This window comes from Hydrosulfovibrio ferrireducens (assembly GCF_046883345.1).
GTDB lineage: Bacteria > Desulfobacterota > Desulfobulbia > Desulfobulbales > Desulfurivibrionaceae > Thiovibrio > Thiovibrio ferrireducens.
Genome location: NZ_JALKCW010000025.1, coordinates 402890 through 460398, shown reverse-complemented (window position 1 = coordinate 460398; position 57509 = coordinate 402890). Strand labels below are relative to the sequence as shown.

Sequence of the window (57509 nt, the reverse complement as noted above, 5' to 3'; positions counted from 1 at the left end):
ACATCAATATGCCCGGCATCAACGGCATCGATGTTCTGCGCCAGATCAAGGAAATGAATTCCTCCCTTCCGGTCATCCTCAGCTCCGCCTATCAGGAGTTCAAGCAGGACCTGGCCACCTGGGCCTCCGATGAATACATCGTCAAATCCTCCAATTTGGACGAGCTTAAGGCGGCCGTGAAAAAGCATCTTGCCTGAAAGCCGGGCCAGCGAGAAAAACCAGACTAACACCCACCCTCCTGCCCAATGCGCTTACCCGTCCCCCAAGAGCCACCAAAAGATGGTTTCCACTCAAGCTGCAAACGTTCACCAGCGCCGCGTTGCTGCTGCCGGAGATGCGCGAAAGAGGCTTGTGAAGTGTGTTACCGTACATGCGCAGGCCGATGACAGCTAAGTGAGCCCGCGAGACTGCGAAGCAGATTCGGTGCCGGGGAATGTTTACCAATGAGCGACATGAAAGATATCCAAGGCCAGCGTGACTACCGCCGGATCAACATCAAAAAGGTGGGGGTAAAAAACATCTCCTACCCGGTAACCGTCCTGGACAAGGCGCGAAAGACCCAAAAGACCGTGGCCACGGTCAACATGTACGTCAATCTGCCCCATCAGTTCAAAGGCACCCACATGAGCCGGTTCGTGGAAATTCTCAACCGGTTCCACGGCGAGATAAACCTGAAGAGCTTTCATCGCATCCTCGAAGAGATGAAAATCAAGCTCCAGGCGGAAGCGGCCCACCTGGAAATGACCTTTCCCTATTTCCTGCAAAAATCCTCCGGACAGGCGCAAGCGGTTGGCATGAAGGAATACCGCTGCACCATGCATGGCTCGCTGGAAAAAACCGATGATCTCGTCCTGGAGATCCAGGTGCCCATTTCCCCGCCGGTCCCGTCCCAGGGAGGCCAGGGTTTGCCCCGCTCCCTCGGCCACTGGGGCAGGGCCACCATCCGCTTGCGGTTCAAGCATTTCATCTGGATCGAGGAGATCATCCAGTTGGTGGAAGAAGTGACCTCCCACGATCTCTGCTGGCCTACTGCCACAGACTGCACGGAATACACCCTTTCCGTGGAAAGCATTACCACGGCCCTTGGCCGCACCCTTGAAGACCATCCGGCCATTGCCTGGTTTTCCGTTCTGGTGGAAAACCTTTCGCAAGGCTACAACACCTTTGCCTCCCTGGAATGGCACAACAACCCGGCCGTATCCTGAGCCGTCGCGGCAAAAAAAATTGTCATTTTGGTTGCCAAAACGGCATAAAGAGCCGTAATAAAACAATCCGAAAAGCACCACGTATTGGGTAACGGCTCCTCGACACGGCCACACGGATCACCGTCAAAAAAATATCGCGAGAAACTGATCATGCAACACGAACTCCTCTTTGAAATCGGCACTGAAGAAATTCCGGCCGGCTATATCATGCCCGCCCTTGCCCAATTGGAAAAAATCCTCGGCGAGCGGCTCACCGCCCTGGCCCTGCCCTATTCCACCCTGCGCACCGCAGCCACCCCCAGGCGTCTTGCCGTGTCGATCGGCGGCTTGGCCGAGCGCCAGCCGGACCGGCAAGAGGAGATTCTCGGCCCCCCGAAAAAGGCGGCCTTTGACCAGAAAGGCCAGCCCACCCAGGCAGCCATCGGCTTTGCAAAAAAGAACGGGGCCGAGGTCGGGGCCCTGCAGATACTGGCAACGCCAAAGGGCGAGTACCTCATGGTGCGCGTCGAACAGGTCGGCCGCCCGACCTCGGAACTCCTTGCCGAGCTGCTGCCCGAGGTGGTCACCAGCCTCAATTTCCCCAAATCCATGCGCTGGGGCGCGGGCCGCACCAGCTTTGCCCGGCCGATCCAGTGGCTGCTCGCCGTGTATGGCGGCAAGACCGTGCCCTTCACCCTGGATACCATCACCAGCACCAACACCACCCGCGGCCACCGCTTCATGGCCCAAGGGCCCTTCCCCGCCTCCGGCTACAGCGACTATGTCGAAACCCTGCGCACGGCCCAGGTCATGGTCGAGCCCCAGGAACGCCGCGATGCGGTGGTTGCCGAGATCACCAGGGCGGCCCAACAGGCGGGAGGGATGATTCTTCCGGATGACGAACTGGTGGACACGGTGTGCAATCTGGTGGAAAAGCCCTTTGCCATCTGCGGCGCCTTTGAGGAACGCTTCCTGGCCCTGCCCCGCGAGGTATTGATCACCTCCATGCGGGAGCACCAGAAATACTTTGCCGTGGTTGACGCCGCTGGCAAACTCATGCCCAATTTCATCGCGGTGAACAACACCAACACCAGGGATGCGAAGCTTGCCGCCGACGGCCACCAGCGGGTCATCCGGGCGCGGCTGGAGGATGCCTTCTTCTTTTTCAAGGAAGACCAGCGGAAGACTCTGGCGGACCGGTTCGAGGATCTCTCGGGCGTTATCTTTCAGCACAAACTGGGGACCATGCTCGACAAGACCAAACGCGTTACCACCCTGGCCGGGCTGCTGGCCAAAAAACTTGCGCCGGCGCACCTGGCCCACGCAGAACGTGCCGCCCACCTGGCCAAGACCGACCTGCTCACCGACATGGTGGGCGAGTTCCCCACCCTGCAAGGAGCGATCGGCCACGACTACGCCCTGCTCGGCGGCGAAGCTCCGGAAGTTGCCACAGCCATCCGCGAGCATTACCTGCCGGTAAGGGCAGGAGGCGTATTGCCCGCCTCAATCCCCGGAGCGCTGGTCGGCATGGCCGACCGGCTTGACTCCATCACCGGCTGCTTCGGCATCGGCCAGATCCCCACCGGCACCACCGATCCCTTTGGCCTGCGCCGCCTCTCGCTGGGATTGCTTAATATCATCAACGCCATGGGCTTTGGCCTCTCCCTGGCCGAGTTCGTGGACGAGGCGCTCTCCCTGTATGGTGATAAGCTGACCGTTCCCAAGGACGAAGCCCGCCGCAACGTGCTCGAGTTCATCAAGGGCCGGTTCAGCAACGATCTCACCAGCCAGGGAATCCCGGCCGAGGCAGTGGAAGCGGTCACTTCGGTCTCCTTCGACGATCCGCTGGACTGCAAGCGCAGGATCAACGCCCTCATGGCCATCAGCAAGGAAGAAGCCTTCCCCATCCTGGCCGGAGCCTTCAAGCGGGTGATCAATATCATCAAGGAAAACAGCGAAACCACGGTGCAAGCGGAGCTGCTCAGCGAACCCGCCGAGCAGAAGCTCCATGCGGCATACCTGGCTGTCCGTGCCGAGGCAACCCCTTTGCTTGCAGCCAGCGATTACGAAAAAGCGCTGGGTGTGATCCTCAAAATGAAGGAGCCGGTGGACACCTTTTTTGAGGAAGTCATGGTCATGGCAGAGGATGAGAAGGTGCGCGCCAACCGCTTGAACCTGCTGACCGCCATCGCCCGGCTCTTTCTGAGGGTCGGCGATTTTTCAAAGATGAATGCCATCAATCCGTAAGCTGAACCTGGGCGATTTCAATGGCCTGCTCGTAGAGCAGGGGCAGGGAGTCAAGGTTGAGCGTTAGTTTTACCCCCAGATCGACGGTTTTTTCCCAATCTCCCCGCTCGTAGGCCATGACCAGCCTGAGGGTCCGGGCAAGGGGAGTTGCCGCAACCTCGGAGAGCAACGCCTCCTGAAGATTCCCGGGCAGGGCCAGCTCCGGCAGGATCTCCGCCATATCCTTATCAAGCATGGCCGGAAGCAGGGAAAACATCCCGGCCGTATGAAACACCCCCGCCTCACTGCGCCTGTCCAGAAGCTGACCGGCGATCAGTTCACAGAAGCTGCCCCGGAAAGCGGCCAGACGGAGCAGTTCGGGCGGCTTGTCCGCAGCAAGGTAGGACAGCATCATCAGCGACAGCCATTTTCGTAAGGTGAGCTGCCCCAACATTGCCACGACCATCTCAATGCTGTCCAGCTTCTGCCTCCTGGCAAAATAGGCGGAATTCACATACTTGAGCAATTTGTAAGCCAGAGAAACATCCCGGCTGACAAATTTGGCCAGCTCGGCGAAATCGTAATCCTCATCCTGAATAATTTTGAGCACTTGCAGATAGTGGAGCTTGGAGCCGGGGATATCCCGCCCCTCCATGATATGGGGGCGGCTGAAAAAATACCCCTGGAACAGATCAAAGCCCAGCTTTTTAGCGGCCTCGAACTCTTCAAAGGTTTCAATCTTCTCCGCCAGCAGCTTGACGTTGTAGCGGCTGACCACCTTGGCTTGGCGCTCAAGCTCGGTAAAACTCATCTGGCGAATATCAAACTTGATGATCCTGGCCAGCTTGATGAGCGGCACAAAACGATCTTCGTAGAGAAAATCATCCAGTGCCAAGACATACCCCGCCTCGACCAGCTTCCCGCATGCCGCTACTACCTCGGGCGTGGCCCCCACCGTTTCCAGCACCTCGACCACGGTAATTTCCTTGGAGAAAAGCGAGGGATACCCCTTGAGCAGCATCTCTTCGCTGAAATTGATGAACGCCTTTTTTCCTTCGGTGATGGTGGCGATGCCGATGAGCAGAAAGCTGTTGGTGATGACCTTGGAGGTGGCCTCTTCTCCATCCTGCAAGGGGTCGAAGTAATTGGTCAGACCGGAACGGAAGAGCAGCTCGTAGGCGAAGACCTCCTTGTTCCTCTTGAAGATAGGCTGGCGGGCAACAAAGATATTCGGTTCCGAGGCGTCCATGGCTGGAATGATTTTCTCACAAACCATCCATCAGCGCAATTACCTTATGGTGCAATAACGCCTGAAGCACCTCGGCCATGGGCAAGCCCACCACATTGGTATAGGAACCGCTTATTTCCGGGACCAGAAAACACCCCTTGCCCTGAATCCCGTAAGCCCCGGCCTTGTCCAGGGGTTCTCCGGTGCGGACATACGCCCGGCACAACTCCGGGGTAAGCGTGAGGAAACGGACTTTGGTACAGACGGTTTTAGTGCATGATTCGCCGGTGGTCTGGCAGCAGAGGGAAAATCCGGTCCACACCTCATGCCAGCGGCCGGAGAGCCGCATGAGCATGGCGCAGGCCTCCTCTTCATCGCCGGGCTTGCCAAGAATCTCCCCATCCACCACCACTGCGGTATCGGCACCCAGCACCCAAGCCTCAGAAAGGTCTACACCCCGGGCCTTTTCCCGGGACAGCCGCGCGACAAAATCTTCGGGCAACTCGCCGGGCTGCGGGGTCTCGTCAATGTCCGTGACCCGCACCTCAAAGGCAATCCCCAAGTCGGCAAGAAAATCGCGCCGCCGGGGCGAACCCGAGGCGAGGATCAGCCGCGCCTGTGTCCGAAAGGCTTCCATGCAGTCGAATCAAGCCCGAATGGAGTAGCCACCGTCCACGACGATGGTCTGCCCCTGGATCATGGCGGCCAGATCACTGCATAAAAACAGGGCTACATCCGCCACATCTTCGGGGGTGGTAAGCCGCCCAAGGGGTGTGCGTTGCAGGGCGCCGTCGAGGATCTGTTGCCGGTTGGGGAATTTCTTGAGGGCCTCGGTGTCCACGGCTCCGGCGCTGATGGTGTTGACATTGATCCCCAGAGGCCCCAGCTCCACGGCCAGATGGCGGACCAGCGACTCAAGCGCCGCCTTGGAGGCGCCCACGGCCGTGTAATTCTCCACGGCCCGCACCGCCCCCATGCTGGAAACCGCCATGATCCTCGCGCCCTTGCTCATGAGCGGCGCGGCCTGCTGGGTGAGGGAAAGCAGGGCCCGGGCGTTGATTTCCATGGCCCAGTTCCAGTGGCGGCTACTCAGCTCCAGCGCCGGTTTCAAGACGCCGGAGGCGGCGTTGCTGATGAGAAAATCAAGATGGCCGAACTCGCTTTTGATCAGGGCAAACATCCCCTGCAGATCCTCGTCGTTGGCCACGTTGGCCTTGACCACCAGACAGCGCGCGCCCTTCTCCTCGATGAGACGGGCGGTGGCTTCCGCGTCCTGGCGGTGGCGCACGTAGTTCACCACCAGATCAACCCCGTTTTCCGCAAGCCGCAGCGCGATCGCCTTGCCGATCCCGCGTGAACTGCCGGTTACCAAGCCTACTTTGCCGCGCAGATTGAACATACCCCTACTCCTCTTTATAGCTGTTCCCGTAATGGGTTGATGAGCATCAATGTGCTGGCCACGATAAAATTTTCAGGCGGGAAAGTAAAGAAGACTTTCCCGCCTCGTCGGCATCCGACGCTCCCCGCCTATCTGGCCATAACCCTTTTCACAGCGCCCAGCAAGAGGCGCCAGGGATGGAAACTCACCGGCCGCAAGCGGAAAGGCGCTTGAAATCCCTGGACCGCGACCTCGTCCACCCTGGCCAGCGGAAAAGAGAGCTCCATCAGGGTGTTCCCGGCAAGGTTGCGCCGACAACATTCCCGCCAGACAGGGCTTGCCTGCGGGGGAAGGCCGAGCACGGCGATCAGGGCCGTGTCCAAGGCCACGGGATTGAGCCCTCCCGCCAGAAGCTGCAAAGGGAAAGGCTTGCCCGCCACCGGCCCGTCCACATGCATGGCCTCCACCCCGTCGGCCAGGGTAATCCCTCCGGGGAGCACCCCAAGAAGATCGACCAGCATGGCTTCGAACCGGTTATCGATGTCGCCATACCGGGCATGAAGCCAGGGCTTGCGGAACCCCACCACCGCCCCGAAATAGTTCTTTACCGCCAGACTCAGATAAAGCTGCCCATGGGCCTTGATCTTGGGCAGATTGACCAGCAGATCGCACTCGCGCACCGCCCGCGCCACCCCCACGGACAGCCCGGAGGCGAGACGGACCGGCTGCGCCCCGTCGAAATTGACCATGGCCACCGGCAGCCCCTTGAGAGCCGCCCTGATCCCACAGGCCTCCATAACGCCCAGCGCCGTGCCGAATGCCGGCGAATCGCCGACCCGCACCGTACCCCCCTGATCGAGAAACCACTCCGCCACGGCAGCGACAACCTCCGGATGGGTGCAGGCCAGTCCTTTGTTCCGCACCGCGGAAACCAGGTTGGGCTTGAGCAGCACCCTGCTTCCCGGGGAGACCCTAAAGCCCAGTCCGTTGCAGAGCATCTCCACCCGATCCTTCAAGAGCCTCCGGTCATACTGATGGCATGCAGCCAGACCAACCTCACACGCGCGAAGCTCCATGCCCCCTCCAACCGGACCGCAACTGTCTCGTAACAATCTGGAATACCATCATTATTTTTCCCCGGCTACGCCGCGTTTTGCGGAGACCAGCACCGATTTTCTCAAATTCTCGATATTTTTTTGACACTCTGTCCAGATGGAGTCAAAATCATGACGAAAGATTCCCATGCACACCATGCCGAAAAAAGACCGGCCCCCTGCCTATTTTCCAGAAATACATTGAATTACCGATAATTTACATATACTGTTATACACAAGAAAAGCCTCGCGGCACAATGCTTGCTTTACAACCAAACCAAAGAGAAGGCTCCGGAGTTTTCCAGCCTTCCTTTTTCCTCGAGGAGACAGAACCATGGCTGCGGAAAAAGACCCACAGGCAACAGAACAGGATCCTAAGAAGAAATCCAAGATGGGCTTTTTCATCATCCTTGGCGTAGGCATTCTCGTCCTCGGCGGCGGCGGTTTTTTCGCCTATACCAAATTCCTGGCCAATAAACCAGCGGTTGAAGAGATTGCCAGCCAGGAGGCGAATAAAGAAGCCGCCCCGGTAATCGGGGAAATGCTGGTCATGGAGCCCTTTATCGTCAATCTGGCCGACCCCAAGGGCAAACGCTACCTCAAGGTCAAGATCGAACTGGAGCTTGAAAGCAAGGAGGCCGTGGACAAGGCCACCAAGGCGGCGCCCAAGCTGCGCGACATGGTGATCATGATGCTCACCAGCCTCGGCTTTGAAGAAGTCATGACCCCGGAGGGCAAGATCCGCGTCCGGGATGAGCTGCTGGAGCGGTTCAACGAAATCATGCGCCCCGACCATATCAAGAACATTTACTTTACGGAATTTGTCGTGCAGTAGCCCATCGGGCCTCTGTCGCTAACCCGAAAAAACACCCAGCGGAAAGCCATGGAACAGATTCTCAGCCAGGACGAGGTTGACGCGCTACTCAAGGGAATTTCCGGCGGCGAAATCGAAGAGCCGGAAGAACCCATTGACGCGGAAGCCTTGGGCTATCAGGCCTACGACTTTACCCGGCAGGAAAGGATCGTCCAGGTAAAGATGCCTGCCATGGAGGCGATCTCCGACGCCTTCATGCGTGCGGTCCGCACCTCGCTTTCCACCACCCTGCGCCGGATCATCGACCTGACCTCCGCCCCCATCGAGCTGGAGCGCTTCGGCGCCTTTGTCCGCACCCTGCCCGTGCCGAGCAGCCTGCAGATTTTCCGCATGGCGCCCTTCCGCGGCCACGCCCTCATCGTGCTTGAGCCCAAGCTGGTCTTTACCCTGGTGGAAAACTTCCTGGGCGGCACCGGCACCAGAAACATCCGCATCGAGGGCCGCGATTTCACTGCCATCGAGCAGCGCCTCATCCGGCGGGTGGTAAATCTCCTGCTCAACGATCTGGAAAAGGCCTGGTATTCCCTGCAGCCCCTCAAGGTCCAGTACATCAGAAGCGAGATCAATCCGCAGTTCGCCAAGATCTGCCAGCCCGAGGACGTGGTGATCATCTGCCGCTACGATGTGGACATGGACCGGGCCGTGGGCAGCATCACGGTTTGCATCCCCATGAGCAACCTGGAATCGGTCAAGGGCAAGCTCCTTACCACCTTCCAGCGGGAGCAGAGCGACGAGGATATCAGCATCAAGCGCGTCCTCACCGAAAACATCAAGAACATCCCGGTGGACTTTGTGGTGGAACTGGGCCGCGCCACCATTTCCGCAGGGGATGTCATGGAGTTGGTGGTCGGCGACATCATCCAGTTGGAACGCCGCACCGACGACCTCCTGCCGTCCTTTGTCGCCGGAGAAAGAAAATACATGGGAACCCCTGGCGTGCATCGCGGCAACAATGCGCTGCTCATCAAGAAAAAGGTTCTTGACCCGAACCGGGAATGAGGTGAAAGGCGCAAGGTCCATTTCCCACCTTGAACCTCTCACCTTGGGCCTTTCGCAGAAAAGATCACCTGAAAGAGGAGAAGAACCATGGCTGACGACCCGTTGGACGCCGCCAACACAAAAAACGAAACAGAGGGAGCCGGAGATGACTGGGCTGCCGCCCTGGGCGAGCATGAAGGTGCGGGTGGGGCTCAAGCCCCTGCCTTTGCCGAGTTGGGCAGTGGTGGGGCCACCGCCCCCTCCGGCAGTCAGAATCTTGATTTCCTGCTGGATATCCCCCTGGAAGTCACCGTCGAGCTGGGACGGACCAGCATGATCATCAACAAGATGCTGCAATTGACGCAAGGATCCGTGGTCGAGCTCGACAAAGCGGCGGGCGAACCGGTGGAAATCTTTGTCAACGACAAGCTGCTGGGCAAAGGCGAGGTGATCGTGGTCAACGAGCGGTTCGGCGTGCGGATCACGGAAATCATCAGTCAGGCGGACCGGGTCAAGAACATCGCCTGAGCAAGAAAAATTCCTGACCGACTTCCATCGGCAAGGCTGTGGACACAACGACCATGAAGATCCGGCAACCATCACCAACACGCGGAGTGTTCCGGGCAAAGACGCTGATCGCCCTGGGAGCAAGCCTGCTGTATCATCTCGCCTGTCCCTTCATGCTTCTGGCCGCCGAACGGCTCACCGGCAATCAGGAAGCCCTTTCCCTGACCACGACCATCTTTAAAACCATTGGCTCACTTGTCATTGTGGTGGGGCTCATGCTTCTCTTGCTGGCTTGGATCAAAAAGATGGGGTTCGCCAAGGGCGGTTCCCGGCAGGAAAGCCTTATCACCGTCCTCGACAGCCGGATGCTGGCCCCCAAAAAACAGGTGAGCGTTCTGGAGGTGGCAGGCGCGTATCTGGTGGTCGGGCTCAGCGAGCAACAGATTACCCTGCTCGCCACCCTTGACCCCAACGAGCGCCTCATGGCCGCCAGCCAAAAAAGCGATGCTCCCCTGCCGGATTCTTTTGCCTCCATGCTCCACAAGGCGACCCAGACCATCTCCGGCATGAAACCAAAAAAGAAAGGATCCGCCGATGCGGAATAAACCTCTGCCGTCCTGGCCCATTCTCGTTGGCCTGCTTACGGGGATCATCCTCCTTTTTCCCGGCGAAGGCCGGGCCGTAACCCTGCCCACCCTGCAGATCGGGTTGGGCGAAGCCCAGAACCCCCAGCAGGTCTCCGTCCTCATCGAGATATTGCTCCTGTTCACGGTCCTGTCCATGGCCCCGGCCATCCTCTTAATGATGACTTCCTTCACCCGGCTGGTGATCGCCTTTTCCTTTCTGCGGCAAGCCCTGGGCACCCAACAGGTACCGCCGACCCAGGTTCTGGTCGGCCTGGCGCTCTTCCTGACCATGTTCATCATGACCCCGGTTTTCAGCGAGGTCAACACCACCGCGATCAAACCTTACATGGCCGAACAGATCAACGCGGAAGAGGCTTTGCTGGAGGCGGTAAAACCGGTGCGCGCCTTCATGTTCAAGCAGACCAGGGAAAAAGACCTCGAACTTTTCCTTTCCCTGGCCAAGACCCCCAAGCCGAAAAACAAGGAGGAGGTCTCCACCGCCGTGCTCATCCCGGCCTTCATGATCAGCGAGCTTAAGACCGCTTTCACCATCGGCTTTGTTCTTTTTCTGCCCTTTCTGATCATCGACATGGTGGTGGCAAGCATCCTGCTGTCCATGGGCATGATGATGCTGCCCCCGGTCATGGTTTCCCTGCCCTTCAAACTGCTGCTTTTTGTGCTGGTGGATGGCTGGTACCTGATTGTCGGCTCTCTGGTAAAAAGTTTTGGAGTATAACCATGACTGCCTCTGAAGCCATCACCCTGACCCAGAATGCCGTTACCCTGACCCTGATAGTTTCGGCGCCGCTGCTGCTGGTGGCCATGGTGGTCGGCCTGCTGATCTCTCTTTTCCAGGCGATCACCCAGATCCAGGAGATGACCCTGACCTTTGTCCCCAAGATCGTGGCCATGATGCTGACCCTGCTGTTTCTTTCCTCCTGGATGATCACCAAGCTGGTGGACTACACCCATGAGCTGATTACCAGCATCCCGAACATCATCCACTGACGGAGAATTTCGCAACCATGCCCGAAGCCGCGCTGCTGAACTGGACCCTGACGCAGATCCTCTCCATGGTCATTATCCTGACCCGGGTGGCGCCGCTCTTGTTTTTCATGCCCGTCTTCGGCTCGACAAGCGTTCCACCCCAGGTCAAAATCCTGCTGGCCCTGATGACCGCCCTGATCCTGACCCCCGTGGTCCGGGTTGATCCGCGCCTGATGAGCGGCCCGCCCATCGGCTTTTTCGTTCTCGTCCTCACCGAAATCCTGCTGGGCGCGACCCTGGCCATTTTTGCCCGGTGCCTCTTTGCCGCCGCCGAGCTTGCCGGCCAGATGGTGGGCATCCAGATGGGCATGGGGGTGGCCGGCGTCATGGATCCCCAGTTCGGCACCCAGATCTCGCTGGTGGGCATGCTCTGGAATCTCGCCACCATCCTGATTTTTTTAAGCATCAACGGCCATCACATCTTTTTCTCCACCCTGGTGGAAAGCTTTGAGTGGCTGAAACCCGGCACGGCAACCATAACCCAGGCCACCTTCGAAGGCATCATGCAGGGGGCCTCCCACATGTTCGTTCTTGCCGTCAAGATTATGGCCCCGGCGGGAGCGGCCCTATTTTTTACCCATGTGGCCATGGGCATCGTCGCCAAGACCGTGCCCCAAATTCCGATCCTGATCGTCGGTCTGCCGATAAACATTGCGGTCGGTCTGATTTTTGCCGGCTTGTCCCTGCGCTATCTCCTGCCGCTGATGATCACCAATTTTGAAATGCTGGCCCGGCTCCTGCCCAGGCTGGCCATGGGCATGGGGGGCTGAAGAATGGCGGACGAACCCTCCGGCCAGGAAAAAACCGAGGCCCCCACCTCCCGCCGCATCCAGGAGGCGAGAAAAAAAGGGGATGTGGCCAAAAGCATGGAGGTGCCCTCCGCCGCGGTCCTGCTCGCCAGCCTGCTCACCCTCTATTATGCAAGCGACTTCATGCTGGGGCATTTCTTCCTCCTGCTTAAATATTACCTGGGCAACCTGCACTCCATCAGCATAACCCCGAACAACATGACCGTGCTTACCCGGGAGTCCATGCTCCAGACCGGGCTCATCGTGGCGCCGGTCATGGGGGTCATCTTCCTGACGGCCCTGGCGGCCAACTATGCCCAGGTCGGCATCCTGTTCACCACGGAAAAATTGATGCCGAAGTTCGACAAGATCAGCCCCATCCAAGGATTTTCCCGGCTCTTTTCCAAGCAGGCCCTGGCCAATATGGTAAAGTCGGTGGGCAAACTGGTCATCATCGGCTATGTATCCTATACGGAGATAAAAAAGGCGCTGCCCGGCATCCTGCAACTCATGGATCAGGAACCCGCGCTTATCCTTTCCTTCATGGCCAAGATCGCCTTCTGGATCTTCCTGAAATCGGCGCTGATCATCGCGGTGCTTGCGGCGATGGACTATGCCTTCCAGCGCTGGCAGTTCATGGAAAAGATGAAGATGACCAAGCAGGAGATCAAGGACGAGGCCAAGCAGACCGAGGGAGATCCGCACATTAAGGGACGCATCCGCTCCATCCAGATGCAGATGGCCAGGCAACGGATGATGTCCGAGGTGCCCAAGGCCGACGTGGTGATCACCAACCCCACCCGCCTGGCCATTGCCCTTCGCTACGATGCGCTGGCCATGGCCGCGCCCACGGTGCTGGCAAAGGGCGCCGGGGTCATCGCCCAGCGAATCCGGGAAATCGCCCAGGAGCATTCCATTCCCCTGGTCGAGGACAAGCCCCTGGCCCAGGCCCTTTACAAAAACGTGGGGCTGGGCGAAACCATCCCGGAAAACCTGTTCCAGACCGTGGCCGAGGTTTTGGCCTATGTATACAATGTGAAACGGAAAAGGGCCTGATTGCATGAATACCGCAACCTTCCCCATGCCCCCGGAATCAACCCTTACCACTGCGGGTCCGCACAACCATGGCAGATAACCCCGGCGCCGCAACAGGGCTGAAAGCAATTAATTTCGAGATGTCGGGCCTCTTCGTGGCGCTCGGGGTCGTGGCCATCCTCCTGGTCATGATCGTGCCGCTGCCGCCCTTCCTGCTCGACATGCTGCTCTCCTTCAACATCACCATCGGCATGCTCATCCTGCTGATGAGCATGTACAACACCAACCCGCTGGATTTTTCCTCCTTTCCCTCGCTGCTGCTGATCACCACCCTGTTCAGGCTGGCGCTGAATATCGCCTCGACCCGGCTCATCCTGCTCCACGGCCACGAAGGCCAAGGCGCGGTGGGCCACGTGATCCAGTCCTTCGGCAATTTTGTGGTGGGCGGCAATTTTGCCGTGGGCATCATCATCTTCCTGATCATGGTGCTGATCAATTTCGTGGTTATCACCAAGGGCTCCGGCCGCATCGCCGAGGTGGCGGCCCGCTTCACCTTGGACGCCATGCCCGGCAAGCAGATGGCCATTGACGCGGACCTCAACGCCGGTCTGATCAACGAAGCGGAGGCGAAACGCCGCCGGTCGGAAGTCAGCCGCCAGTCGGAATTTTACGGAGCCATGGACGGCGCCAGCAAATTCGTGCGCGGCGAAGCCGTGGCCAGTCTGGTGATCATGTTCATCAATATCATCGGCGGGTTCTTCATCGGCGCCCTCATGCAGAACATGCAGGCCGCCCAGGCGGCGGAAACCTATACCCTGCTCACCATCGGCGACGGGCTGGTCTCGCAGATCCCGGCCCTGGTCATCTCCACCTCCGCGGGCATCATTGTCAGCCGGGCCGCCTCCGATGTCAGCATGGGCAAGGAGTTCATGCAACAGTTCGGCCTCCAGCCCCAGGCCCTGGCGGTTTCTTCCGGAATCATCATCCTGTTCGGCCTGATCCCCGGACTGCCGCATCTTCCCTTTCTCCTGCTGGGTATGCTCATGGGCGGCATCTCCCTGATAGCCTTCAATAAAACCGCGGCGGACAAGGAAGAGAAGAAAGTCGAAGCGGAAAAGGAAAAAAAGGCGGGCACCCCGCTGCCCGGCGCGCCGGAAACGGTGGAAAGCCTGTTGCCCTTGGATGTTCTGCAGCTTGAAGTGGGATACGGCCTCATCCCCCTGGTTGACGAGGCCCAGGAAGGCGACCTGCTGGAGCGGATCCGGGCGATACGAAGACAGTTCGCCATGGACATGGGCATGATTATCCCCCCCTTGCATGTCCGGGACAATCTCCAGCTCAAACCCGATCAGTATGTCCTGCTTCTCAAGGGCGTGGAGGTGGCGAAAGGGGAAATAATGATGGGCCACCTGCTGGCCATGGACTCCGGCGTGGCCAAGCGGAAAATCGAGGGGATTCCCACCATGGAGCCGGCCTTCCAACTGCCCGCCCTCTGGATTGACCAGGAAAAGAAAGACGAGGCCCAGGTGGCGGGCTACACCGTGGTTGACCCATCCACGGTCATCGCCACCCATCTCACCGAGGTGCTGCGCACCCACGCCGATGAACTGCTGGGCCGCCAGGACACCCAAAAGCTCCTGGACAATCTGGCCAAAACCCATCCCAAGGTGGTGGAAGAGCTGGTACCCGGCCTTCTTTCCCTTGGCCTTGTCCAGAAGGTGCTCCAGAATCTCCTGCGCGAACGGGTATCCCTGCGCGACCTGCTCACCATCTGCGAAACCCTGGCCGACTTCGCCCCCCTGGGCAAGGATCCGGACATCCTTACCGAGTATGTGCGCCAGAAGCTTGCCCGCTCCATCATCAGCTCCTTCGTCGATGAGCAGGGAACCATCACGGTTCTCACCCTCTCCACCCAGATCGAGGACATGATCCGCGAATCGTTGCAAAAAACCGACCAGGGCGTGTTCCTCAATATGGAACCGAACCTGGGCCAACGCCTTCTCGCCTCGGCTAAAACCATGGTGGAAAAGGTTTCGCAGGAGGGGTATCAGCCCATCATCATCTGCTCTCCGACTATCCGCCGCCATTTCCGGCGGCTTCTGGAAAGGTTCATGCCCCACGTCATGGTCCTTTCCCATAATGAGTTGACCGCGCAGACCCAACTGCAATCCCTGGGGACAATCGAACTCAACCCCAAGAAATAGAGGAGTGAGGAGCAGCGATGCGAATCAAACGTTTTGAAGCCTCGGATACCCATAGCGCCATGGCCATGGTCAAGGAAGAACTTGGCGAGGATGCCATTATTCTTTCAACCCGCAACCTTCCCGGAAGAAGCGCTTCGAGCAGGGGGGGGCCGAGGATTGAGGTGGTGGCTGCCATGGAATACGACCCGGAGCCGGAAATTACCCTGCCCCCTCCGGAATCCCCCGGCACTGAAGAACGACGGCCAAAAGCGGTGGGATACGGCTATCACTCGGTGCGTCAGGCTCCGGCACAGGAGGCGCCGCGCCCGGCCGCACCGAAACAGGCCAGGCCGCGTCCCGATTTTGACTGCAGACTTTCCGCCGAGCTTTCCGCCCGCACCCTGCCGAAGGAAAAGGCCGGCAAGACCGCCCAGGTCCATTTTGAAGCCAATGACCTGAGGCTGCGCTTTGCCAATTTCCTGCGGCGTCAGTACTGCGCCAAGGAAGAGCTCGAAAACCGCGATTCGGCTCATCCCCCCAGGGAAGCCGCACAAAAATCCGCCCGCCCGGACCCGAAACAGGTTGCCAAGTGGCGTGACAAGATCATCGATCAATTGCAGATTACCCCGCTGCGCATCGGGATCAGCAAGGCGCCCACCGTGGTGGCCCTGATCGGCCCCACCGGGGTGGGCAAAACCACGACCGCCGCGAAAATCGCCGCCTGGTACAGCATCCACGAAGGAATGCGGGTGGCGCTTCTTTCCATGGACTGCTACCGGATCGGCGCCACGGACCAGTTGCGGACCTATGCCAAGATCATGCGGTTGCCATGCGAAATCGCCCTGCGCAAAAAGGATCTGCAGGCAGCCCTCGTTCGCCACCAGGACAAGGATCTGATCATCATCGACACCGCGGGCAAAAGCCCCTATGACCCGAACCACATCCGGGAGCTGTCCGAATGGTTTTCCCTGAAAAACGGCATAGAGCCCTACCTCGTCCTCAGCGCCACCAGCAAAAAAGAAGACCTGCAACAGATCCTCTCCACCTATGAGCCGCTGCGGGTCAAGGGGTTGATCCTCTCCAAGCTCGATGAAACCAGGGCCTATGCCTCCCTCTGCCAACTGCTGGCCGGGGCGGCGCTGCCCATTTCCTGCCTGTGCACCGGCCAGAGGGTTCCGGAGGATTTCCTCCTTGCCTCCCGGGAATTCCTGCAGACCCTGTTCGGACAGGGATGGCAGGCCGCGGCAGGCGAGCTTGCCGCCGAATCCCAGGGCAGGTGGACCCAATGAACGCTTACGGGGGACTATCATGAATCAGGCGGAAACTTTGGAAAGAATTATGACCCACTCGCAAACCCGGGGGAAAAGAATGGCGGCGCCTTACGGCAATACCGAAGCCCAACCGCGGGTTGTTTGCGTGACCAGCGGCAAGGGCGGGGTCGGCAAAACCAATATCGTCACCAATCTTGGCTATAACCTGGCAAAAGCGGGGAAAAAGGTGCTCATCCTTGACGCGGACCTCAATCTGGCCAACGTCGACATCCTGCTCGGCCTGACCCCGCGCTACAACCTCCACCACGTTTTCATGGGTGAAAAAACACTTGCCGAGGTCCTGGTGCAAGGCCCGGCCGGGTTGCTCATTCTGCCGGCCAGTTCCGGCATCATGGAGCTGGCGGATCTTACCGAACAGCAACGGCTGTACTTTTTGGCGGAGATGTCCGCCCTGGCCCAAAAAATCGATATCATGCTGATCGATACGGCCGCTGGCATCAACAACAATGTGATCTATTTCAACCTGGCCGCGCGGGAGCGCATCATCATCCTCACCCCGGAACCGACCTCCCTGACCGATGCCTACGCGTTGGTCAAGGTTCTTTCCAGCCGGCATGACGTGAAAAAATTCCGCATCCTGGTCAATCTCGCCCGCTCCGAAAAGGAAGCCCTGTCTGTTTTCCGCAAGCTGAGCATTGTGGCCGACCGTTTTCTCGACTCGCTTTCCCTGGATTATCTCGGGTATATCCCCTATGACAGCAAGCTGCCCACCGCGGTTCGCGAACAGCGGCTGGTGTCGGACATCTTCCCGGATGCCCCTTCCAGCAAGATGTTCAGCAAGCTGGCCGCCAATATTGCCCAGGAAGAACCCGAGACGAAAGCCGATGGCAACATAAAATTTTTCTGGCAGGGACTCGTTGATCTGTAATATACTTTTTCATATTGCAGGCCATCAATCTCCTTTGCCCCCGCGGGCCTATCCGGTATGAGCAAACAGCCGTCACCCAAGTTCAAGGACTATACGAATACCTTTTTCAGTCAGGCGGAACCGCTCAGCGCCGAAAAGCGCAACGAGCTGATTCTGACCTACACCCCGCTGATTAAGTATATCGCGGCACGTCTGGCGGCTCGCCTTCCGGCGCAGGTTTCCCTCGATGATCTCATCAGTTGCGGGATCATCGGCCTCATCGACGCCATCAATAAATTTGATGTCTCCAAAAACGTCCAGTTCAAAACCTATGCCGAGTTCCGGGTCAAGGGGGCGATGCTGGACGAACTTCGCGCCTTGGACTGGGTTCCGCGCTCGGTCCGGCGGAAAACCACGGACCTGGAAAAAGTCTACGCCGACATCGAAAAACAGATGGGCAGACCTGCCACGGACGAAGAAGTAGCCAAAACCATGGGCCTTGCCCTTGACGATTTCTACAAGCTGCTCGATGAAACCAAGTCCGTCTCTTTCATGGATATTGAGTTTCTCCGGCAAAAATCAATGGAAACCAGCGAGCCCACCTTGGCAGAAACCTTTGCCATGGACGACCGCGACCCGTTCACCTCTCTCAACCTGAGCCAGATCAGGGAGCTCTTGGCCAGCGCCATCGCCGGTCTGCCGGAAAAGGAGAAACTGACCGTCTCCCTCTATTATCAGGAAGAACTGACGATGAAGGAAATCGGCGAGGTGTTGGGCTATACGGAATCACGCATTTCCCAGATGCACAGCAAGGCGATGCTCCGCCTCCGCGCCAAGCTCAAAAAAAGCCTGGCGAGTTGAGCCGCGCTTGCATGGAAGTTCTCTTTCCGCGGGGCGCAACGCGAAGGAATCATCCGGAAATAAGGCGCGTCTCTCCATAACCCTCTTTTTTTATTTCCAAAATCAATTGTTACAGTTACACTAAAATCAATATCATTTTTTTATTACCATTGCGAACATGCCCCCAGGCCACTCGTACCATACAGATGTTAGGGAGGAAATATGGCTGCTGATCCGAATATGAAAATTCTCGTGGTTGACGATTTTGCCACCATGCGACGCATAGTCAAAAACATTCTCACCCAGCTCGGCTTCAAAAACATCATCGAAGCGGACGACGGCACCACGGCATTGAACGTCCTGAAATCGGAAAAAATAGGCTTGATCATCTCGGACTGGAACATGCCCAAGATGACCGGCCTGGATCTGCTGAAAGCGGTTCGCGCCGATACCAGCATGGCCAACACCCCCTTCATCATGGTGACGGCGGAAGCGCAGCAAGACAATATTATCCTGGCGGTCAAGGCCAAGGTCAGCCAGTACATCGTGAAACCTTTCACCGCTGAAACCCTTTCCGAAAAACTCAACAAGATATTCTGACCTCAATCATGGCTGACGAACGTCCTCCCCAGTCCGTTGACCAGTTCGCCAGCACGGAGACCCCTGCCGACCACGATGAAACAAACTGGGGAGAGGATTGGGAGTCCGCCTTTCAGGCCGAGGATGATGCTTTTTTCTCCGACGAGAAAGAGGGGGAGGATTTCTTTCTTGAGGAAAACGAACCCACCGTAACGGCCGGAGTTGGCGCCAAAGACCTCGACTCCTCCCTGGAAAAAACCCTTTCCGGCATTCCGGACCAGAGCGGCGTTCCAGGCGTCCAACCGAAAAAAATCCTTCCCAGCCTTGGCGCAATCACCCCCTTTCTGCTCGCCGCCCAAAAAGTCGCCCAAGCGCAGTTCACCCGCCTGCAATCTTTTCCCATTTTTGTACGTATCCCTCTGTACGCCCTCCCTTTCGTTCTTGTTGCCCTCGTTTTTGTTGCAAGCGTCATGCTCAGGCCGAGCCCCTCGCTTCTCCCGAGTTCCTCCGCTCCGGGACAACGATCGGGAACCGGGGTGCCGTTCCCTGACGGGGGTTCAATGGGAACAGCGCCCCAAGCAGAAAACCAGGCCAGTCAGCTCCATCCGGGAAAGGTCAGAAAAAAATGGCCCTTCCCCGCTTTCATTATCCCGGTGAACAACCCGAACAGCGGCCAGCCGGTGACCTTTGTCCTCGTGGACATCACCCTGATCGCCTCCTTCGCGGAGCAGGAAGACCCCCCAGCGGACAAAAAGATCTTTGTCCGCGACATAATCTACCAATTCTTCCAGAACAAGCCCCTTGAGGAATTGCGCAGGTATTCCCTGGCCCGGGGCGAGATGAACAAAGAGCTGCGCGCCTGGCTCCAGAAACAATGGCCCGAAGCCCCCATCGAATCGATTATCTTCAACCAGTACCACCTCTCCTGACCCACATCCGTCGCTAAAAAATAACAAATTTGTATTTAATTTAGAATTTTTTCACTTTTTTGTTATTTCTCCCGCCTTCAGCGACAGCCAGAAAAACGCCATATCAACACAAAATCAGCACGTTACGACAAACAACCCCTATGGCACGACACTTGCTATTGTTCCTCCACAGCATGCATAGCTGCCGCTGACGCAGAAACACAGCAAACCATGTACTGAAAGAGGATATACTTATGGACACAGGTGATACCGCATTCATGCTGATTGCCACCGCCCTGGTCATGCTGATGACCCCGGGACTGGCGCTTTTTTATGGCGGCATGGTTCGCTCGAAAAATGTTTTGAGCACTATCCTGCAAAGCTTTGTCTGCCTGGGCGTTGTCTCGATCATCTGGGTGGTGTATGGCTACTCCCTGGCCTTTGGCCCTGACGTGAACGGCCTGATCGGCAATCTGGACTGGGCGGGACTTGCCGGGGTCGGCCTTGAGCCCGGCAAATATTCGGCCACCATTCCCCATCTGCTGTTCTGCGCCTTTCAGTTGATGTTCGCCGTCATCACCCCGGCGCTGATCACCGGCACCTTTGCGGAGCGGGTGAAATTCCCGGCCTTTCTTCTGTTCACCGTTCTCTGGTCCACCCTGGTCTATCTGCCCGTATGCCACTGGGTCTGGGGCGGGGGCTGGATCAGCGGCCACGGCGGCCTTGATTTCGCTGGCGGCACCGTGATTCACATCAACTCCGGCGCGGCCGCCCTGGTCGCCGCCCTGGTCTTCGGCAAACGCAAGGGGTGGGGCAAGGAGTCTTTTCATCCCCACAACCTGACCATGACCATGCTGGGCGCAGGCATCCTCTGGTTCGGCTGGTTCGGCTTCAACGCGGGCAGCGCCCTGTCCGCAAACGGCGTCGCGGTCAACGCCTTTTTCACCACCCAGGTGGCCACCGGCGCGGCCCTGCTTTCCTGGCTGATCGCGGAATGGCTGGTGCAGGGCAAGCCCACCACCCTGGGCGCGGCCTCCGGCGCCATCGCCGGTCTGGTCGCCATCACCCCCGGGGCCGGTTTTGTCTCCCCCATCTCGGCGGTGTTCATCGGCCTGGTGGCCGGCGCTCTTTGCTACTTCGCGGTGCTGGCCAAGAGCCGGGTCGGTTACGACGACGCCCTTGACGTGGTCGGGGTCCACGGCGTGGGCGGTCTCTGGGGCGCTCTGGCCACCGGACTGTTCGCCACCACCGCGGTCAATGCCGCGGGCAAGGACGGCCTCTTCTTCGGCAATCCGCAGCTCCTGGGAATCCAGGCCATGGATGCCTTTACCACCATTGGTTACTCGGTTGTGGTAACATTCATCATCCTCAAGGTTGTTGACCTGGTGATCGGTCTCAGGGTGAGCGAGGAGGAAGAGGTGCAGGGGCTGGATCTGACCCAGCACAGCGAAATCGGGTATTCACTCTAATAGCGCGTAACTATCCAGCTTGGAGCCAGGAAACGAGAAAAGCCACAAAACGTAACTGTTCGGCAGTGCCGTAGCTGCTAGAAAGAAGTCGGCGAAGTGTGCTGGTGCACATGAGCCGGCCGATGACAACGCAGATGCGGTGCTGCCGGGCAGTTACAAGAAAAGGAGAATTGCATGAAGAAGATCGAAGCAATCATCAAACCGTTCAAGCTGGATGAGGTCAAGGACGCCTTGAACGACATGGGCATCAAGGGCATGACCATCTCCGAGGTCAAGGGATACGGTCGCCAGAAGGGACACAAGGAAATTTATCGCGGCGCGGAATACATCGTCGATTTCATCCCCAAGGTCAAGATCGAGATCATCGTGGAGGCCGCCATGGTGGAGGCCGTGGTCACCAAGATCCGGGAAACCGCCAACACCGGCAAGATCGGCGACGGCAAAATCTTCGTCCTGCCGGTGGAAGAGGTTGTCCGCGTCCGCACGGGGGAAACGGGAAAAGAGGCGATCTAGGGTGGTTGATGTTGAGCTGCGGGCAAAGCGGGATGCCCTGGAGTATCTCTGGCGACAGGGGTTGAGCGGCCGCCCCCTGCTCCACAGACACTCGCAGCTCATTGACGACTATCTTGCCGTTCTCTTCAACAACTGCCCCGAGGCGACAGAGGGCATGAGCCTCGTGGCCCTCGGCGGTTACGGCAGGAGAGAGTTGTTTCCCTATTCGGACATCGACCTCCTCCTGCTCCATGCGCCGGGGAGCGAAGACCGCCTCGGAGTGGTAACCGAGGCCCTGTTTTATCCCCTCTGGGATGCGGGCCTTGAGGTGGGACACGGAGTGAGAACCTTGGATGCCTGCCTGGCTGACGCCAGGCAGGACTTCTTTTTTCAGGTGGCGCTGCTGGACGCGCGCCATCTCGCAGGCTCGGCGCCGCTGTTCAGCGCAATGCACCAGGCCTTCCACCAGGAACTGATAGCAGGGCACCGACGGGAATTCTTGCACAACATGATGCAACACCGCAACAACCGCCATCAACGCTACGGCATGCACGGCTACCAACTGGAACCGCATATCAAGGAAAGCCGGGGCGGCTTCCGCGATATCCAGGCCATGCTCTGGGTGAGCCACGCCCTCTTCGACCTGAAAGAACTGCAAGACATCGAGGAAGCAGGCCTGATCTCGCCCCAGGAAAAAGAAGCCTTTGGTCAGGCCTGGGATTTCCTGATCAAGATCCGCAACCGGCTCCACTACCTCAGCGGCCGAAAAAACGACCAGCTATTCTTCGAATATCAGGTGGAGATGGCCAAGGGGTTCAAATATCCGGACACCCCCGGCACCCTGGGGGTTGAGCGCTTCATGCAGGATATCTACCGGCATCTGCAAACCATTGCCACCACCACCGACCTGTTCTTTGCACACGTCGACGAAACCCTCGGAGCACCTCGCGCCAACCCGGTTGAGCAGACCATCGAACCCGGAATCACAGTGCGTCAGGACCGGCTCCACCTCACCGGCCAGGCGCTGATCGAGAAACGCCCCCATCTGCTGATGCGCCTCTTTGCCCAGGCCGGCAAAACAGGCCTTGAAATCCATCATCGCAGCCGAAAGATCGTCACCGCCAACCTCCATCTGGTGGACGACAAGTTGCGGCATTCAAAACGCATGGCCAAATCCTTTCTCGATGTCCTGGAAAACGCGCGGAACGTGGAGGGGGTCCTTTCGGTCATGCTGGACACCGGGCTGCTCACCGCCTACCTCCCCGAATTCGAGCAGATCCGCGCCCTGGCCCAGCACGATGTCTACCATGTCTTCACGGTTGACCGGCATCTCCTGCAAACCGTGGCGGAGCTGAAAAAGCTTACCCTCACCAAAACCCCGTTCGCCGGCGTCGAGTCGCCCCATGTCCTCGCTCTGGCCGCCCTCCTGCATGACATCGGCAAGGGGCACCACGAAGACCACGCCCAACGCGGCAGCGAACTTGCCGCAGGAATCGCCAAGCGCCTCGGGCTGACCGAGGCGGAAAGCGCCTGCCTCCAGTTTCTCGTGGAAAAACATCTCTTCCTCTCCGTCACCGCCCTGCGCCGCGATCTTGAGGATGACGTTTTTATCCGGCAATGCGCCGAGCAGATCCAGAGCCCGGAACGTCTGGCCATGCTGTATCTGCTTTCCATCGCCGACGCCAAGGCCACCGGCCCCACGGCTTGGAGCGAATGGAAGGGGGCCCTCCTCCTGGAAATCTCCCTCAAAATCGCCCACCTGCTGGAACGAAAGGATGCCACCCTCCCCGACAAAAGCCAGGGGGCGGGCTGGATGCTTGCGCAGGTTCGGGCGCTGCTGGGAAAAGCTGCCCCGATCGATTACGGGATCCTGCCGGAGGAATATCTGCTGAGCTTTCCCCCGGAAGAGGTGGCCCACCACCTCAAGCTGCGCGCAGGGTTAAAAAACGAACAACCGGCCATCGTCGAAGCCGGTGACCACTCGCTGTTCTGGTCGGTCCTGATAATGACCCGCGACTCCACCGGCCTGCTGGCCAAAATCTGCGGCACCCTGGCCCTACATGGCCTCAATGTGGTAAGCGCCCAGATCTTCACCTGGGAAGACGGCACAGCGGTGGATGTGCTCAATGTCCGTCCGGCGGCGGAGCAGACCTACGCGGAGCAAGACTGGCGGGCATTGGGCGAGGATCTCAATCTGGCCCTGAAAAACCGGCTGGGGTTGAGTCACCGGCTGGTCGACAAGTTCCGCACCGCCTTCCGCGCCCCCGGCCAAAAAAACGTGCAGGCCGCCCCACGGGTTGTTATAGACAATCAGGCTTCGGAACAGTATACGATCATCGAGGTTTTCGCCAACGACCGGCCCGGGCTGCTCTACGACATCACCCGAACCCTGGCTGATTTTGAAATCAACATCCACCGGGCTCGGATCAGCTCGGACGGCGATCAGGTGGTGGATGTTTTCTACGCCCTGGACTCCTTTGCCACCAAGATCAACAGCCCTTCCTTCCAGGCAGAAATCTCACAGGCCCTTCTCCATATCGCGGAAAAAGAGACCGGGACAAAACCGCAATGGTAAACACATCGCACGCAAACAACGCCAACCCTCAGCGATTGGCTCAAACTAACACCCACCCCTTTTTTGCGCCGGGCGTGGGAGATTTTCAACCTTACCCTTCAGCACCAAAAAATAAGGAGAAAGACAATGAGTGACAATTGCACCTGCGGTTGCGGCAACGACCACGACCAGAACCTGATGACCGTGCCCGAACTGTTCGGCTCCAACGTGTTCAACAACAAAACCATGAAGGAACGGCTGCCCAAGGAGACCTACAAGGCTCTGCAAAAAACCATCAACACCGGCTCAATCCTGCCGCCGGACGTTGCTTCCGTGGTGGCCAACGCCATGAAGGACTGGGCCATCGAAAAAGGCGCCAGCCATTACACCCACTGGTTTCAGCCCCTTACCGGCATCACCGCGGAAAAGCACGACTCCTTCATCTCCCCCACCGATGATGGCGGGGTGATCATGGAGTTTTCCGGCAAGCAGTTGATCCAGGGCGAGCCGGACGCATCCTCCTTCCCCAGCGGCGGCCTGCGCGTCACCTTCGAGGCCCGGGGCTACACCGCTTGGGACTGCACCTCTCCCGCCTTCCTCAAGGAGGACGAATCCGGCGACGTGACCCTCTGCATCCCCACCGCCTTCTGCTCGTACAAAGGCGAGGCCCTGGACAAGAAAACCCCCCTGCTCCGCTCGATGAACGTCGTGGCCAAGCAGGCCCTGCGCGTACTCCGGGCCATGGGCAACACCACCTCCAAGACCGTCGGCTCCACCGTGGGCGCGGAGCAGGAATACTTCCTGGTGGAGAAAGAGTACTACCTGCAACGCCTCGACCTGATGACCTGCGGCCGCAGCCTGTTCGGCGCCCCCGCCCCCAAGGGCCAGGAGCTGGAAGACCAGTACTTCGGCGCCATCAAGGACCGCGTTTCCGCCTACATGAAGGATCTGGACATCGAGCTGTGGAAAATGGGCATCTCCTCCAAGACCAAGCACAACGAGGTTGCCCCGGCCCAGTTTGAGATGGCCCCGGTTTTCACCACCACCAACATGGCCACCGACCACAACCAACTGGTCATGGAGACCATGCAGAAGGTGGCCCTGCGCCACGGCATGGTTTGCCTGCTGCACGAGAAGCCCTACGCCGGGGTAAACGGCTCCGGCAAGCACAACAACTGGTCGCTCTCCACCGACGACGGCATCAATCTGCTTGAGCCGGGCCAGACTCCGGAAGACAACGCTCAATTCCTGGTCTTTATCTCCGCCTTGATCAAGGCCGTGGACACCCATGCCGACATCCTGCGCGCCACCTGCGGCAGCTCCGGCAATGATCACCGGTTGGGCGCCAACGAGGCTCCGCCCGCGATCATCTCCATCTTCCTGGGCCATGAGCTTTCCGACGTGCTGGAGAAGCTGGCCAAGGGCGAGAAGATCTGCAAGAAGGGCGCCTGCCAGACCTTGAAGATCGGGGTTGATTCCCTGCCCGAGCTGCCCATGGACAACACCGACCGCAACCGGACCTCGCCCTTTGCCTTCACCGGCAACAAGTTCGAGTTCCGCATGGTCGGTTCCTCCCAGTCCATCGCCGGCCCCAACGTGGCGCTGAACACCATTGCCGCCGAGGCGTTGGATGAGATCGCCACCCGGTTGGAAAAAGCCAAGGACGTGAACAAGGAGATCCTCGCCATCCTCAAGGAAGTCATGACCAAGCATGGCCGGATCGTCTTCAACGGCAACAACTACTCCGCCGAGTGGGCCAAAGAGGCCGAAAAACGCGGTCTGCCCAACACCCGCAACACCGTGGATGCGCTCAAGGCCTTTGTCACCCCCAAGGCGATCAAGCTCTTCGGCAAGTACAACGTGCTTTCAAAAGATGAGCTGCACTCCCGCTACGACATCTATGTCGAGCAGTACGCCAAGCACATCAACATCGAGGCCCTCACCGCCATCCACATGACCAAGCGCCAGTTCATCCCGGCGGCCATCCAGTTTGTCGCCGAACTTGGCGCCTCCCTGGCCGCGGCCGGCAAGTACGGCTCGGTGCAGAAGGGTCTGCTGGAGCAGGTTGGCAAACACCTGGAATCTGCAGGCAAGAAGGTGGCCAAGCTGGAGGATGAGACCAAGAAGGCCCAGGGTATCTCCGACGTGGCCAAGCAGGGCGCAGCCTACCGCGACAAGGTCTTCCCCGCCATGGTTGATCTGCGCGGAGACATCGACGCGCTTGAGGCCATCATGCCGGCTGATCTTTGGCCGGTGCCGACCTATAGCGATTTGCTGTTTAATTTGTAAGAGTAGGGCGACTAGGGAGACGGGATTTGTTCCCGTTTCAGACTGTTGCCAGGCTGATCTAAAAAAAGAGGGGGAGTCAATCGACTCCCCCTCTTTTTTGTGCCCAGAGCGGGCTGGCTTAATCAGCGGACTTGATCATTGACACCTTGTTACGCCCCTTTCATTACAAACCTGATGGAGGGAGCGAACATCTACGTCTGAGCTGGAATCAAGGAAAACAGATACAAAGTCCAGAGGCCAGACTCCCGCCAGAGAACCGCCGCCAAACGCCGCGACCGGTCCGACCAGAGGAGGGAGCGCATCTCCGGTATGCTGCTCGAATTTATAAGGGTGACGGTCAGCAGGGTGCGCTTGCTATTACCCGTTCCCGCAACGATATGCACCACCCCGGTAGCGGAGTCCACAAAATCAAAGCCGGGGCCACCCGGACCTGGAAACTTGAAAAGATACGGAGTCGGACGGCGATGCTTCAGCCCGCGAAATTCGATAGCCGGGATACCAACGGTCTCTGCCGAATCGAAAGGGGTGAAGGCCGTGTTCGGACCAAACTTGATTCGCGCCGATGAACGAGCCCCGCTCTTTACCTCCAGGCGGAGAGCGTCAAACAGCCCATCGGGCCCCGGCATGCCGGTCACGATGTAGATCGTCGCCGGCTCGTTGATATGTTGCAGAAGCGTCGGTTGTGACTGCCAGGCCGGGGCTTCGGGAAGCGGGGCCACAAGGAGCGGATCAACCGGCTGCGGAGCGCCGTCGAATTGCGCCACATACCAGCAAAAAACGACGATGCCGGCCATGATCAGAAGAAGAATTTTTCGTCGATTCATACTTCACAGCCTTCATCGCACCGAACGGGTTGCTTGCAGCGGAGCCACCATGCACTCAAAGAGGAGGGCTCTCTTCCGCTTCGAATCGGCCTTCTTTGAAATAGTAGCCCACCGTTCCGCCATCGTTTAAAAGTTCTCCCGCAGCGTTACTCTGTTGCGGCCAGGCGAGGCGGAAAATTGGCGAATCAGGGCTCTTTTTTTCAGCGAGCCAGAGATAGTATGCGAAACCCCACTGTTTATTGCCACCAAATTGACATTCCAAGGTTTGGGGATCAACAAGTTCCGACTCGCGAAGAATCAAAACCTCGTATCGAGACCCCTTCGACACTACGCCGATCAACAAGCTCTTCTGGTGATCGTGCCCATCAAGGATCAGGTCGTCTTTCCCATCTCCATTGGCGTCAACGACGAGCGCAAATGGCGCACGGTTCTTCAATTTCTCCTGGTGACCACCATGCCGGACTTCCGCAGCATAATCAGTCGCTTTCCAGGGGTGGAATCGGGGATTGAAATTGGCGAGGGCTTTTTTAACCGTAGCAGGAAGTTTCAGCTCATAGACTTCACCCTTTCTGCTCATAACAGGGCCAAGTGGTTCAGCCAATGAAACAGGATAAAAAACAAGGGATACCGACAAAGCGATTAAGACGCTGATATAAACTCGCATACTCACAAGCCCGTAGGATGCGGTGAGCCTGCGAACCGCATCGGTCGAGGTCTTGATGAATCGCGATTGATGCGGTTCGTTCCTCACCGCATCCTACGAACTCAGACGGTGAATAAGAGCACCGCAGCCAACCAGCCGCAGACCTCTCCCAACTCACAGGAAGCCCCCAACACATCGCCGGTGATACCGCCCAGCGCCCTGCTCGCCTTAAACCGGAGCCACAGGGCAGGCAGCATTGCCGCGCCGAGAATAATCAATCCAGCCGACCAGTTCCACCAGATCAGCGGCGCCAGCAGGAGACCGCCCAGCGCCAGTTCCCTCAAGCCGACCTTGCCGACAAAGGCGTGGCCGGTGCCGATCTCCCTTGGATATTGCGTGCCGCAGGCCAAGGTGGCCATGGCCCAGCGGGCAGCCATAGGCCCGGCGAATAGGGCAAAGAAAAGGGGGTTCCCGCCGTTGACAACAAGGGCGGCGAGGCAGGCTGTCTTCATGGCAAGCAGCAGCACCAACCCGATCACCCCAAAGGCGCCAATGGCCGAATCCTTCATGATCGCTAAACGTCGCTCCGGGGTTTGCCCGCCACCCAGACCATCCAACAGGTCGGCCAGACCATCAAGGTGTAGCCCCCTGGTCAGCCAGGCTCCAAGCCCCACCAGCAGCACCGCACTCACCAGCGGGGGAAGGTTGGCCCAGACCACAAGCCAGGCGCCTCCGGCCAGAAACCCGCCGATCAGCCAGCCAGCCAAGGGGAAAAAAGCGGCGCTCCGCCTGAGGCCGTCTGTGGGCAACTCCGCAGGCAGCCGCACAGGCAGAATGGTGAGAAAGGCGATGGCAATCCGGGCGGCCAGCAGCATGTTATTCAACCGGCCTCACTCACCCCGGCCTCGCCAAAGGTGGCCATCTCGTTCATGATCTTGAGCCCCGCCTCCACCAGATTCATGGTCAGGGCCGCGCCGGTGCCCTCGCCAAGGCGCAGGTCAAGGTGCAGCAGGGGGCTCAACCCCATCTTCTCAAAGAAGATTTTGTGGCCCTGCTCCGCCGACATGTGGCTGAAGAAACAGTAGTCGAGAACATGGGGGGCAAACCGCTGGGCGACCAGGGCTCCGGCGCTGGAGATAAAGCCGTCCACCACCACCGGAATTTTGCTCCGAGCTGCTTCCAGAATACAACCGCAGATGGCGGCAATCTCCAGACCTCCCACCGCAGCCAGCGCCCCAAGGGGAGAATCCAGCCGCTCCCGGTTCACGGCCAGGGACTGCTCGATCACCGCGATCTTGTGGAGCAGCATGGCGTCGTCGATGCCGGTGCCCCTCCCTGTTACATCGGCTACCTTGGCGGGCAGCAACGCGGCAAAGAGCGCGGCGGACGGGGTGGTATTGCCGATGCCCATGTCACCGGTGCCCAGAATCTCAGCGCCATCCTCGATGGCCTCGCGGGCCATGGCCATGCCGACCCCGATGGCCGCAACGGTCTCGTCGATGCTCATGGCCGGTCCCTTGGCCATGTTGTCGGTGCCGGGCCGAACCTTGCATTGCCGCAATCCCTCGGCTTCGATCGGCACGGCCACGCCCACATCGACCACCCGCACCTCCGCCCCCACATGGCGAGCCAGCACGTTGACCCCTGCGCCTCCGGCCAGAAAATTGAGGACCATCTGCGGGGTGACTTCCTGGGGGAAAGCGCTGATCCCCTCGGCCACCACGCCGTGGTCCCCGGCAAAGGTGAGGATGATTTTTTTCTCCACCTTGGCAGCAATGGTTCTCCGCATGGCGCAGGTTCTGGCCGCCAGCATCTCCAGCTTGCCGAGGCTGCCCAGGGGCTTGGTCAGGTTATTGAGCTTGGCCTGGGCCTGGGTCATGACCTCTTTACTGGCCGGTTCAATGGCCGCGCAGGCTGCCTGCAATTCTTCCGCTGTTCGTATCATGTTTTCTTCTCCTGTATTTCTCCGCAGCCAATTTGCGGCGCGATATTGTTGGTGCTTTTTACAAAACGAGCTTCAAATTTTACTCCCCTCTCCCGCATGCGGGAGAGGGGCCGGGGGAGAGGGAAAATTCAACCTGCTTATTTTACAGCTAGTTCCCCCTCTCCCTAACCCTCCCCCCGAGGGGGGAGGGAACTTTTTTGGCTTTTGCGAAAGTCTTTGTCACCTTTTATCTGCGACTGAAAGACTGCCACGCCGTATCAAGAAGCGCCAGCGAACCCTTCAACTTTTCCAGGCTGTACATCTCCAGGGTGACCACGCCGTCATACCCAACCTCGGCCAGCCTTCTGCCCAGCATCCCGGCCTGCTCCGCATCGTTTAAGGCTTGATGATCCCTGCCGTCCCACACCCCATGGTAATGAAGATGGCGGACCCGGGACAGCAAGCCCAAACCATTTTCCAAATCATGACCATAATGGACAAGATGCCCGAAATCCAGGCAGACGGGAAAGCCGTATTCCTCAACCAGAGGGGCCACCAGCCCGAATGCATACTCGATATTTTCGACCGCAACCAGCCTTTTTTCTGCCCCCAAGGCACCCGACAATTCTTCCAGGCTGGCAGCCAAATTCTCAAGCCAGGCCGCTTCGGGCAGGTCCGGCTCCCGGAGCAGATGCAGGTCAAAACTCAGCACCCCAAGAGGGGCCAACTGCGCCATAAGCCGGAGAATCTCAGCGATGCCCTCCTGCCGCTCAACCCTTGCCGAAGCGCCCAGGGCCAAGTCGGTGGGCAGATGCACGGTATAGCTGAGGCTGTGCGCCTCGGCAATCTCCCGCAACGCCTGCACATCAAAAGGCTGGGGCAGACGGCTTTTGGCCGCGCTTTCAAAAAAGAGCAACTGGACATCGTCCACCAGGGGAGCCAACGCCCGGACATTGGTCATGATGTCCGCGGGCAGCACGCAGGAGGTCGCGCCCAGCCGCCAGGGAAAGCGTCTTTTACAAGGCATCACCCCGCGCTGCCTCGCAGCGTGACCACCTCGCCAACCCTGTCCTGATGGGCAAGGGAGATCACGGGCACCGGGCACGCGCCCCGCTGCTGCCGGAGTGCCTCCAGCATGGCGTTCATGGCGTTCTCGGCAAGATGCGGCCGGTTGTTGGTTTCGCTGAGGTGGGACAGGACCACATGCTCCAGACCGTCGTGCAGGATATCGCTCAGAAACCCGGCAGCGTCTTCATTGGCCAGATGCCCGCTCTTGCCGCGCACCCGCTGTTGCAGGGATGGAGGATAAGGCCCGTTGCGGAGCAGCTCCGGGTCGTGGTTGCATTCGAGCACCAGCCCGTGGCAATTGCTCAACCGGTGGCGCATCAGCTTGGACACCACCCCGGTATCGGTGCAGTATCCCATGAGCGCCCGGCCGTTGTTGAGGAGAAACCCGACGGGATCAGCGGTGTCGTGGGAGATCGCGTAGGGATGGATCTGAAAATCCTGAAAGACGAAGGTCTCGCCCGTGACAAAGGGATGGCATTGAGAAAGCTTATCCAGAACCGTCCCGGCTGCGGCCAGGGTTGCTTCATTGATAAAGACCGGCAAGCGAAAACGGCGGGAGAGAATAGCCGCGCCCTTGATATGGTCGGTGTGTTCGTGGGTAATGAGGATGCCGGAGAGGGTCTCCGCGCCAACTCCGATTCCGGCCAGACGGTGCTCAATCTCCTTGCCGGAAAATCCGGCGTCGATCAAAAGCCGCGTCTGCCCGGACTCGACAAAGGTCGCATTGCCCTTGCTGCCGCTCCCAAGTACACAAAATCGCATGGATCACCCAAAAAAGGTTAAAGGTAAAAGGCTAAAGGGCATGATCCTTTCTCCTTGCCCCTTTAGCCTTTTACCTGCCCCAGGCCCGTATGACCGAACCCGCCGTCCTGACGGAGGGTCTCGTCAAGCCTGTCCACCGCGATCACCGTGGCCCGGCAGACCGGGGCCAGCACCAACTGGGCGATCCGGTCGCCCCGGTGGATGGTGAACGATTCGCTGCCCAGGTTGATCAACCCGATCTTCACCTCGCCCCGGTAATCGGCATCAATGGTGCCGGGGCTGTTGACCACGGTGATCCCGTGCTTGATGGCCAGCCCGCTCCGGGGCCGCACCTGCAACTCATAGCCAGGAGCCAGAGCCACGGCAAAACCGGAGGGCAGCAACCGGATCTCCCCAGGTGCGATCACCACCGGCTCAACCACGGCCGCGGCCACATCCATGCCCGCAGCCAGTTCGGAATGGTAGGCAGGCAAGGGCAGATCAGCATGCGTTGCCGGATCGAGCCAGGACAATTGAATAGTATGTGTTTCGGTCATCTTCTACTCCAGATCGTAACCAGTTACCCAAAAGGGGGAAACATGTAAACGTTCAGCAGAGCCGTAGCTGCAAGGAAGAGGTCTGCGAAGTGTGCTACTGCACATGAGCAGACCGATGACAAAGCAGATGCGGTGCTGCTGAACGTTTACTCCAAATCAAGGGGGCGCCAGTCTATATCCTTTGCCTTGAGCGGGCCAAGAACAGTGGCGAACAGCGGCTGGCCAAAAAGCCGGACGGCCAGGTCGCCAATATCCTCTTGCCGCACCTGGTCAAACCCCGCGGCGACCTCGTCAAAGGAGATATAACGGCCAAAAGTCAGCTCATTTCTGGCGATTCTGGTCATGCGGGATTCCATATTCTCGGCGGAAAGGTAAATCCCGGCCTTGGCGTAATCCTTGGCCCTGTCCAGCAACTCACTCGAAACACACCCCTGGCGCAACCCTTGTATTTCCCTGGCAACCACCGCCATGGCCTTGTTCACCACTGCCGGATCGACTCCCATGTACACCCCGAGATAGCCGCTGTCGGTGAAGGAGGAGAGATAGGAATAGATGGAATAGGCCAGCCCCTCTTTCTCGCGGACCTCCTGGAAAAGCCGGGAGCTCATGTTGCCGCCGAGAAGAACATGCAGCAGATAGAGGGCATACCGCTCGGGCGCCACAATGGGCAGGCCGTAAGTGCCAAGCACCAGATGCGCCTGCTCCAGACTTTTCTTATAGAGCTTGCGTACCGGCGCAAGCGCGGTGGGCGGCTGCCGGCGAAGGCTTGTGCCGGGTTCGGCCAAGGCGCCCATCTGCTTCTGCCAGAGACGGCAGAACTTCTCGTGCTCCACATTGCCCGAGGCGGCGATGACGATCCTGCCTGGCGTGTACTGGCGGCGCATATACTCCCGCAGTCCGTTGGAATCCATGGCTGCCACCACCTCCCGCCGTCCGAGCACCGTATACCCGAGGGGGTGCTCGCCCCACAGATTGCCGGTGAACAGCTCATGGATCCGGTCATCCGGGGTGTCTTCCACCATGGATATTTCCTGGAGCACGACCTCCCGTTCGCGCACCACCTCTTCCTCCTCAAAAAGCGAGTTCAGGAAGATATCCCCCATGAGCCCGACGAGGTGTTCCAACTGGTCATCAAGGACCGTGGCGTAATAGGAGGTGGTCTCGCCGGAGGTAAAGGCGTTGGACATGCCGCCCAGGGTGTCAAGTTCCTGGGCGATCTCCCGGGCCGTCCGGCTGGGGGTGCCCTTAAAGAGCATGTGCTCGACAAAATGGGCGCTGCCGTTGTTGTCGGGCTGCTCGTCGCGGGCGCCCACATCCACCCAGATCCCCGCGGAAACCGTGCGGGAGGGAATCTTTTCGGTGATGATCCGGATGCCGTTGTCGAGCACGGTTTTCTGGTAGCTATTGGCCACGGTTTTCCCTACTGGTCACAGGATGATACGGAAAAGGGGAAAGAGGGCCGCGCCCTCCTTCCCCTTGGAAGAATCTAAAACAGTACCCGAAGGCAATGGATCAGGAACCCGACTCCTCCTGCAGGACAGCCTTACGGCTCAGGCGGATCTTGCCCCGCTGGTCGATCTCCAGAACCTTGACCCGGACCTCGTCGCCTTCCTTGAGAACATCGGTGACCTTCTCGACCCGCTTGGTGTCAAGCTCGGAGATGTGCACCAGGCCGTCAACCCCCGGCATGATCTGAACAAAGGCACCGAAATCGAGGATCTTCTGGACAACGCCGTCGTAGATCCGGCCGATTTCAGGATCAGCGGCGATCTCGTTGACCTTGGCGATAACCGCCTGGGCAACCTCGCCATTGGGCGCGAAAATCGTTACCTTGCCCGAATCCTCAACATCCATCTTGATCCCGTAATCGGCGGTGATCGACTTGATCATCTTGCCGCCCGGGCCGATGAGATCGCGGATCTTGTCGGGATTGATCTGCAGGCTGAAGATCTTGGGCGCATGCTCAGGCACATCCGCCCTGGGCTGCTCGATGGCCATCTTCATTTTTTCGAGAATATGGAGGCGGCCGCCCCTGGCCTGGGCCAGAGCGCTGGTCATGATCTCCTTGGAAACGCCTTCGATCTTGATATCCATCTGCAGGGCGGTGATGCCCTCGTCGGTGCCGGTGACCTTGAAATCCATGTCGCCGAGATGATCTTCATCACCCAGGATGTCCGAGAGGATGACGATGGTCTCGCCGTCCTTGATCAGACCCATGGCCACGCCGGAAACCGGCTTCTTGATCGGCACGCCCGCGTCCATCAGGGCAAGACTGCCGCCGCAGACCGTGGCCATGGAGGAGGAGCCGTTTGACTCCAAGACCTCGGAAACGATGCGGATGGTGTAGGCGAACTCATCGCCCTTGGGCAACACTGCCGACAAAGCACGCTCGGCCAGGGCGCCATGCCCGATGTCCCGACGGCTGGGACCACGCATGAAACGGACCTCGCCCACGCAATAGGGCGGGAAATTATAATGGAGCATGAAGCGCTTGAAGGACATGCCGGTGAGGGATTCAACCCGCTGCTCATCATCGCCGCTGCCCAAGGTGGCGGAAACCATGACCTGGGTCTCGCCCCGGGTAAACAGCGCGGAGCCATGGACTTTCGGCAGGGCCGCAACTTCACAGTTGATCGGGCGAATCTCGTCAAAACGGCGGCCGTCTATCCGGCACTGATCCTTGACGATCCGGTCGCGCATCATGGTTTTATTCAGAGAATGGAGATGCTCCTTGGCCTCCTTGAGGCTGTCGGCATACTCATCGCCAAGGGCGGCAATGACATCTTTCTGGAGCTGATGATACAAATTGCTGCGCTCCTGCTTGTCGGCCATGGTAATGACCGCCTGCATCCCTTCGCGGGCCAGCTCTGCCACCTTGGCCTTCAAGGCCTCGTTGACCACCGGCGGCGCAACCGCCATCTTGGCCCTGCCCACTGCGGCACGCATCTCTTCCTGCATATCCAGGATGGGCTGCAACGCCTGGTGACCGAAAAAGATGCCCTCAAGAACCTCGGCCTCAGAGAGGCTGTCCGCCCCGCCTTCGACCATGACCACGGCATTTCTGGTCCCGGCCACGATGAGGTTCAGCCGGGATTTTTCCCACTCTTCCGGGCTGGGGTTGAGCACATACTTGCCATCGACATAGCCCACCTTTACCCCGGCCACCGGCGCGTTGAAAGGGATGTCGGAAACAATCAGAGCGCAAGAAGCGCCGATCATGGCCAGCACATCGGGGTCGTTCTGCTGATCGGCCGAAAGAACCGTGGCGATTACCTGGGTCTCATGCTGATAGCCTTTAACAAACAGGGGCCGCAGGGGACGGTCGATGAAACGGGCGGAAAGGGTTTCCTTATCGCTGGGCCGGCCGATTTCCCGGCGGAAAAAGCTGCCCGGAATCCGGCCCACCGCATAAAACCGCTCCTGATACTCCACGGTAAGAGGGAGAAAATCGATTTCCGCTTTGGGGTCCTTGGCCGCGGTGGCCGTAACCAGCACCACGGTTTCGCCGTAAGTTACCAGGGCCGTGCCGTTTGCCTGTTTTGCCAGGCGGCCGGTCTCAATGGTGAGAGGGCGTCCACCCAGATCAATCGTTACTTTTTTAAACATATACTCTCCTCTAACAGCCGCCCCTTCCCTTGTCGGGGGAGCAATCGCGCCACCCGGGTCTAACTCGGGCGAAATATATTACCGCAATGGGAAGGTGGTGTTTTCGCTGCCCCAGCCGCACTCGAAAGCGGCGATGCCGGATTGCATACAGGGGCAAAAATGGAGCCACCGCCAGATACCCGGCGGTGGCTGTTATCGCATCTTACTTTCTGATGCCAAGCTTTTGAATCAGATCACGGTACAGATCAACGTTTTTGCCTTTGAGGTAGTTCAGGAGCCGCCGTCTCTGGCCGACCAGCTTCAGCAGCCCGCGCCGGGAGTGATGGTCTTTCTTGTGCTCCTTGAAATGCTCGGTCAGATAGGTGATCCGGGAACTCAGCAGGGCAATCTGCACCTCCGGTGAGCCGGTGTCCTTTTCGTGATGGGCGTATTGGGTGATAATCTCTTTTTTCTGTTCCGCTTGCAGTGTCATGACTTCCTCGTGCACTAGAATTAATAATTCGGGAGATCGACAGAAATTTAGGAACCGTTGCGAAACAACCTGTACTCTCTGAGCCTTTTCGTTACGGCTCCTTATGCCGTTTACGGGATCTCAATTGTACAAGTGTGTTGAGCGACGGCTTCAACCATCGATTCCTAATTGGGTACGCCTCTTAATAAATGATCCCTGCGACAATGTCAATTGAATGTCATTGCGTGCTTTTTGCCAATCCACGATCACTCTTGCCGGGCCAGCTTCGCCAGAACCTCTTCCACGCTCAGGGTCTTGGCCAGCAGCTCCTGCCGCGCCGAAAGGGAATCCTGAAGCACCGCGCCATCCACGGCGTCATCCACGGTGAACGGTCCGCTCCGCAGGCGCCGCAAGGCAATAAGATGGGCGCCGCAGCCAAGGCCGCGCCCAATATCCGCGGCCAGGGTGCGGATATAGGTGCCCTTGCTGCAGTCCACCAGAATGCGCAAGGTGTCTGGTCCAGCCTCCAGTAGCTCTAACCGTGAAATCGTTATCAGCCGCGGCGCCTTCTCAATGGTGATTCCCTGCCGGGCATAATGATAGAGGGGCTTGCCCTTATGCTTGAGCGCCGAATACTGCGGCGGGGTCTGCATTTGCTCGCCCACAAATCCGGCCAGGCAATGCGCCAGCTCCTCTTGCCCAAAGGCCCTGACCTCATGCCGGGCAGTGACCTCTCCCTCAAGATCCTGGGTGGCGGTTTCGATGCCAAGCTGGAGCACCGCCTCATAACGCTTGCTTCCGTCCATGAACTGCGAGATCAGGCGGGTGGCAGGACGTCCCACGCAGATGATCAGCAAGCCGGAGGCAAAGGGATCAAGGGTGCCGGCATGCCCCACTTTCTTAATGGACAAAGCCCGGCGCACCAGTTGCACCATCCGGAAGGAACTCGGCCCCACCGGTTTATCCACCAAAAAAATACCGGCCGCAAGGGCCGGTTCGGCAACGGGTGGTTTCCCGGCCAAGGCAACCTCGGCCTCGGCTGGCATCTCCGGTGGAAGCTCCATCATCTTAACGCGTTACCAGGGGCAACAACTCGGCCAGCAGTTTTTCCCGCACCTCGCCAATGCTGGTGTCCCGCAGCTTGCACCCGGCCGCATTACGATGCCCGCCGCCACCAAAGGCGGCGGCAATCTGCGCCACATCGTGATCCTTGCCCTTGGAACGCAAACTTACCGAAACCAAGCCCTTCTCCGTTTCTTTCAAAAAGACCGCGACCTTGACGGTATTCAGGGAGCGAGGATAATTGATAAAGGTTTCCGCATCCGCCTGGGTGGTGCCGGTTCTGAGAAAGACTTCCCGCGGAGCCGCGATGATTGCCAGTTGGTCATCGGCATACAATTGCAGCGAATCAAGAACCAGCCGCATGAGGTTGAGGCGCTTGACCGTGAAATTATCAAACAGCTTGCCGGAAACCTCGGCCGGCTTTACCCCTTTGCGGAGAAGCTCGCCTGCGATACGAAAGGTTTCGGCACTGGTCGAGGAATATTTAAAGGAGCCGGTATCGGAAACAATGGCTGCATACAGGCAATAGGCGGATTCGTAGCTGAGCTCGGCGCCCAGGGCCTCGGCCAGGTCATAGACCATCTCGCCGGTTGAGGCGCGATCCGGGGCAATCCAGCGAAGATCGCCAAACTCCTGATGGCCGACATGATGATCAACAACCACAAAGGGATGCACGGTCAGCAGGGAGTCCATGGCCGCGCCCAGCCTGTGGCAATCGCCACAGTCCAGGGCAATGGCGCAATCAAAGCCGTTCAGGGCAGGCAACAACGACTCGATCCCTGCGCTGCCCGGCAGAAACCGGTACAGATGGGAAACCTGCTCCTCGCCGTACAAAAAAACATTCTTTCCCAGGGAACGCAGGATATTGCCCATGGCGATCTGCGAGCCAAGGGCGTCGCCGTCCGGGTGGATATGGGTCGACACCAGGACATTCTTGGCCGCTTTCAGGGTACGAACAATCTCTTCACGGGGATGATCCATCTTCTTTCGCTATCTCCCTGAGCAGTTGTTCCATTTCCGCCTGCTTCTGGCCCGCGAGATCCAGCCGGAAATCAAGCACCGGCACATGCCGCAGCGCCAAAGCCTTGGCCAGGTTGCTTCTGATGAATCCCTTGCAGCTCTCCAGCCCCTTGGCAACATCCTTGGGCTCTTCGTTTCCCAGTATACTATACATAACCCGGGCATGTCCAAGATCATCGCTCACCTCCACCGAGGTGATGACAATATTGTACAACCGGGGATCGCTGATCTTGCGCACAAACAGGGAAGCAATCTCGGCCTTGATGGCATCCGCCACCCGGATTGGCCGCCTTTTCGGCTCGCTTCGCGCGAGGCCGGCAGGCAGGCCGAACCGTGATTTTGTTTTTCCGGCCGCCATTACAGCTCTCTTTCAACCTCTTTCAGAACAAAGAACTCAAGCACGTCGCCGATTCTGAGGTCGTTATAGTTGGCAACCCCGATACCGCACTCATATCCGCTCTGCACATCCTTGACATCATCCTTAAAGCGGCGCAGGGAGGCAAGCTGCCCGGTAAAAATCACCACGCCTTCGCGCAGGACCCGGACCTTGGCGTTGCGCTCGATCTTGCCGTCGGTCACATAACAACCGGCAATGGTGCCGACCTTGGGAACCTGATACGTTTCCCGGACCTCGGCCGCGCCGAGAACCTTTTCCTCGTACCGGGCATCAAGCAGACCGACCATGGCCTTCTTGATGTCATCCAGGGCATGATAGATTACGTCGTAGGTGCGGATATCCACCTTTTCATTTTTGGCGAGTTCCTGCACCTTGGCCGAGGGCCGGACATTAAAACCGATGATAAAGGCGTCCGATGCTGCGGAGAGCAAGACATCCGAGTCGGTTATGGTGCCGGTGCCGGCATGGAGGATCCTGACTTTGACCTCATCGGTTGCCAGATCCTCAATGGCTTTGCTGAAGGCCTCCAGGGTTCCCTGCACATCGGCGCGCAGGGCGACCCGCAACTCCTTGACGTTTCCTTCCTGCAATTTATCAAAGAGATTTTCCAGGGAAATCTTGGTGGTGGTGCCCAGCTCGGCTTCGCGGCTTTTGAGCTGCCGGTCGGCGCTCACGCTCCTGGCCCGTTTTTCATCGGGCAGAACGACAAATTCATCCCCAGCCCGCGGCACCCCGCTCAACCCCTGCACCTCGACGGGGATGGCCGGTCCGGCTTCCTTGACGCTTTCCCCGCGGTCGTTGGTCAAAGAACGCACCTTGCCGTAGAATATCCCGGCGACACAGGCATCGCCGACCCGCAGGGTTCCCTGCTCGATCAGAACCGTGGCCACGGGCCCGCGGCCTTTGTGGAGCTGGGCCTCGATCACATGCCCCTTGGCGCGCCGGTTGGGGTCTGCCTTGAGCTCAAGAATTTCCGCCTGCAGATGAATGCTTTCCAAAAGTTCGGGAATGCCTTGTCCGGTTTTGGCCGAGGTTTCGCAGAAGATGGTGTCGCCGCCCCATTCCTCGCTCACCAGATTCAGGTCGGCCAATTCCCTTTTCACCCGCATGGGATCGGCATCGGGCTTGTCGATTTTGTTGACGCACACCAGAATGGGAACCTTGGCCGCCCTGGCATGGTTCACCGCCTCGCGGGTCTGGTCCATGACTCCGTCATCCGCGGCAACAACCAAGACAACGACATCCGTCACCTGGGCGCCACGGGAACGCATTTCCGTGAAAGCCGCATGGCCCGGAGTATCAAGAAAGACCACATCCCCCTGCGGCGACCGCACATAATGCGCGCCGATATGCTGGGTAATGCCACCGGCCTCGCCGGCAGCCACGTCTGTTTTTCGGATGGCGTCCAGCACCGAGGTCTTGCCATGGTCAACATGCCCCATGACCGTGACCACCGGCGGCCTGGGAAGCATCTCCCCGCCGCCTTCCTGTTCTTCCAGATTAAGAATGGTCTGCTCCTCGGTAACCCCCTGCTCCACCTCGTAACCGAAGTCCGAGGCTACCAGGGTCGCGGTCTCAACATCAAGGGCCTGATTGATGGTGGCCATAACCCCCATGCCCAGCAATTTGGCAATGAGCTCGCCGACCTTGAGGCCCATGCGGTGGGCAAGATCACCAACCGTAATGGTTTCCAGCACCTTGATCCGCTTCTTGATCGCCTTTGTTTCCGCGACTTGCAAGGAAGCGCCCTGGCGCTTGCCTTTCTTGCCGCCGCTCCGCACCGAGCGTCCGACCCGCAAACCAGCGGGAATTTTTCCGCCAAGCGCATCGTCAACATCCTCGATATCGATATCTGCCTGCCGCTGCGTGCGGACCGGAGCTTTTTTCGTCCGGTCATGCTCGGCGGTCTCGGTGGTAAACTTCACAAACCGCTTACCCTTCTTCCCCTTGAGGGCATCGCCCTTGTCTCCCTCATCCTTGGCCGCTGGAAGCTGGGCAACAACGGGTTTTCCTTTCACCGGCTCAGGCCTTTTCGCCGGTCTGGGCGTAAAGGTACGGGCAGGGGCGGAGGGCGCAATGACAATGGCAGCCCTTTTAATCACTCGGGCGAACCCCTTGCGATGATTCTCATCCACCACGGGCTCAGCCGCTTCCAATTCTTCCTCAACCACCTCCGCTCCGGAGATTTCTTCCTCTTCGATGGGCTCGGCCGAGACAGCCTCGGCTTCTTCTTCCGCCGACGGCGCAGCCAATTCAGGCTCCTCATCCTCGCCCCTCGGCTCGGACGGCATGGTCACTTCGGCAACCTCGCCCCGTGCGGCTTCTTCGTCGCTTTCCGCGAGTGTTTCCATGGCCCGGGTCGGCACAGCCTCTTCGGCCTCTTCCTGGGAAACGGCTGGCACCCTTGGCCTGACAGGGGCTTCCTCCGCCGGCGGCACTTCAACCGGCACGGTCTTGGTTCTTCTGCGGATAATGGTCGTTCGCCCGGCGCCCTGAATTCTTTTTTCTTCCGTCCGAGTCTGGCCTATCCCGAGTCTTTGCCGGATATCCTGTGCGGTTTCGTCATCCAGAGTGGAACTGTGGGATTTAATGGCATAGCCCATCTCAATGAGGGCTGCCACCAAGTCCTTGTTTTCCATTTCCGCTTCCTTAGCTAACTCGTAAACCCTGATTTTTGTCATTGCTCACTCCCGAAGAGGTCTTGCACCCCTTCGTCAAATCCCAGCACTTGTTGGCGAAACGCTCTGGATAATCCTTTTTTGTTTTTAAAAAATTTCCGCAGACAACCGTCATCCTGACAACAATAAGCATGACGCCCATCATGCTTCCCGCGAAAATCCTTCAATACACGACCGCTATTGTCCACGGCAAAGCGCCACATCTCCGGCTGCGCTTTCCTCTGGCGGCACCCCAGACATGTCCGGATCGGCGCCCTGCCTCTCCCCCCGGGAACGGTGGTCATCCACAATGACCTATTTCTCTTCATCCCCGGTTGAGGCAGACTCTGAATCGTCCTGCCCCTGGGCGGTGTTGACTTTTTGCGCGGAGGCGATCAAACGGGCAACCCTGTTTTCATCAAGGGATTCCAGTTCGGCAAGCACCGTTGCAACCTCAGCCTGGGCCAACTCCTGGGCCGAATTAAAGCCCGCGTCATAGAGCGCTTCCGCGGTCTTTTCGTCCATTCCCTGCACATCGAGAAGCGATTGGAAGCCTTCTTCGCTGAATTTAGCATATTTCTGCTCGCTCTTCACATCAATCCGCCAGCCGAGAAGAGCACCGGCCAAGCGCACATTCTGTCCCTGCCTGCCGATGGCCAGGGAAAGCTGGTCATCGGGCACAACCACCAGCAAGGTTTTCTTCTCCTCGTCCACCACCACCAGGGAAACCTGGGCCGGGGACAAGGCATTGGAAACATAACGGGCCGGATCCGGACTCCAGGGCACGATATCGATCTTTTCTCCCTGCAACTCCTGAACCACGTTCTGGACCCGGGACCCCTTCATCCCGACACAGGCGCCAACCGGATCGACATCCGACTCGGAGGAACTCACCGCAATCTTGGCGCGGGCGCCAGGCTCGCGGCTTACCCCCATGATCTTCACGATTCCTTCGGCAATCTCCGGAACCTCCATGGCAAACAGTTTGGTAAGGAACTCGTCATTGGTCCGGCTCAGGACCAACTGGGGATCCCTGCTGCTCTGGCGGACATCAAGAAGCAGGGCCCGGATCCGATCCCCCTGGCGGTACGACTTGCGGGGCATCTGCTCCTTGGTGGGCAGGATGGCGTCGGTTCGTCCGAGATTGACGATGATATTGCCCCGCTCGAAGCGCTGCACGATGCCGTTGACCACCTCGCCCTTGCGCTCCTTGTACATTTCGTAAATAACATTGCACTCAGCGTCCTTCATCTTCTGGATGATCACCTGCTTGGCGGACTGCGCTGCAATCCGGCCAAGATCAGCGACGCTGTCCATCTTGCTGCCAAGCTCATCGCCGAGCTGCACTTCCGGGTCAAGAGCCAAGGCCTCGGTCAGGGAAATTTCCGTCTGCTCATCCTCGACCGCAGGAACAACATTGCGGAACTGGAAAAGTTCAACCTCACCGATCTCATCATTATAACGGGCTTCAAGCTCCCGTCGCTGCCCGAACTTCTTCTTGGCCGCGGACATTACCGCTTCCTCGATGGCGTCAACCAGCAACTGACGATCAATCCCCTTGTCTCTACTTATCTGATCAATAATTCGTTTCAAATCTGACAGCATTGTTCTCTCCTGTCTCTCTTTCGGCGATTACGCCCAGGCATCAGCCACCGAAAACGGTGCTCTCGCCATGATCAACACCGGCCATGCGGTTTTAAAACTCAATAACCAGACGGGCCTTTTTCATCCGGATAAACGGAATTTCTATTATACCATGATCGACACGCAGGGTTACCGACTCCTGGGTCGCATCTTCAATCAGGCCAATCCATTGGTTCTGGCCGTCGATGGGCTCCCTGACAACCACCTTGGCCTTTTTTCCCTTGCAGCGCAAAAAATCTCTCATGCTCTTCAACGGTCGATCAAGGCCGGGCGAAGAAACCTCAAGGCTGTATGCCTGCTCAATGGGGTCTTCCACCTCGAGAAGATGGGCGACCTCGCGGCTGATCCTGGCGCAGTCGTCGATGGAGACGCCATTTTCATGATCGATGACAAGACGGAGAACCCAACCGGGTGCCTCGCGCCTGAACTGCAGTTCGACCAGTTCACAGCCCAAATCTTCGACCACCGGCCCGGCAAGCTCCAGCAAACGGCGAACCAGGGGTGATTCTATCGCCTCTTCTTCCATGGCACAGTATACCAATAAAAAAAGCGGGCCTGAGCCCACTTTCAAAAAATAACCGAATCGGAATGACCGGTTCTTACAATACGAGAAACACCGCCACGTCAGGACGGGGACCCATGCCCCCAAGAAAACATTGCGTCTTCTTTCCAGTCGGAGGGCCAGAGTCGCCGGCACTTAACTGGAGCGGGAAACGGGATTCGAACCCGCGACCTTCAGCTTGGGAAGCTGACACTCTACCACTGAGTTATTCCCGCCGGCCCGAATAATTCTGCAGATTATACAGTTATTTTACCACTTGTCAAGAGTCTCCCCGGGCACAGGCGGAAACTCCACGGATGAGAGGCCTCTGCTTGAGACCTAGAGGATGGCGCGAACAGCCTCGGTGGCCAATTCGAGAAGTTGATCGGGAAGAAGCCCCATGGCGATGATGACCAGGACCAGGGCAACACTTACCATCTTGGATACCCCGCCGACCAATACGGCGGGACGATCTTCCGGACTGGCTGAGTAGGTCACCCGAACCACGGAGAGATAATAATAGATGGAGATGGCGGTATTGATGGCCGCCAGGATGACCAAGGGAAGATGCCCGGCCTTGTACGCCCCGGTCAGCAGCATGAACTTGCCCATGAACCCGACAAACGGCGGAATTCCGGCCATGGCAAACATGCTGACCGCCAGAGTCAGGGCCAGCAAGGGGGCGCGCTTGTGCAACCCGCTCAGGTCATCAACCGCAAGGTTCTCGCCGTGCTCGGACACCTTGCAGATAACCAGAAAGGCGGCAAGGTTCATCACCAGATAGCCGGCGATATAATACAGCGAGGCGGCATAGCCGACCTCCTGCATGGTGACGAGACCCAACAAGACGTACCCGGCATGGGCTATGCCCGAGAAGCCGAGCATCCTTTTCATGTCGGTTTGCACCAGGGCGACCAGGTTGCCGTAAAACATCGAACAGACCGAAAGGATGATGAGCATGGTAACAATAGCTTGGCCTTCCGGGGTGGCCAGTGCGGTAAGACGGATGAGCATGGCCACGGCCGCAACCTTGGGAACCGAGGCGATGAACGCGGTTGTTTCGTTGGAAGCCCCCTGATAGACATCCGGAACCCAGGAGTGGAAGGGGAATACCGCCAACTTGAAAAAGAAGCCGCCCAGAACCATGGCGATGGCGATGAGGGCTGCGGGGCTGCCCATCATCTGGTGGAGCCTCGGCAGCAGGTCGACAAGGTAGGTCGTGCCGGTGAGACCAAAGAGATAGCTCATACCAAACAGCATCACCCCGGTGGCGACCACCCCGAAAAGGATGTACTTGATGGCGGACTCCATTTGCATCCGCACTCCCGTCCGGTCATCGCGCATGGGCACCAGAAGGTAGAGGGAGTAGGAAGAGAGCTCCAAGGCGATGAACATGGTGAGCAGCTCCACGCTGCTTACCAGCATGAGGAGGCCGAGGGTGCTCAAGGTCAGGAACAGATAATATTCGGGGCGGATCTCGTCATCAACGCCCTTGAGCTCCGTGCTGAACAGCAGAACAACCGCAAACCCCAAGGCAATAACGAGCTTGATGAGCTGCGAGAAGAAATCAATCCGGTACGCCTCAAAAAAAAGTGTGCCCTCCTGACGCAGACAGGCAAAACAGACAAGCACACTGCCAAGCGCCAGAGTCAGCGTCACGGCGCGAGCCGTCTTGCCGCCGACCTTGCCGGTGCTGAGCAGAAAAAGGACCAGACTCCCCAAGAGAAGAAATAATTCTGGAGCAAACAGCATGAGCTTCATTTTGTATCCTTTGCGTAAGCCGTTGTTCAAAAATAACTACAACGTTTAATGCCGCGACCTGCATACAGAGCGGTAACGAAATGGTCGCTGTATTGGTTATTTCGCAACCGCTCCTAAGTTCCTTAAATCCTTGAGAAAATTCCGCTACGGAATCATCAGCTTTGCGACAGAAACAGCACCGTCCGAGGCAAACCCCACCTGCTCGATGAGGTGGGTAACGCTCACATGCATCACCCTCAGGAAAGGCTCGGGCGACAGACCAATCCAGAAAACGAAGAAGAGCAAGGGCGCCAGGGTTACAATTTCCCGGACATTGAGATCCAAGATCCCGGAATGATCCGGATTCACAGGCCTGCCCCACGCCACCCTCTGGAGCATGCGGAACATGTAAGCGGCAGCCAACACCGCCCCCGGAATGGCGAAGGCTGTCACGATCTTATTGTTGGCAAAACCGCCAACCAGGATCATAAACTCCCCGACAAAACTGTTGGTTCCGGGGAAGGCAAGGGAAGACAGCGAGAAAAAAGCAAGAAAGCTCACATACACCGGCATGTATTTGCCGAGACCAGCCGCAGCGTCCAGCTCCCGGCTATGGGTACGCTCGTAAATCATGCCCACGCAGAAAAAGAGGGCGCCGGTGGTGATACCGTGATTGATCATCTGCAAAAGCGCCCCCTCGATGCCCTGCTGGTTGAGCACAAAGATACCAAGGGTGACAAAGCCCATATGCCCGACGCTGGAATAGGCAATCAGCTTCTTCATGTCCTGCTGGGCCAGGGCGGTGAAGCCGCCATACAGAATACCAACCACCGAAAGCCAGAGAATGTAGGGGATGAACAGTATGGTGGCTTCCGGGGTGATGGGCAGACAAAAGCGCAAGAAGCCGTAGGTGCCCATTTTCAACAGGATCGAGGCCAGAATAACACTGCCGGCGGTGGGCGCCTCGACATGGGCGGCGGGCAGCCAGGTATGGAAGGGGAACATCGGCACCTTGATGGCAAAAGCCAGGAAAAAGGCGAGGAAAACCACAATCTGAAAGGTGGTGGAATAATCCTGTCCCATCAGGGCGGGAATACTGAAAGTGCCTTGGTCAAGATAGAGGCCGATGATGGCAACAAGCAACAGGACCGAGCCCGCCAGGGTGTAGAGGAAAAATTTGGTCGAAGCATACACCTTGCGCGGTCCGCCCCAAACCGCGATCAACAGGTACATGGGGATGAGCATCGCTTCCCACAACAGGTAAAAGAGAATGAAATCAAGGGCCATGAACACGCCGAGCATGGAGGTTTCCATGAGCAGCAGACAGATCATGAATTCCTTGACCCGCTTGTCGATATAGCGCCAGGATCCGAGCACGCACAGGGGCATGATCAGGGTGGTCAGCAGAACCAGCAGCAGGGAAATGCCGTCGATGCCCAGGGTATAGTTGATATTCAGGGCGGAGATCCAGGAGGCGTGTTCGCCAAACTGATATTTCGCGGTGGTCGCATCAAAATTCCAGTAGAGAGGCAGGGAGACCAGCGCCGTGACCACGGTCACCAGCATCGTCCAATTCTTGGCCGCTGTATCCCCGGGAATACATAACAAAATCAGGGCGCCGACCAAGGGCAGAAAGATCAGGGCGCTCAGAATGGGAAACCCCATCGCATTCATTATCAAAAAGTCCATTCCCACTATCCTCAGTAATAAAAATTAGGAGCCGTTACGAAATACGCTATGCTCGGGGGCCCCTTTCTTTACGGGTCCTTATGCCGAATGGGCCATCAAATCATCGTGCCACAGCGACGACGGCTTAGGCAAATACGTACAGGACCAGAGCAACTGCAACAAAGGATACCGCATAAAAAATATTGTACTGCAACTGGCCGCTCTGCAGCCGCCGCACCAGGCCGCCGATGTTGCGCACCGTTTTTGCCAGGCCGTCGACCACACCGTCAATGGCGTGCCAGTCAAACCAGGACCAGAACTTGGCCGTGGTCATCAACGGCATCAATCCGATGTAACGATACCCCTCGCTGACACAACTGTCTGCCCACTGGATGGGTCTTTTCGCCAGCCAAAGAAATCCGCGGCCGCCCATGCGATAGAACCAGTCCAGATCGATGCTGATCTTGGGCTCCGGCGCCAGCTTCTTGATGAGCAAAAAGAAGCCCACGGCGGTAAAGAGGAGAATCTGCAAGGTCTCCGACAAATGATACGCGGTGTACGGATGATAGCCCGCGGCAATCTGCGGATACGGCAGCATGTTATAGAGATACGGGGTGTAGCTGCCGATCAGGATGCAGAGGAAAGCGGCAATACCCATGCCGAGCTGCATGTTCCATGGCGGATCCGCGGCCTTGTCCCAGGTTTCCTTGCTGCAGTTGTTTTTGCCGAACCAGATGAAATAGGGCACCTTAAGACCGGTGTGGAGAAAGGTGCCGGCCGAGGCCAGGGTCAGCAGGAAGGCGGCCCAGTAGTTGTGGACCTCAAAGCCTGCAGCCACGATCATCGCCTTGCTGACAAAGCCGGAAAAGAGCGGAAAGGCGGAGATGGACAGCCCTCCGATCATGGTAAAAACAAAGGCCATGGGCATTTTTTTGTACAGGCCGCCCAGTTCTGAGAACTTGCTCTTGCCGGTCATATGCAGCACCGACCCGCAGCCCATGAACAGCAAACCCTTGTAGAGGATATGGGCAAAGGCGTGGGCGCAGGCGCCGTTGATGGCTAGCTCGGTGCCGATGCCCACCCCTGCCACCATGTAGCCGACCTGGCTGATGATGTGGTAGGCCAGCAGTCGCCGGGCATCGTTTTCAAGCACCGCGTAGACAACACCGTAGAGGGCCATGCACACCCCCAGCGGCACCAAAATCTCCATGCCAGCAAAGGCGCGGGCCAGGGCATAAACCGCGGTTTTCGTGGTGAAGGCGCACATGAAAACCGCGCCGGTAACGGTCGCTTCCCCGTAGGCGTCAGGCAGCCAAGCATGGAACGGCGGCACTGCGGCATTCAGGAGAAAACCGATCATGATCAGGTAGGTGGAAAGGCTCGGGCTGCCCACGCCGATGGGGCCGAAGGAGAGGTCGCCGCCGGTGGCCTGGTAACGAAGAATCAACCCGGCCAGCAGGGCGAGGCCGCCCGCGGTATGCACCAGCAGATAGCGGTAGCCCACGGCCAGGGATTCGGGCCGCCTGCGGAACCAGACGAGAAAGACCGAAGCAAAGGCCATCAGCTCCCAGAAGAGGAAGAGCACCAGATAATCGGCGCAGAAGATAACCCCTAATGAGCCTGCCACATAGAGCCACGCCGCGACATGCTGGAAATCATCCTCCACATGCAGCCCGTAGATGGTGCCGATGATGCACATTAGGGTCATGATGTAGGCAAAAACCATGCTCAACCCATCCACCCGGCCAAAGGTGAGGTACCAGTCGAGAAAACGGACCACCCCGAAGGTGCCGTGCTGTCCCTGCATGGAGAGCACATCCAGAAAGGCCAGGGTCGGAACAATGACCAGATAGGGCCGCTTCAGCCATTTGGGCAAAAACGGCAGGATAAAGGCGCCAACAATGAGTATCAGGGCTGGATGCAGCCAGAAATCAGTTATCATAGTAATCCTCACGGGTCATGATCCCCAGGTGGCCGTACCACTTGGAAACAATGATGATCACCACACAGGCGATAAAGCCGAAAGCCGCCCAGAAACCCGGGATCCGCTCAGCCGCGGTATGGGCATGTTCCTTGGAAACAAAGACAACGTCCCAAGCCACCAGAAGCGCCAGCCCGACATAGGACAGGCGGATGACCAGTTGCAACCGGTCACGCAGAAAATCAATCAGTTTCACTATCATCCCGTCACCGCCTTGACAAAGTTCATCATAAAATCAGGGTAGATGCCGATGACCACCGAGATGATCGCGGCAATCATGATGGGCACCACCATGGCCAGAGGCGCCTCCTTAACCCCTTCGTAAACTTCGCCTTCCGGCCGTTTACCGAAGAAAGCCCGATAGGTCACCGGCGCGAAATAGGCCACGTTCAGCAGGGTGGAGGCCAGCAGTACCAGCAAAATGCCGATATAGTGGGACTCCATTTCCATGGTCCCGACCAGGAGTTTCCATTTGGTGACAAACCCGGCAACCGGCGGCGCGCCGATCATGCTGAGCGAGGCGATGCCGAAGGCGGCAAAGGTGAAGGGCATGGTCCGGCCCAGGCCGCTCATCTCGGAGATGCATTTCTTGTGGGTTGCCACATAGATGGCGCCGGCGCAGAAAAACAGGGTGATCTTGGAAAAGGCATGGTTGGCGATATGCACCAGCCCGCCCTGAATGCCGCTGGGGGTAAGGAGAGCCACGCCGAGGATAATGTAGGAGAGCTGACTCACCGTGGAATAGGCGAGCCGGGCCTTGAGGTTATCCTTGGACAGGGCGATGATCGAGGCCACCAGGATGGTGAAGGAAACAAAATAAGCGGTGGGGATACCAAGATTCAACCCATGCATCACATCGGTGCCAAAGACATAGAGCATGACCCTGGTGGTGCAGAACACGCCGACCTTGACCACGGCCACGGCATGCAACAAAGCGGAAACCGGGGTCGGGGCCACCATGGCGCCGGGAAGCCAGTTGTGGAAAGGCATGATGCCGTTCTTGGCGAAACCCAGGAGACAGAAGACATAAAGCATGGTCACCAGGGCGCCGTGAGCATCAACGGTGCCGCCGGAGAAGATGCCGGTGCGGATGTTGTCGGCAAAATCAAGGGTGCCGGTGAGCACATAGATGAGGATCATGGCAGGCAGCACCAAACCCTTGGCCGTGGTGGTCAGATAGACGATGTACTTCTTGGCTCCCTCGTAGCCCTCTTCATCTTGATGATGGGCAACCAGCGGGTAGGTGCAGATGCTGACGATCTCGTAGAAGAGATAGAGGGTGAAAAGATTGTCGGAAAAAGCCACGCCGATGGCGCCGAACAGGGACAGGGCGAAACAGGCGTTGAACCGGGTCTGCGCATGCTCGTGCAACCCGCGCATATAGCCCAAGGAATAGAACACCGCCAGCATCCAGAGAAAGGAGGCGACCACGGCGAAGATCATGGAAAAGGCGTCTACCCGCAGGGTGACGGAAACGCCAGGCAGTATCCGGAACAACTGATAGACGATGGTCTTGCCCTCGCCCAGGGGCGCCGGGGCAACGGTGGTGATCATCGAGGCGATGATGCCGAACATCGTCACCGCCGCGATAAAGGACCACGACTCCCTGATATTGGGCTTGCGACCGGACATCATCACGAGAACAGCCCCGGCCAGGGCCGTCAGTATGGCGAGCAGCGGTTTTACGGAAACAATTGTATCCATGTCCCTTATTCCTTTCCTCTCTAACCTTGCAGATCCACGACATCTTCGGTGTCGATGGATTTGTAGTTCCGATAGACGGCGATGATTATGCTCAGGGCAATGGCGCACTCGGCAGCGGCAATGGCCATGATGAACAGAGTAAAGACCTGCCCCACCGTGGGATCAGGGGCCAAAAAACGGTTAAAGGCCATGAAGTTGAGGGACGCTCCGCTTAAGATCAATTCCGCGGAGATCAACATGCCGATAAAGGTCTGGCGCTGGACCAGGCCGTAAAAGCCGATGCCGAAAAGCAGGGCGCCGATCACCAGATAGGTGTGCAGGCTGTTGCTGAGCACAAGAATTTCCATTACTTATCCCTCCCCTGCCGGGCCAAAACCAGCGAGCCTATCACCGCCACCAATAAGACAACGGAAATCAGCTCGAAGCTCATGCTGTATGTGGTGAGCAACGACTGGCCAAGGTCCTCAACCGTGCCGCGATTGACCAGGCAAGGAGCGGCAAGCCATTCCGTTTTCAGGGCCAGCCCAGCCAAGGCAAAGACCAAAATTCCGCTGGCCAGGATAGCCAGGGGGCCGACCAGCCCGTTGCGCTGGGTGAGCTGTTTGAGCTCGGACGATCCGGCCAGCATCACGGCAAAGATGATGGTGACACAAACCGCGCCAACATAGATCAGGATCTGCATCAGGGCGACAAAGGGGCTGTTGAGATAGTAGTAGAGCCCGGCCACCCCAAGAAAGCAGAGGGCCAGCCCTGCCACGCTGCGGATCAGGCTGCGGGCGCTGGTGGCAATAACAGCCCCAGCCAGGGTCAGCCCGATAAAGCAGAAAAACAAGAGGCCGGAAAGGCCTTCAACCGAAAACAGGGACACCATCAGTTCTTTGCCTCCAAACGTTTTTTGAGATCAAAGATGTACGCTTCCTTTCTGACGCCAGCGAGGTTGTAATCCTTGGAAAAGGTGATTGCCGCGGTCGGACAGCTTTCGACACAGAGCCCGCACAGACTGCATTTGGTGAAATCCAGGGTGTACTCGGTCAACACCTTGCCCTTGACCCCTTCCCGTTTTTCGCCATTCACCGTGATGCAGTTCGAAGGACACGCCTTCTGGCACATGCCGCAGACAATGCACTTGGTCTCGCCGGTTTCCTCGTCCTTCACCAGCTCGATATGCCCCCGAAAGCGCGGGGTCATGGGCAAGGTCTGGTGCGGATACTGCACCGTCACCACCGGCTGGAAAAAATACCGGATGGTAATCCCCAGGCCGACAAACAGGCTCCAGGTCCCGCTGATAATCTCTCTGAGATAGTCGATCATGGTTAAAACACCTTCAACATGGCACTGGTAAGAATCAGGTTAACAAAGGAGATCGGGATCAAAATCTTCCAGGAAAGATTGAGCAGCCCGTAAAAGGTTGTGCGCGGATAGGTCCAACGGATCCAGATGACTGTGAAGATCAGGAAGTACATCTTGATCAGGAACCAGTGCACCCCGGGGAAAAGCCCGAAGGGACAATCCCAGCCGCCCAGGAAAAGGATGGTGGCCACACTGGCGCCGATGACGATGTTGGCATACTCGCCCATGAAAAAGACGCCGAAGCCCATGCCCGAGTACTCGGTAAAAGCGCCGGCCACCAGCTCGCTCTCCGCCTCGGCCATGTCGAAAGGCGCCCGGTTGGTCTCGGCCAGCATGCAGACAAAGAAGATCAAAAAAGCAATGGGCATCAGGGGGCTGGCGGAAAGGTTGAAAATATTCCAGTTCCAGAAGCCGCCCAACTGCAGCCCCACGATCTTACTGAGATTCATGGTGCCGCTGATCATCACCAGGGTCACCACCGTGACCAGCATGGGAATCTCGTAGGCCACGTTCTGGGAAACCACACGGGCCGCGGAGATAACCGCATACTTGTTGCGCGAGCCCCAAGCGCCCAGGAGAAGACCCAAGACGTTCACCGAGGCAAAGGCGAAGATGGCCAAGAGGCCGATGTCCAGATTCCGCGCCACCAGCGTATCGCTGAAGGGGATGGTGACAAAGCTCATGATCGCTGGGACCATGACCAGGATCGGAGCGATCTTGAACAGGACCGGATCAACCCCGGCCGGCACAATGAGCTGCTTGGTCATCAGCTTGATGCCGTCGACCAAAGGCTGGAGCAGGCCAAAGGGGCCGACCTCCTTGGGTCCGATCCTCCGCTGGATATGCGCGGCCTCTTTGCGCTCAAGCCAGACCAGGTAGGCGGCGTTCAGGGCGGCAAAGGCGATCACTCCGACGAGGAATGCCAGCAGCCGTATTATTTCAGGATCCACATACATAACGAAGCTCCTTACCTGTCTATCTCAGGGATGACCAAATCCAGGCTTCCCATCAAGGCAAGGGCGTCAGGCAGCAGCATGCCCTGACAGGCCTCGCCAAAAAGGCTCAAATTGGAAAAGGTTGGGGAACGCAGTTTCAAGCGGTACGGGGTGTTTGTCCCGTCGCTGACCACCCGCACGCCGAACGAACCGCGCGCCGTTTCCACGGCATGGTAATAATCGCCCTTGGCGGGCTTGAGGATCTTGGGAACCTTCTCCGCCATGACCGGGCCTTCGGGCAATTTATCCAGGGCCTGTTCGATAATGCGCAGACTCTGCTCAATCTCGTCCATCCGCACCATGTAGCGGGCCATGGAATCGCATTGCTCGTACACCGGCACATCGAAGTCGAATTCCGGGTAGATGGAATACGGCTCGTGCTTGCGCACATCAAAATTGATGCCGGAGCCGCGGCACACCGGGCCGGTTGCCCCGTATTTGCGGCACATCTCCGCGGAAATCGGTCCGACCTCCTGGAGCCGTTTCATCAGAATGATGTTCTTGGTGACCAGATTGTGGTACATGGGCATCCGCTCGCGCAACCGCTTGATAAAGGCCCTGGTCCCGGGAACAAAATTGTCGTCGATATCGTTGTACACCCCGCCGAAGCGGAAATAGCAATAGGTGAGGCGCGAACCGGTTACCGATTCCAGCAGGTCAAGGATATGTTCCCTGTCGTCAAAGGCATAGAGCAGCGGGGAAAACCCGCCCAGATCCAGGATAAAGGCGCCAAACCAGAGAAGATGGCTGGAAACCCGGTTCAACTCGGCGGTGATCACCCGCAGGTATTCGGCCCGCTCCGGCACCTCGATGCCAGCGGCCCGCTCCACCACGGAAACATAGCCGTGGTTGTAGGCCAGGGCATGGAGATAATCCATCCGTCCGGTGTTGGGCATAAACTGGGCCCAAGTCCGGTTTTCCCCCATCTTCTCGTGCATGCGATGGATGTAGCCCAGTACCGGCTCCGCCTCGGCGATGTACTCGCCGTCCATGGTCAGCTTGACCCGCAAAACCCCATGGGTGGCAGGATGCTGGGGCCCGAGGTTTAAGACAAATGTTTCTTTGGCTTCACTTTCGGCAAAGGCGCTCATGGGCGAAAATCCTTTAGCAAAGGATGATAATCAGCATCTTCCGGCAACAGCAACGGCACGAGATAGGGGTGGCCGACAAAGGTGATGCCGAAGAAATCATGGGTTTCCCGCTCATGCCAGTTGGCGCCGGGATAGATCTGCGAAATGGTGGGAACCTCGGGCTTGCTGCGGGGCACCCTGGTTCTGATCGTCACCCGGCAGAGCGCTTCGTAATGGTTGAAGTCGTACACCGCCTCCAGCGCGTCTTCGGGAAGCTCGCCCTGTTCGGCAACCGGCTCGGCAGGGGGGGCTTCCTCTCCCGCCGCGGCAGCAGCCTCGGCCTTGGCCTTGGCCGCTGCGGCAACTTTTGCCTCCGCTTCCTTGCGCAGGGCCGCCTGCTCGCCCAGCCAATCCACGCCGGTGACCGCCTCGATGAAAAATCCTTCCGCATCGAGCGCCGAGACCGCGGCGACAAGCTGCTCCGGGGCAACCTGCACGTCCAAGGCAAAACCCTTGCGTCCGTATTCCGTTTCGCTTACCGAACCGGCCCCGATGGCAGCCAGTTTCTGTTTGATCGCAGCACAATTCATGATCAGCCCACCTCCACTCTTGGCCATCTGCGGGAACCCGTCACCTTTTCCTCAAGCTCCAGAATCCCCTCGATCAAGGCCTCCGGCCGAGGCGGGCAGCCGGGGATAAAGACATCCACCGGAAAGAGCTTTTCGGCGCCCTCGACAATGCCGTACTGGCCTTCATACACAAAGGGGCCGCCGGAGATGGCGCAGTTGCCCATGGCGATGACCCATTTGGGCTCCGGCATCTGGTCGTAGAGGGTTTCCACGGCAGGGGCCATCTTCTTGCTGATGGTGCCGGCGACAATCATCACGTCGCACTGACGGGGGGAGGGCCGAAATACCTCGGCGCCGAACCGGGCCAGATCGAAGCGGGAGGCGCCGGTGGCCATCATCTCGATGGCGCAGCAGGCAAGGCCGAAGGTCATGGGCCAGAGAGAGTTGGCCCTTCCCAAGGCAAGCAGTTTGTCAAGCTGGGCAAACTGAACTATCGCTGGTTGTATATTTTGCGTTCCCACTTGAACACTCCCTTTTTCCAAGCATAGATGATTATCAGTGACAGGATTCCGACAAAGATCAGGATCTCGACAAAGGCCCGGAGGTCGCCGATATTAAGCCCGGCCTGTCCTGTTTGGTTGTATACAAGGGCCACCGGGAACAAAAAGAGGATATCCACGGCAAAGGCCACAAACATCAGGGCATAGAGGTAATAGACGATGCCGAAACGGATCCAGGCGTCGCCGATGGGCTCCATGCCGCACTCAATGAGTTGCTTTGTTTTTTCCTTGGTGTTTCTGGTGGAGCGGGGAGCCAGAAGGAGGGCAATGATGAACGGACCCACCGCAAAGCCCAGGCCACCCAAGAAAAAGGCCGCCACATAGAGAATATCAAGAGTTGCCTGCTGTTCCACGACTGTATGCTCCTTAGGTTGAAGCGCATTATACGAATAGCTTCCGACCTAAATAGCCCCATCAAAAATCGATGTCAAGCAAATACTGAATGGGTATTCAGAAAAAGCGCCCCCCAAAAAATCAGGGTTAAAAATCTAATTTTTTCCCATTTTTTCAAGAGGTTAAAAGCGCAAAACCCATCAGGTATTTTCCCTGCACTCAAGAAGAAAAACCCAAAGAATTTACCACAAATTCAATGCGTTACCCACGGTACAAGTACCGTGGCGGCAACTACCTAGACCGCTCTTTTTTTATCGTTTTTTTACATCGGTGCGGCGGTGGTTTGACCCAGCAACTCAAGAAGCCGTTGATGGATGTTATCAAACCCGCCATTGGACATGATGGCCACCACATCGCCCGGGCGGACGCTGCCATCAAGATAGGAGAGAACCTCTTCGGTAGTGGAGAAATACCCTGCGGCAAGCCCTCGGCTTGCCAAATCGTCAACCAACCGGCGGGAGGAAAACCGTTCGGCCTCAGGGATATTGGCAAGGGGTGCAGGCTCGCGCACCAGAACCTCTGCCGCGGCGTCAAAGGCGGAGGCGTAAGCCTCCTGAAAAACCTTGCGCCGGCTGGAGTTTGTCCGGGGCTCGAAGACAGCCACCAGACGGCGGCCAGCATAGGCGGCTGCCAGAGCCGCCAAGGTTTCCCGGACTGCGGTCGGATGATGGGCGAAATCGTCGATCACCGTCACCCCGCGCGCCACGCCGCGAACTTCCTGCCGCCGCCGTACCCCTTGAAATTTGCGCAGTCCCTGGGCAACTTCCTGTTGGGCAAATCCCAGGATATCCAGAACCGCTATCACCGCCAGGGCGTTCAAGGCATTATGCCGCCCGGGCAGCACGTTTTCGTAACCGCCGAAGGCAACACCGCGCCTGCTGACCTGGAAGGAGGTGGATTCCGGGCGGACCAGCAGATCCGTGACCCGCCAGTCGCAGCCCTCGGAACAGCCATAGCCCACCACCGAACATTTGGCTCCCTGGCACACCTCGCGGACAACCGGGTCATCCCAGCAGGCCACGAGAAACCCGTCCGCAGGCATGGCGGCGACGAGCTTGGCAAAGGAGGCCTTGATGGCGGCAAGATCGGCATAGATGTCCGCGTGGTCGAACTCGATGCTGGTCAGAATGGCGATCCGGGGACGGTAATGGAGAAACTTCGGACCCTTGTCGAAAAAAGCCGTGTCGTACTCATCGCCTTCGGCGACAAAATATCTCCCTTCCGACACATTGAAATTCCGGCCAAAAGCCTGCACCAGCCCGCCGATCATGAAACTCGGTTCCGCCCCGATCTCACGGAGCAGGCTGGCCAGCAGGGAGGAGGTCGTGGTCTTGCCATGGGTTCCGGCCACAACCAGAGAGGTCTTGTCGCGGATAAAGAAATGGCTCAGGGCCTGGGGAAAGGAGACATAGGGGATGCCGCGTTCGGCCAGGGCCAGGGCTTCCGGGTTTTCCCGCCGGATGACATTGCCGACCACCACCAGATCCGGGCGCGGCGCAAGATTGTCCGGGGAATAGCCGGACTGCACCGCAATACCCTGCCCGGCCAGAAAATCACTCATGGGGGGATAGACCTGCTGATCCGAGCCGGTCACGGTAAAACCGGCGCTTTTCAGCATGCCGGCTAGGGCGCCCACCCCGGTGCCGCAGATGCCCATGAGATGGATGTGCCGAATGTTTTCAGGAAAGCGGTTCAGGGCAGGATCGAGGCCCACGGAAGAAACGGACACGGTCACGACCGGACCGTGTCCCGCACCGACTGATAGATGGCGCGGAACATCTCGTCAAAATTGGACGGGGCAAGCCGGCCCACCTCAATGAATTTCACCACGATCTCCTTGGAAACCTTGAGAATGGCGTCCTCGGAAACAGGCTTCAGGGCAGGCTC

Annotated in this window: 57 protein-coding genes and 1 tRNA gene (2 of these 58 running past the window's edge); 21 read left to right on the top strand and 37 right to left on the bottom strand. The window is 58.2% G+C overall.

Annotated features, from left to right (window positions below):
• The 3 genes from MWR57_RS14310 to glyS form a co-directional block, all read left to right on the top strand.
• Positions 1–197: the 3' portion of a response regulator gene (locus MWR57_RS14310; RefSeq protein WP_423125500.1), read on the top strand. 154 nt of this gene lie to the left of the window's left edge; only the last 197 of its 351 coding nucleotides appear in the window; its start codon lies beyond the left edge, outside the window; the stop codon is at positions 195–197.
• A gap of 246 nt (positions 198–443) precedes the next feature.
• Positions 444–1205, top strand: coding sequence for a GTP cyclohydrolase, FolE2/MptA family (locus MWR57_RS14305; protein WP_423125499.1), 762 nt, complete (start codon positions 444–446; stop codon positions 1203–1205).
• Positions 1206–1355: 150 nt separating this feature from the next.
• Entirely contained in the window at positions 1356–3431 is a 2076-nt protein-coding gene (gene glyS / locus MWR57_RS14300; protein ID WP_423125498.1) for a glycine--tRNA ligase subunit beta, read from the top strand.
• Here glyS and MWR57_RS14295 read toward each other — a convergent pair.
• From MWR57_RS14295 to MWR57_RS14280, 4 genes are all read right to left on the bottom strand, one after another.
• Positions 3421–4686, bottom strand: coding sequence for an EAL and HDOD domain-containing protein (locus MWR57_RS14295; RefSeq protein WP_423125497.1), 1266 nt, complete (start codon positions 4684–4686; stop codon positions 3421–3423). The two genes, glyS and MWR57_RS14295, sit on opposite strands and share 11 nt — an antisense overlap.
• Positions 4676–5275 carry a Maf family protein gene (locus tag MWR57_RS14290; protein ID WP_423125496.1) on the bottom strand — a complete coding sequence of 200 codons (600 nt, stop codon included), beginning with the start codon at positions 5273–5275 and terminating at the stop codon, positions 4676–4678. The genes MWR57_RS14295 and MWR57_RS14290 overlap by 11 nt, the downstream gene beginning before the upstream one ends.
• A gap of 9 nt (positions 5276–5284) precedes the next feature.
• Positions 5285–6028, bottom strand: a complete 744-nt coding sequence (fabL, locus tag MWR57_RS14285; protein WP_479723983.1) for an enoyl-[acyl-carrier-protein] reductase FabL — start codon at positions 6026–6028, stop codon at positions 5285–5287.
• Between the two features lie 137 nt (positions 6029–6165).
• The gene (locus MWR57_RS14280) at positions 6166–7092 is read right to left on the bottom strand and encodes a DUF362 domain-containing protein (RefSeq protein WP_423125494.1); all 927 of its coding nucleotides are present in this window, start codon (positions 7090–7092) and stop codon (positions 6166–6168) included.
• 352 nt (positions 7093–7444) lie between these two features.
• Between MWR57_RS14280 and MWR57_RS14275 the strand changes: the two genes are divergently transcribed.
• The 18 genes from MWR57_RS14275 (at position 7445) to MWR57_RS14190 (ending at position 26457) form a co-directional block, all read left to right on the top strand.
• Complete coding sequence (locus tag MWR57_RS14275; protein ID WP_423125493.1) at positions 7445–7945, top strand: flagellar basal body-associated FliL family protein; 501 nt, start codon at positions 7445–7447, stop codon at positions 7943–7945.
• Between the two features lie 48 nt (positions 7946–7993).
• Positions 7994–8983, top strand: a complete 990-nt coding sequence (fliM, locus tag MWR57_RS14270; protein WP_423125492.1) for a flagellar motor switch protein FliM — start codon at positions 7994–7996, stop codon at positions 8981–8983.
• A gap of 87 nt (positions 8984–9070) precedes the next feature.
• On the top strand, positions 9071–9490 hold the full coding sequence (gene fliN, locus MWR57_RS14265) for a flagellar motor switch protein FliN (RefSeq protein ID WP_423125491.1): 420 nt from the start codon (positions 9071–9073) through the stop codon (positions 9488–9490).
• Positions 9491–9543: 53 nt separating this feature from the next.
• Positions 9544–10074, top strand: a complete 531-nt coding sequence (locus tag MWR57_RS14260; RefSeq protein ID WP_423125490.1) for a FliO/MopB family protein — start codon at positions 9544–9546, stop codon at positions 10072–10074.
• The gene (fliP, locus tag MWR57_RS14255; RefSeq protein ID WP_423125489.1) at positions 10064–10831 is read left to right on the top strand and encodes a flagellar type III secretion system pore protein FliP; all 768 of its coding nucleotides are present in this window, start codon (positions 10064–10066) and stop codon (positions 10829–10831) included. The genes MWR57_RS14260 and fliP overlap by 11 nt, the downstream gene beginning before the upstream one ends.
• Positions 10832–10833: 2 nt before the next feature.
• Complete coding sequence (gene fliQ, locus MWR57_RS14250) at positions 10834–11103, top strand: flagellar biosynthesis protein FliQ (RefSeq protein ID WP_423125488.1); 270 nt, start codon at positions 10834–10836, stop codon at positions 11101–11103.
• A 17-nt stretch (positions 11104–11120) separates the two neighbouring features.
• Positions 11121–11912: a flagellar biosynthetic protein FliR gene (gene fliR, locus MWR57_RS14245; protein WP_423125487.1), complete on the top strand. Its 792-nt coding sequence runs from the start codon at positions 11121–11123 to the stop codon at positions 11910–11912.
• A 3-nt stretch (positions 11913–11915) separates the two neighbouring features.
• A complete protein-coding gene (gene flhB, locus MWR57_RS14240; RefSeq protein ID WP_423125486.1) occupies positions 11916–12986 on the top strand; it encodes a flagellar biosynthesis protein FlhB in 1071 nt (356 codons plus the stop codon).
• 68 nt (positions 12987–13054) lie between these two features.
• Entirely contained in the window at positions 13055–15169 is a 2115-nt protein-coding gene (flhA, locus tag MWR57_RS14235; RefSeq protein WP_423125485.1) for a flagellar biosynthesis protein FlhA, read from the top strand.
• 17 nt (positions 15170–15186) lie between these two features.
• Positions 15187–16437, top strand: coding sequence for a flagellar biosynthesis GTPase FlhF (gene flhF / locus MWR57_RS14230; RefSeq protein WP_423125484.1), 1251 nt, complete (start codon positions 15187–15189; stop codon positions 16435–16437).
• 49 nt (positions 16438–16486) lie between these two features.
• The gene (locus MWR57_RS14225) at positions 16487–17347 is read left to right on the top strand and encodes a MinD/ParA family protein (RefSeq protein ID WP_423125483.1); all 861 of its coding nucleotides are present in this window, start codon (positions 16487–16489) and stop codon (positions 17345–17347) included.
• A 57-nt stretch (positions 17348–17404) separates the two neighbouring features.
• Entirely contained in the window at positions 17405–18187 is a 783-nt protein-coding gene (locus tag MWR57_RS14220) for a FliA/WhiG family RNA polymerase sigma factor (protein WP_423125482.1), read from the top strand.
• A 201-nt stretch (positions 18188–18388) separates the two neighbouring features.
• Positions 18389–18766, top strand: coding sequence for a response regulator (locus tag MWR57_RS14215; protein WP_423125481.1), 378 nt, complete (start codon positions 18389–18391; stop codon positions 18764–18766).
• 8 nt (positions 18767–18774) lie between these two features.
• A complete protein-coding gene (locus MWR57_RS14210; RefSeq protein ID WP_423125480.1) occupies positions 18775–19674 on the top strand; it encodes a flagellar basal body-associated FliL family protein in 900 nt (299 codons plus the stop codon).
• A 233-nt stretch (positions 19675–19907) separates the two neighbouring features.
• A complete protein-coding gene (locus MWR57_RS14205) occupies positions 19908–21122 on the top strand; it encodes an ammonium transporter (RefSeq protein WP_423125479.1) in 1215 nt (404 codons plus the stop codon).
• Between the two features lie 174 nt (positions 21123–21296).
• Positions 21297–21635 (top strand): P-II family nitrogen regulator, encoded by a 339-nt coding sequence (locus tag MWR57_RS14200; RefSeq protein WP_423125478.1) that lies wholly within the window; start codon positions 21297–21299, stop codon positions 21633–21635.
• Position 21636: 1 nt separating this feature from the next.
• Positions 21637–24189 carry a [protein-PII] uridylyltransferase gene (gene glnD, locus MWR57_RS14195; protein ID WP_423125477.1) on the top strand — a complete coding sequence of 851 codons (2553 nt, stop codon included), beginning with the start codon at positions 21637–21639 and terminating at the stop codon, positions 24187–24189.
• A 126-nt stretch (positions 24190–24315) separates the two neighbouring features.
• Entirely contained in the window at positions 24316–26457 is a 2142-nt protein-coding gene (locus MWR57_RS14190; RefSeq protein ID WP_423125476.1) for a glutamine synthetase III family protein, read from the top strand.
• Between the two features lie 191 nt (positions 26458–26648).
• On the opposite strand, the gene MWR57_RS14185 is transcribed toward MWR57_RS14190, so the two are convergent.
• From MWR57_RS14185 to MWR57_RS14025, 33 genes are all read right to left on the bottom strand, one after another.
• Entirely contained in the window at positions 26649–27281 is a 633-nt protein-coding gene (locus MWR57_RS14185) for a hypothetical protein (protein ID WP_423125475.1), read from the bottom strand.
• 55 nt (positions 27282–27336) lie between these two features.
• Positions 27337–27945, bottom strand: a complete 609-nt coding sequence (locus MWR57_RS14180) for a hypothetical protein (protein WP_423125474.1) — start codon at positions 27943–27945, stop codon at positions 27337–27339.
• 101 nt (positions 27946–28046) lie between these two features.
• Positions 28047–28799 carry an adenosylcobinamide-GDP ribazoletransferase gene (gene cobS / locus MWR57_RS14175; protein ID WP_423125530.1) on the bottom strand — a complete coding sequence of 251 codons (753 nt, stop codon included), beginning with the start codon at positions 28797–28799 and terminating at the stop codon, positions 28047–28049.
• A 5-nt stretch (positions 28800–28804) separates the two neighbouring features.
• Positions 28805–29869, bottom strand: a complete 1065-nt coding sequence (gene cobT / locus MWR57_RS14170) for a nicotinate-nucleotide--dimethylbenzimidazole phosphoribosyltransferase (RefSeq protein WP_423125473.1) — start codon at positions 29867–29869, stop codon at positions 28805–28807.
• Between the two features lie 226 nt (positions 29870–30095).
• Positions 30096–30875, bottom strand: a complete 780-nt coding sequence (gene cbiR / locus MWR57_RS14165) for a cobamide remodeling phosphodiesterase CbiR (protein ID WP_423125472.1) — start codon at positions 30873–30875, stop codon at positions 30096–30098.
• Entirely contained in the window at positions 30875–31678 is an 804-nt protein-coding gene (locus MWR57_RS14160) for an MBL fold metallo-hydrolase (protein WP_423125471.1), read from the bottom strand. Before MWR57_RS14160 ends, cbiR begins: the two co-directional genes overlap by 1 nt.
• Positions 31679–31740: 62 nt before the next feature.
• Complete coding sequence (gene dut, locus MWR57_RS14155) at positions 31741–32214, bottom strand: dUTP diphosphatase (RefSeq protein WP_423125470.1); 474 nt, start codon at positions 32212–32214, stop codon at positions 31741–31743.
• 146 nt (positions 32215–32360) lie between these two features.
• Positions 32361–33626: a M16 family metallopeptidase gene (locus tag MWR57_RS14150; RefSeq protein WP_423125469.1), complete on the bottom strand. Its 1266-nt coding sequence runs from the start codon at positions 33624–33626 to the stop codon at positions 32361–32363.
• A 100-nt stretch (positions 33627–33726) separates the two neighbouring features.
• Positions 33727–35820 carry a polyribonucleotide nucleotidyltransferase gene (pnp, locus tag MWR57_RS14145; protein WP_423125468.1) on the bottom strand — a complete coding sequence of 698 codons (2094 nt, stop codon included), beginning with the start codon at positions 35818–35820 and terminating at the stop codon, positions 33727–33729.
• Positions 35821–36022: 202 nt separating this feature from the next.
• Entirely contained in the window at positions 36023–36292 is a 270-nt protein-coding gene (gene rpsO, locus MWR57_RS14140; RefSeq protein ID WP_423125467.1) for a 30S ribosomal protein S15, read from the bottom strand.
• Between the two features lie 245 nt (positions 36293–36537).
• Positions 36538–37338, bottom strand: a complete 801-nt coding sequence (gene truB / locus MWR57_RS14135; RefSeq protein WP_423125466.1) for a tRNA pseudouridine(55) synthase TruB — start codon at positions 37336–37338, stop codon at positions 36538–36540.
• A 1-nt stretch (position 37339) separates the two neighbouring features.
• The gene (locus MWR57_RS14130) at positions 37340–38314 is read right to left on the bottom strand and encodes a DHH family phosphoesterase (RefSeq protein ID WP_423125465.1); all 975 of its coding nucleotides are present in this window, start codon (positions 38312–38314) and stop codon (positions 37340–37342) included.
• A complete protein-coding gene (gene rbfA / locus MWR57_RS14125) occupies positions 38298–38711 on the bottom strand; it encodes a 30S ribosome-binding factor RbfA (RefSeq protein WP_423125464.1) in 414 nt (137 codons plus the stop codon). The genes MWR57_RS14130 and rbfA overlap by 17 nt, the downstream gene beginning before the upstream one ends.
• On the bottom strand, positions 38711–41431 hold the full coding sequence (infB, locus tag MWR57_RS14120; RefSeq protein ID WP_423125463.1) for a translation initiation factor IF-2: 2721 nt from the start codon (positions 41429–41431) through the stop codon (positions 38711–38713). Before infB ends, rbfA begins: the two co-directional genes overlap by 1 nt.
• Positions 41428–41712, bottom strand: a complete 285-nt coding sequence (locus tag MWR57_RS14115; protein ID WP_423125462.1) for a YlxR family protein — start codon at positions 41710–41712, stop codon at positions 41428–41430. Before MWR57_RS14115 ends, infB begins: the two co-directional genes overlap by 4 nt.
• A gap of 10 nt (positions 41713–41722) precedes the next feature.
• A complete protein-coding gene (gene nusA, locus MWR57_RS14110; RefSeq protein WP_423125461.1) occupies positions 41723–43012 on the bottom strand; it encodes a transcription termination factor NusA in 1290 nt (429 codons plus the stop codon).
• A 91-nt stretch (positions 43013–43103) separates the two neighbouring features.
• On the bottom strand, positions 43104–43577 hold the full coding sequence (locus tag MWR57_RS14105) for a ribosome maturation factor RimP (RefSeq protein WP_423125460.1): 474 nt from the start codon (positions 43575–43577) through the stop codon (positions 43104–43106).
• Between the two features lie 176 nt (positions 43578–43753).
• Positions 43754–43828, bottom strand: a tRNA-Gly gene (locus MWR57_RS14100).
• 103 nt (positions 43829–43931) lie between these two features.
• Positions 43932–45353, bottom strand: coding sequence for an NADH-quinone oxidoreductase subunit N (locus MWR57_RS14095; protein WP_423125459.1), 1422 nt, complete (start codon positions 45351–45353; stop codon positions 43932–43934).
• 144 nt (positions 45354–45497) lie between these two features.
• Complete coding sequence (locus tag MWR57_RS14090) at positions 45498–47021, bottom strand: NADH-quinone oxidoreductase subunit M (protein ID WP_423125458.1); 1524 nt, start codon at positions 47019–47021, stop codon at positions 45498–45500.
• A gap of 124 nt (positions 47022–47145) precedes the next feature.
• Positions 47146–48942 carry a Na(+)/H(+) antiporter subunit D gene (locus tag MWR57_RS14085; protein WP_423125457.1) on the bottom strand — a complete coding sequence of 599 codons (1797 nt, stop codon included), beginning with the start codon at positions 48940–48942 and terminating at the stop codon, positions 47146–47148.
• On the bottom strand, positions 48932–49183 hold the full coding sequence (locus MWR57_RS14080; RefSeq protein ID WP_423125456.1) for a hypothetical protein: 252 nt from the start codon (positions 49181–49183) through the stop codon (positions 48932–48934). The genes MWR57_RS14085 and MWR57_RS14080 overlap by 11 nt, the downstream gene beginning before the upstream one ends.
• Positions 49180–50685, bottom strand: coding sequence for a monovalent cation/H+ antiporter subunit D family protein (locus MWR57_RS14075; protein ID WP_423125455.1), 1506 nt, complete (start codon positions 50683–50685; stop codon positions 49180–49182). The genes MWR57_RS14080 and MWR57_RS14075 overlap by 4 nt, the downstream gene beginning before the upstream one ends.
• Positions 50686–50705: 20 nt before the next feature.
• Complete coding sequence (nuoK, locus tag MWR57_RS14070) at positions 50706–51032, bottom strand: NADH-quinone oxidoreductase subunit NuoK (protein ID WP_423125454.1); 327 nt, start codon at positions 51030–51032, stop codon at positions 50706–50708.
• Positions 51032–51556 carry an NADH-quinone oxidoreductase subunit J family protein gene (locus tag MWR57_RS14065; RefSeq protein WP_423125453.1) on the bottom strand — a complete coding sequence of 175 codons (525 nt, stop codon included), beginning with the start codon at positions 51554–51556 and terminating at the stop codon, positions 51032–51034. The genes nuoK and MWR57_RS14065 overlap by 1 nt, the downstream gene beginning before the upstream one ends.
• The gene (locus tag MWR57_RS14060) at positions 51556–51996 is read right to left on the bottom strand and encodes a NuoI/complex I 23 kDa subunit family protein (protein ID WP_423125452.1); all 441 of its coding nucleotides are present in this window, start codon (positions 51994–51996) and stop codon (positions 51556–51558) included. Before MWR57_RS14060 ends, MWR57_RS14065 begins: the two co-directional genes overlap by 1 nt.
• A gap of 2 nt (positions 51997–51998) precedes the next feature.
• Positions 51999–52991 carry an NADH-quinone oxidoreductase subunit NuoH gene (gene nuoH / locus MWR57_RS14055; protein ID WP_423125451.1) on the bottom strand — a complete coding sequence of 331 codons (993 nt, stop codon included), beginning with the start codon at positions 52989–52991 and terminating at the stop codon, positions 51999–52001.
• Positions 52992–53002: 11 nt separating this feature from the next.
• Positions 53003–54121 carry an NADH-quinone oxidoreductase subunit D gene (locus MWR57_RS14050; RefSeq protein WP_423125450.1) on the bottom strand — a complete coding sequence of 373 codons (1119 nt, stop codon included), beginning with the start codon at positions 54119–54121 and terminating at the stop codon, positions 53003–53005.
• Entirely contained in the window at positions 54118–54690 is a 573-nt protein-coding gene (locus tag MWR57_RS14045; RefSeq protein WP_423125449.1) for an NADH-quinone oxidoreductase subunit C, read from the bottom strand. The genes MWR57_RS14050 and MWR57_RS14045 overlap by 4 nt, the downstream gene beginning before the upstream one ends.
• 2 nt (positions 54691–54692) lie before the next feature.
• Positions 54693–55190, bottom strand: a complete 498-nt coding sequence (locus tag MWR57_RS14040) for an NADH-quinone oxidoreductase subunit B (protein ID WP_479723976.1) — start codon at positions 55188–55190, stop codon at positions 54693–54695.
• Positions 55160–55582, bottom strand: a complete 423-nt coding sequence (locus MWR57_RS14035; protein WP_423125448.1) for an NADH-quinone oxidoreductase subunit A — start codon at positions 55580–55582, stop codon at positions 55160–55162. Before MWR57_RS14035 ends, MWR57_RS14040 begins: the two co-directional genes overlap by 31 nt.
• Before the next feature lie 302 nt (positions 55583–55884).
• A complete protein-coding gene (gene mpl, locus MWR57_RS14030; RefSeq protein ID WP_423125447.1) occupies positions 55885–57357 on the bottom strand; it encodes a UDP-N-acetylmuramate:L-alanyl-gamma-D-glutamyl-meso-diaminopimelate ligase in 1473 nt (490 codons plus the stop codon).
• Positions 57354–57509 carry the 3' portion of a hypothetical protein gene (locus tag MWR57_RS14025; RefSeq protein ID WP_423125446.1) on the bottom strand. Its footprint extends 24 nt past the window's final position, so the window shows 156 of its 180 coding nt (coding positions 25–180); the start codon falls outside the window, past its right edge — the gene reads right to left on this strand; it ends in the stop codon at positions 57354–57356. Before MWR57_RS14025 ends, mpl begins: the two co-directional genes overlap by 4 nt.

Bases quoted from the DNA above. Each gene is read 5' to 3' on its own strand.
- nuoK (WP_423125454.1), bottom strand. From the start codon at position 51,032: ATGGAAATTCTTGTGCTCAGCAACAGCCTGCACACCTATCTGGTGATC.
- cbiR (WP_423125472.1), bottom strand. From the start codon at position 30,875: ATGCCTTGTAAAAGACGCTTTCCCTGGCGGCTGGGCGCGACCTCCTGC.
- truB (WP_423125466.1), bottom strand. From the start codon at position 37,338: ATGATGGAGCTTCCACCGGAGATGCCAGCCGAGGCCGAGGTTGCCTTG.
- MWR57_RS14305 (WP_423125499.1), top strand. From the start codon at position 444: ATGAGCGACATGAAAGATATCCAAGGCCAGCGTGACTACCGCCGGATC.
- MWR57_RS14065 (WP_423125453.1), bottom strand. From the start codon at position 51,556: ATGGTGTCCCTGTTTTCGGTTGAAGGCCTTTCCGGCCTCTTGTTTTTC.
- MWR57_RS14105 (WP_423125460.1), bottom strand. From the start codon at position 43,577: ATGGAAGAAGAGGCGATAGAATCACCCCTGGTTCGCCGTTTGCTGGAG.
- MWR57_RS14260 (WP_423125490.1), top strand. From the start codon at position 9,544: ATGAAGATCCGGCAACCATCACCAACACGCGGAGTGTTCCGGGCAAAG.
- cobS (WP_423125530.1), bottom strand. From the start codon at position 28,799: ATGCTGCTGGCCGCCCGGATTGCCATCGCCTTTCTCACCATTCTGCCT.
- MWR57_RS14185 (WP_423125475.1), bottom strand. From the start codon at position 27,281: ATGAATCGACGAAAAATTCTTCTTCTGATCATGGCCGGCATCGTCGTT.
- MWR57_RS14130 (WP_423125465.1), bottom strand. From the start codon at position 38,314: ATGGATCATCCCCGTGAAGAGATTGTTCGTACCCTGAAAGCGGCCAAG.
- flhF (WP_423125484.1), top strand. From the start codon at position 15,187: ATGCGAATCAAACGTTTTGAAGCCTCGGATACCCATAGCGCCATGGCC.
- MWR57_RS14115 (WP_423125462.1), bottom strand. From the start codon at position 41,712: ATGACCACCGTTCCCGGGGGGAGAGGCAGGGCGCCGATCCGGACATGT.
- MWR57_RS14160 (WP_423125471.1), bottom strand. From the start codon at position 31,678: ATGCGATTTTGTGTACTTGGGAGCGGCAGCAAGGGCAATGCGACCTTT.
- MWR57_RS14280 (WP_423125494.1), bottom strand. From the start codon at position 7,092: ATGGAGCTTCGCGCGTGTGAGGTTGGTCTGGCTGCATGCCATCAGTAT.
- fliM (WP_423125492.1), top strand. From the start codon at position 7,994: ATGGAACAGATTCTCAGCCAGGACGAGGTTGACGCGCTACTCAAGGGA.
- MWR57_RS14050 (WP_423125450.1), bottom strand. From the start codon at position 54,121: ATGAGCGCCTTTGCCGAAAGTGAAGCCAAAGAAACATTTGTCTTAAAC.
- MWR57_RS14080 (WP_423125456.1), bottom strand. From the start codon at position 49,183: ATGATAGTGAAACTGATTGATTTTCTGCGTGACCGGTTGCAACTGGTC.
- nuoH (WP_423125451.1), bottom strand. From the start codon at position 52,991: ATGTATGTGGATCCTGAAATAATACGGCTGCTGGCATTCCTCGTCGGA.
- flhA (WP_423125485.1), top strand. From the start codon at position 13,055: ATGGCAGATAACCCCGGCGCCGCAACAGGGCTGAAAGCAATTAATTTC.
- dut (WP_423125470.1), bottom strand. From the start codon at position 32,214: ATGACCGAAACACATACTATTCAATTGTCCTGGCTCGATCCGGCAACG.
- MWR57_RS14095 (WP_423125459.1), bottom strand. From the start codon at position 45,353: ATGAAGCTCATGCTGTTTGCTCCAGAATTATTTCTTCTCTTGGGGAGT.
- MWR57_RS14085 (WP_423125457.1), bottom strand. From the start codon at position 48,942: ATGATAACTGATTTCTGGCTGCATCCAGCCCTGATACTCATTGTTGGC.
- MWR57_RS14060 (WP_423125452.1), bottom strand. From the start codon at position 51,996: ATGATCGACTATCTCAGAGAGATTATCAGCGGGACCTGGAGCCTGTTT.
- MWR57_RS14215 (WP_423125481.1), top strand. From the start codon at position 18,389: ATGGCTGCTGATCCGAATATGAAAATTCTCGTGGTTGACGATTTTGCC.
- fliN (WP_423125491.1), top strand. From the start codon at position 9,071: ATGGCTGACGACCCGTTGGACGCCGCCAACACAAAAAACGAAACAGAG.
- pnp (WP_423125468.1), bottom strand. From the start codon at position 35,820: ATGTTTAAAAAAGTAACGATTGATCTGGGTGGACGCCCTCTCACCATT.
- MWR57_RS14180 (WP_423125474.1), bottom strand. From the start codon at position 27,945: ATGCGAGTTTATATCAGCGTCTTAATCGCTTTGTCGGTATCCCTTGTT.
- MWR57_RS14225 (WP_423125483.1), top strand. From the start codon at position 16,487: ATGACCCACTCGCAAACCCGGGGGAAAAGAATGGCGGCGCCTTACGGC.
- fliR (WP_423125487.1), top strand. From the start codon at position 11,121: ATGCCCGAAGCCGCGCTGCTGAACTGGACCCTGACGCAGATCCTCTCC.
- nusA (WP_423125461.1), bottom strand. From the start codon at position 43,012: ATGCTGTCAGATTTGAAACGAATTATTGATCAGATAAGTAGAGACAAG.
- flhB (WP_423125486.1), top strand. From the start codon at position 11,916: ATGGCGGACGAACCCTCCGGCCAGGAAAAAACCGAGGCCCCCACCTCC.
- MWR57_RS14090 (WP_423125458.1), bottom strand. From the start codon at position 47,021: ATGGACTTTTTGATAATGAATGCGATGGGGTTTCCCATTCTGAGCGCC.
- fliP (WP_423125489.1), top strand. From the start codon at position 10,064: ATGCGGAATAAACCTCTGCCGTCCTGGCCCATTCTCGTTGGCCTGCTT.
- MWR57_RS14200 (WP_423125478.1), top strand. From the start codon at position 21,297: ATGAAGAAGATCGAAGCAATCATCAAACCGTTCAAGCTGGATGAGGTC.
- infB (WP_423125463.1), bottom strand. From the start codon at position 41,431: ATGACAAAAATCAGGGTTTACGAGTTAGCTAAGGAAGCGGAAATGGAA.
- MWR57_RS14295 (WP_423125497.1), bottom strand. From the start codon at position 4,686: ATGGTTTGTGAGAAAATCATTCCAGCCATGGACGCCTCGGAACCGAAT.
- MWR57_RS14205 (WP_423125479.1), top strand. From the start codon at position 19,908: ATGGACACAGGTGATACCGCATTCATGCTGATTGCCACCGCCCTGGTC.
- MWR57_RS14220 (WP_423125482.1), top strand. From the start codon at position 17,405: ATGAGCAAACAGCCGTCACCCAAGTTCAAGGACTATACGAATACCTTT.
- MWR57_RS14045 (WP_423125449.1), bottom strand. From the start codon at position 54,690: ATGAATTGTGCTGCGATCAAACAGAAACTGGCTGCCATCGGGGCCGGT.
- MWR57_RS14190 (WP_423125476.1), top strand. From the start codon at position 24,316: ATGAGTGACAATTGCACCTGCGGTTGCGGCAACGACCACGACCAGAAC.
- glyS (WP_423125498.1), top strand. From the start codon at position 1,356: ATGCAACACGAACTCCTCTTTGAAATCGGCACTGAAGAAATTCCGGCC.
- fliQ (WP_423125488.1), top strand. From the start codon at position 10,834: ATGACTGCCTCTGAAGCCATCACCCTGACCCAGAATGCCGTTACCCTG.
- MWR57_RS14075 (WP_423125455.1), bottom strand. From the start codon at position 50,685: ATGGATACAATTGTTTCCGTAAAACCGCTGCTCGCCATACTGACGGCC.
- cobT (WP_423125473.1), bottom strand. From the start codon at position 29,869: ATGATACGAACAGCGGAAGAATTGCAGGCAGCCTGCGCGGCCATTGAA.
- MWR57_RS14290 (WP_423125496.1), bottom strand. From the start codon at position 5,275: ATGGAAGCCTTTCGGACACAGGCGCGGCTGATCCTCGCCTCGGGTTCG.
- MWR57_RS14210 (WP_423125480.1), top strand. From the start codon at position 18,775: ATGGCTGACGAACGTCCTCCCCAGTCCGTTGACCAGTTCGCCAGCACG.
- MWR57_RS14275 (WP_423125493.1), top strand. From the start codon at position 7,445: ATGGCTGCGGAAAAAGACCCACAGGCAACAGAACAGGATCCTAAGAAG.
- rpsO (WP_423125467.1), bottom strand. From the start codon at position 36,292: ATGACACTGCAAGCGGAACAGAAAAAAGAGATTATCACCCAATACGCC.
- rbfA (WP_423125464.1), bottom strand. From the start codon at position 38,711: ATGGCGGCCGGAAAAACAAAATCACGGTTCGGCCTGCCTGCCGGCCTC.